This is a genomic window from Mesorhizobium sp. WSM4841, assembly GCF_055811515.1.
On sequence record NZ_JBVVQC010000006.1, the window covers coordinates 1 to 57,671 of the forward strand.

Consider the following 57,671-nt stretch of genomic DNA (forward strand, 5'->3'; position numbering starts at 1 on the left):
TCAGGAAGAGGTTTTCGATGTTGTCGGCCAGGGTCCAGTTTAGATAGGCGTGCGTCTCGTCAATGCCGCCATTGGTCTCTTCGATGGTTTTGTCACTGGCGTTGTCGACATAGTAGACGTCATCACCCGCGCCGCCGACATGCGTGTCGGCGCCCGCTTTTCCGTTCAAGATGTCGCTGCCGTCCATTCCATAAATGACGTCCGCACCGGAGCCGCCGGTAAGCGTATTGTTGCCGTCGTCCCCTACGATTGACCCCGGCGGCGGCTCATCGAGTGGATCGATCCAGACGAAATCCGAACTGCTCAAGGAGGCGCCGGTTACGCCTTTCAGGAGAACAGTGTCACTGTCGGAGAAGACGACCAGCGTGTCGCTCCCGACCTGCCGGAGCTCGCTGTAGTTTTGGTATCCTGAAATCTCCAGGAGATCATCGCCGGAAAGGTCGAAGTCGGTGACGGTGTCGTGGCCATGGCCGGCGGCGAAGACGAAGCTGTCGTTTCCCGTTCCACCGGTGAGGATATCGGTGCCAAGACCACCGACGAGCCGGTCCGACCCGCCCCGGCCGTCCAGCCGATCTGCGCCGCCGAGGCCTTCGAGCGTGTTCGCTGCGCCGTTGCCCACCATGGTGTTGGCGAGCCCGTTGCCTTTTCCCGCCAGATTGGCAGCCGACCTCAGGAAGAGGTTTTCGATGTTGTCGGCCAGGGTCCAGTTTAGATAGGCGTGCGTCTCGTCAATGCCGCCATTGGTCGCCTCGATGGTTTTGTCACTGGCGTTGTCGACATAGTAGACGTCATCACCCGCGCCGCCGACAAGCGTGTCGGCGCCGACCCCGCCGATGAGCTGGTCGGAGCCGCCGCGGCCCTCCAGCAAATCATCGCCCGCCAGCCCATCCAGCACGTTGGCTCCCTCGTTTCCGCCGAGTTGGTCGGCAAAGGAAGACCCTGTAAGATTTTCAATGCCGGTGAAGGTATCGCGGTCTCTTCCGATGCCGGTCCCGTCCAGCCTGAAGTGTTCCTCCAGGGCATCTATCCAGTGCGCGGCGATTTTCGCATAGCCATCGGCAGTCGGATGCAGTCCGCTGTCAAGCGGCGGTGCTGTGATGTCATCCGGCGTCAGATCACGCATGTCGACAAAGATGACCTTATGCCCTTGGGCGGCCAGTTCAGAGATCAGGCCGGGCATTGCATCGTTATACGCATCGACACGGTCTGCACGCGCTTGTGACTGTTGGCCGACGCGAACGGGAGGCAAGGATCCGACGAAGACGGTTAAAGCGGGATCGCTGGAGGTCAGGCTGAGCAAAAGGGTGCGCAGATCCTGCAGCATCGTTGGCACGCTATCGGTCGAGCTGTCATTTGTTCCGGCGATCAGCAGCACGGCGTCGGGTTTCGTAGCTGCCACAACATCGTTGTCGATGCCGTTCAGTTGATTGAGCGTCCAGTTGCGATGGCCTTCGTGATCCCGATCGCCCATGGTGGCGGGGCCGTTGGACGAGGAACCGACGAAGTCGATCTTCACATTGAGTGCGCCCAACTGTTCCAGCATAAACTTCCGATATCCGCCGCTTTCGGTATCGGAAGAGCTCGCGATCACTCCATATGTAATGGAATCGCCCAGCGGCAGTATCGACAGCAACTTGTAAGCATGACCGGAAGCCAAATCGGCGATGACTCCACGGGACGAAGCGCCGTAAGTGACTGCGTCCGAACCGGCACCGCCGGCGAAAGCGTCTGGACGGCTGCTATCATAGAACACCGTCATAGTGTTTTCTCCACCTGGCAAAGCTTCTCGCGGGCATCACCGCCTAGGCCGCGCAGCAGAAAGGCTCGAGATCGTCACAGCTGATCGGCCAGTCGAGACCGATGCCGCAGAGGCCTTTCAGCCTGAAATCGTTAGTATGGAACGGCGGCATCTGCCCGAACCCGCAGTTGGTTCCGCCTTTCAGGCCGATCGTGTAATTCCACGGTCTGCCGGAGTAGGTGTCCTCGTCTCGGATATTGCTGTTTACGCCGCGTTCGAGCTGACAATCATGCGTGTTGTGGCGCCCCCATTCGAGGACGGGAACGCGAGCTTTCCTCCGTCTGACGAGTTGCTGCAGGAAAAACGCTGAATCGAAGCCAGCGCCGATCACGACGATATCATAGTGCTCGTCGCCGACCTGTTTGCCTCGGATATCGAGTACCATTGTTTATGGCCTCTGCAGCCACTGATACCTGCACCTGACGCCGATGCGATCGGTTTCCTGCAGGTCAGCGAGACAAATTCAATGTTGCATCGCACTCTTAGGCACTGCAACATAATATTTGCCACTACTTTGGGTAGTTATGCAACATTTTTTTGAGCCTCCAATACCCTGGCTCGACACCGGGCATGGTGACGAGGGCTGGGCGATCGCTGTTGCTGTTATTATACTAAATTGCGACAGATCGGCGATTTAACGCGGGCATTTATCGACAATTGGTGCAATTGCGCGCGCGCATTGAGCCAGGCGGCATCTTGAACTTTCGTCGTTGCCTGTGCGTTTAGGTTGTAGTAGCGTCCTGTTGCAGTGCAGCAATATCCCGACCGCAATGTGCGGCCGCGTGAGGGCTCATCCCGTCACCGGAAAGGTGAGCACCGAAACCGAATAGGTGAGGCGAAAATTCCGGAAGACGGGAGAAGCATGGTATGAGCATCGGAGCGGGCAGCGCCCGGCGTTGGCCGTCAGTCGGCATCGAGCGTTCACCCGTTGAGCGTTATGTCCTTGCAGCCTTTCTTTTTTTCCCGTTCCTGTGCGGGCTCGTTCCGATCCTGTTGTACGAGAACGCGGCATCCCGCGTGGCGTGGCACGATCCTGCCCTCGCCACGGTAAGCGCCATCGGGTTGGCTCTACTTTGCTGCCTTTTTGCATTCGTGCGCTATCCCGCCGAGGCGCGGGCTGCGCGAATTATCGTCGTTGGCCTGGCGATAACGCTGGGTCTCTTCAGCTTCGGGCTTGGAGACGAACTCGGCATTGCCGACGCAGCTCGTGCCGACGCGTTGGGCAATGTACTCATCTATTCTCGCCTGATCGCGCTAGCGGCGGCCGTTTTTTCGATCCTGCGGCCATCCTTTGCCATTTTCCCGATGGTCTATTTCGCCTTTCACAAGGATGTCACACGGGCAGTTTCCGGTGCAGCGGAACTGGGCCGCAACGACTATGCGCCCTTGATTGAGGTCGGTCTCTTCCTGGCCTGTGGCCTGTTGGCCCTTGGCCTGCTGCAGAGTTTGAGCCGGCTGAAGCTCTTCACCAGGAACCTGCCCAGCCTTAACGAACTCGGAACCAGGGAGTTCGCGGCCCAAGCTGCCGGCATATTGCTGCTTGCCGGGATCGGCGCCCATTTTGGCAACTACTTCATGTCCGGGATGGCCAAGGTCACGCTTGACGGAGGGCCGATGAGCTGGGTCCTGGAGAACCCGACCAGTTCTATAATGCTGGCCGGGTACGGGTTAGGCGCGGCCCCGTTGGGCTTTTCCGAATCCTTGCTCGCTCATGCTTATGAAGCAGTCAGGGCGGTCCAGATTCCGATGAATGTCGTTATCCTTGCTGCGCAGCTTCTATGCTTTCTCGCGTTTTTGCGCCGGCGATGGCTCATCGGCCTGACCGCGTTCTTCGATCTCATGCATATCGGGATCTTCCTTCTGAGCGGCGCTCTTTTTCTGCACTGGATCATCTTGAACAGTCTGATCGTCGCGGCCCTGACGAGAATGAAGGAAAATTCGTTTTCAACAATTGCCGTCGTAACCGGGATTGTTGTCACGATATTCGGCCACGCGGTCTTTTATAACGCGCGGCTCGGCTGGTACGATTCAAGGCAAATCCGGCAAGCACATTTCGAGGCGCTGACGAAGGAAGGTGACTGGGTGCGGGTCGCACCGAGCTTTTTCCGCGACGCCTCCTATCTGCTCTATGGCCGTCACTTCGGCTATCAGGAATATCGTCGTGAATCCGGCCACGTTCCGACCTCAGCTTGGGGCCAGATCGGGATCAGGCAGGTGCAGCCAAAGTCGTCGGACGTTGCCTCGTCCAACTATGAGGTCATGAAGCTTACCAAAGAGTGTGCCTATCCAGTCGAACTGCCAATCACGCCGCCTGACTACGATGCGACCCGCCCGGCGCCGTTTATTCTTGGGCAGCACAATCGCGCCGCGAACTTGGCGAACTCGACTGTTGCGGTCAGTTACAACTTCTATCCACACCATCATTATTCCATGCCGTTCCTGCACCGCGCTTTTGAGGCGCTGGAGCCTCGCGACATCGTGGCGTATCGATACCTGGTCGAAACCGTCTGCCTGGATGTCGCAGACGGCAAGGTTATGCGGCGGCTCATGACCCAGACACTGGGGCCCAGAATCGATGTCCGCCAGTGAATCCGGAGAGGGCGTCGCGATCGTTTATGACGGCGAATGCCCGTTCTGCAGCCAGTACGTCAAGATGGTCAGGCTTCGTCAGGCCTTCGGACATGTTCGACTGATCGATGCCCGGTCCAGTGATCCAAAGGCTCTGGAGGCGCGCGACCGTTTTGATCTCGACGACGGCATGGCCGAGATGCGTGCAACCTTGCCGTTTGAATCGGTCGGCGGCGACGAGCACAGAGCCAACAGCGGACGTTTAGTGCGCGAGTTCCGACTATAAGGCAGCACCCAGTTTCCACTCTCGCAATCCTTGCTCCTGACGCTGGTCCAAGATCGCAACGGAAGTTCAATTTCTTTCCCTGTACAGCCCGTCATAATAATAAGGGTGGGCGGCGGCATTACCAGCATGTCTCGAGGAGGAGATAAAAATGCGGCTCGATAGGTGTTTTAATTTTGCAGGTAAGGTTTCATCGGCGCTTTCTGCCGCAGCAGGAAGGAAACGGCGTCTGCGTCAGACTATCCTGATATGTGCGGCTGTGGCGGCCGGTTCAGCGATCGCAGGTTTTTCGGCACAAGGCACCGAAACGGGAGCCTGGATCACCACTTGGGCTGGCACACCGGCTCCGCGCTGGTCGGATGATCTTCCTGCGCCTTTCGGAGTGCCGGAGGTATTGGAGAATCAGACCGTCCGCCAAGTTGCCCGCATCAGCGTTGGCGGCAATAGCGTCCGGGTCGTCCTATCGAATGCTTTCGGCGACAAGCCGCTGACTATCGGCGCCGGCAGCGTGGGAATAGCAGGCAAGGACGGCGACGTCGATCAGGCGACGCTGAAGCCCATCACCTGGGGCGGCAAGAGTTCTGTGGTCGTTCCGCCGGGAGCCCCGATCCTCAGCGACCCCGTCGCCCTCCCGGCAGAAGCGCTTTCCGAAATCTCGGTCAGCATCTTCCTGCCGAAGAAGACGGCGCTCTCGTCGGTGCATTGGGACGGTGTGCAAACCGCCTATATCTCCGGCCCGGGCAATTTCACAAACGACGCAGCGTTCAAGGCTGACAGCACGCTCAAATCGCGCCTTTTTCTGAGCGATATATGGGTTGACGCCGCACCGGAATCGCAGGCGATCGTGTTTTTCGGGGATTCCATCACGGATGGAAATTGCTCGACTCCCGACGCCAACAATCGCTGGCCAGACCATATCGCCAGGCGATTGCAGGAGGCCAACCGCAAGGTCGCGGTGGTTAACGAAGCTTTTTCGGGCAATCGGGTGTTGACCGACGGTATGGGTGTCAATGCTCTGGCACGTTTCGATTCTGATATCCTGAGCCATCCCAAAGTCTCGACCGTCGTCGTAATGATGGGCATCAACGATATCGGCTGGCCCGGCGAAAATGCAATTACGCCGGACGACAAGCAACCGACCGCCGAAGAGATTATCACCGGATACAAACAGCTCATCGACCGCGCGCATGCCCATGGCGTACGCATTGTCGGCGCGACGTTGACTCCTTTCGCCGACACCTTCAAAGGGCTTCCTACCGAGGGTTACTACACACCCGAGAAGGAAAAGATACGCGTCGCTGTGAACGAATGGATCCGCACCGGCGGTGGCTTCGATGGCGTGATCGACTTCGACAAGGTGATGGAAGACCCGGCCAAGCCTGGATACCTGCGCGACGGCTACGACTGCGGCGATAACCTCCATCCCAACGACGCTGGATACAAGGCGATGGCGGACGCGGTCGATCTCGACGTCCTTTTGGGTCCAGCCAAATAGGTCGCTGCTGACCTTGCCGCCCTGCTTAGGCATTGCGGCAAGGTCGGTTCGAGCATGCCTCAAGTGAGCCCGAGCCGGACAAGATGGCGTACGACCGGTGAGAACATTTCCTGACCGATGTAAGCTCCGGAGTTCGTATTTTCGAAGAGTGGGCTGGCGACGGCCGCATCCTCGACCACGGGAATACCTGCCTGGCGTGCTTGAGCCATCATCTCGTCGGCCGCTCGGCGCTGGCCCTTGCCGACGACCGTCGGCACCGGCGTTTCACCCTTGACGTAACGCAACGCCACTGCGCGGTCGCCAGCCACGAAGACGATGACCGCGTTTTTCACGCCCAGCTTCGCAGGTTGCATCACGGTCTCACGCCGCTGTCGCTGCTGTTCATGCCGAATCAACGGGTCGCCTTCGAGGTCCTTGTGTTCGCGCTTGTATTCAGTTGTCGTCATGCGCATGTCGCGCAGGAACAGCCAGCGCTGAATGGGAACATCGATCACGCCGATGACGACAAAGGCCAGGGCGGCGGCAATTCCAAGTGGTGTCAGCACCGCCTTGATGATCGGCTCCAGGCATGACGGAGCGCATCCTGGAGCATCGAAGAGCGGCTGCAGCCACGCGATCAAAAGGAATGCGAAGAGGCTGGCCAGCAATACCACCTTGGCCAGACCTTTGGTGAACTCGATGACGTTGCGCAGCGACAGGATCTTCTGAAGGCCCTTGGCCGGGTTTATGTGATCGAATTGCGGCTTGAGCGGCTCAAACGAGAAGACCGGCCCGAACGTCCCCAGCATGCCGAAGGCCACGGCGAGAACGACAACGATTCCGACGAGCGGCAAAGTGGCAAGCATCAGCAATGACAACGAATGGCGGATGGCCCGCTGGCTGATTTCCCCGAACGAATCGCCGGGGGCGGTCACGGTCTGCACGAGTTCCGAAAGGTGCTCGACGAGCGTTGGCCAGGCAAAACAAAGATAGCCAAGTGCTGCGAAAAGCGTGAAGCCGGAGCCCAGGTCGCGGCTTTGCGAAACCTGGCCTTTCCGGCGAGCGTCGCGAAGCTTCTTGTCGGACGCCGGTAGTTTCTTTTCCTCAGCTTCTTCGGCCATGTTGCAATCTTATCGCACTGTTGTGGTTCCAGTCGGCCAAGGCCGTGTGTAAGGTGCGTCGGGCTTGAATACGGAGAGGTGGATATGCGGCTGCACGTCGTGTTCTTGCCCGTCGTCGCCATGCTGGCGGCGGCCGGTTGTCAGACGACCAAAACCGACACCGAGCAGGCAAAGGCGCAAGGCCCGTCGTCGCAATCCGAGCGTCTGATCAAGCTTGCGGACGATATACATGCGCAGGGAGACAGTGGCACCGCAATCGCGCTCTACCAGCGCGCGGCAGCGATGCCTGATGCCAAGCCGAGCGCCTTCGTCAAGGCGGGCGAGGCCTATATGCGAGCCGGCTATCCCGCCGAGGCGGCCAGAGCCTATCAGGCCGCGCTCGCAAAAGCGCCCAATGACGGAGGGGCAATGCTCGGGCTTGGCTCGGCGATGATGGAAACGGGCGATATCGATGCCGGCATGCGCGCGCTCGCGCAGGCCGCGCCGCTGGTCAATACTAGCAGCGCCTACAATCGGTTGGGCGTGGCGCAGACATTCGCCGGTCAGACGGGGGAGGCGCAGACCACTTTTGCTCAGGCGTTGAAACTTGCGCCGGGGGATCTCGACGTCGAGAGCAACATGGCGTTGGCCGCGGCGCTCGAAGGCAATTCCACCACAGCACTCCCGCTGGTCCAGAAGATCTCCGCCGCACCCAATGCGCAGTTGCACCACAAGCGCAACGTCGTGGTGGTCTACGGACTTCTTGGCCAGGCCGATCAGGTCAGGGCCTCGCCGCCGATCGGCCTGGCGACCAAGGAGGTGAATACCTTGCTTGCGCGTGCCAGAACCATCCGGTCGAAGGGCAGCACACAGGCCAGGGCGAAAGCGCTCGGCTCTATCCTCGGCTAGCGCAGCGAACCGGAACGCGCGAAGCCGATTTGGGTCGAGCCCGACGCCAAAACAACCGGATAAAGTAGTGCACCGCGGGCAAGGCCGCATCGGCTCACTCGACCGGGAGCGTTGTTTGCGGCGTCAGCGGCCCGCTATTGGCTCCACCCATGGGAGCCTCTTCGCCTTTGAGGTAGCGCCGGGCGGCATTTGCAGTCGGTGCGGCCGCCGCCGCCCCCATGCGCCGGCCCTCGACGAGGTCACGCTGGCTTTCGGCCATGCGTTGAAGGTTGTAGGCGTTGGCGCAACCGGACGGCAGGTGGGAGCCGACGCCGGAGACGATCGTCAGATCGGTCGCAGCGGCAGAACGGTCGTCATCGGCCGGTTCGTTCAGACATGCATTGGGAGCAAGCACGGAGCCGCTGACGCCCTTCTCTGAGCCGCCGGTGTCGGTCGAAACATAGCTGTAGCCGGGAGAATAGTCCTGCGACTGTTGCGGGTTCGCGCAGCCGACCAGAAGCAGCGCTGGAAGAACAGAGCACAAAGCGATGCGAAATGTCATGTTCCGTTCCCCACTACTTGATGATCAGGCCCATCGCCGATGCGTCATTGGCGCGCTTCCTGTGCCGCTTGGCTGCCGGACGATCGAGCGGCGTGGCGAGACTGTCGCGCACCGGCTCGACCAGATAAGGCGTGATCAGGATCACCAGTTCCGTCTCTTCGCGCTGGAAACGCTGTGACTGGAAAAGCGGGCCAAGGACCGGCACATCGCCGAGAACCGGAAACTTTTCCAGATTACGCGAGGTCCGCTGCTGGAAAAGACCGGCGATCGCAAAGGTCTGGCCGCTCGCCACTTCGACCGTGGTGTCGGCCCTGCGCACGACGAAACTCGGCATGGCGAAGCCATTGGCGCTTACTGAGCCTGCTTCCGACAAGGAACTGACTTCCGGCTGGACATGGAGCGCAATACGATTGCGGCCGATCAGCGTAGGGGTGAACCCGAGGGAAACGCCGAAGGGCTTGTACTCAACGGTAACGACGTCAGTTCCTTGCGGAATCGGAACCGGAATTTCGCCGCCGGCAAGAAAGCTTGCGGTCTGACCGGTCATCGCCGTCAGGTTCGGTTCGGCCAGTATCTTGACGATGCCGTTGCGTTGCAGCGCTTCGATGAGAATGTCGAAGTTGATGCCATGCGTCTGGTCCATGTTCAAACCGAAATTACCGGTGCCGGAGGGCACACCATTGTCCTGGAACATGTTGAATTCGAAACCGCCGCTCCTGTACCCGACAGACCAATCGACGCCGTACGACTGCAGTTCAGTGCGTGAGACTTCGGCGAAGCGGACCCGGATGTTGACCTGCTGCGACCCCTGCACGGTCATGTCGTTCAGCGGCGGCTGATCCGGCGGCGAGAACGTACGGGCGATGTTGTCGACATCCGTTGCCTCTTCGACGCCTCGTGCCTCGCCGGTCGCAACAATGCGGGTTCCGAAAATGGAGAGATTTGTCGCCGAGTTCGGCTGCATTGCGTCTTTCGCTTCGTTGGCAGGCGTGACATCGGGGGTGACGCGGAACTGGGCCGTTGCCTCGACCCGCTCATCGGCTGTGATTGCAATGAGGTTGGTCAGGCCGGGCTTTAGGCCGAAGACATAGACCATTCCCGGCGACACGACCTGAAGGTCCGCGATCGTGGTGTCCGCGATCAGGACGGATTCGACGGGTTCATTGAAGCGCAGCAGGCGTCCTTGCCCGACCGGCAGGTCGACCGTTGGCTTGCTCGGCAATGGCGACATGTCCTGTGCCATCGTGTCGGCAAGTGTGAACAAAAGCGCCAGCAAGACGCCAACCGTCGCGATAGCGAGCCAGCGCATCCGCCCGGCGAAACTGGCGGATCGAACGCCTGCTGCGGTATCGTGGATTGTCATGCCGTTCCCCTCTTGAGCATGTAGTTCCCCCAACTGTCCCTATCCGTCCGGCCGGCGTCATGAGGCTGCCTCTTGTCCGGCTTTCGCCGCAGCCGATGGCAGCGACTGCGAGGCATTGCGTGCCATGCTCGAGCGCCCGGCTATCGTGGCCAATGGCTGGACGTTGAATTCCTGTGCGAGTTCCTGGAAGGACAGAACCGGGAGTTCAATGGCATTGTGCGTGAGCAGGCTTCGCATGTGACGGCGTACATCCATCGCCGCAAGGACGATCGGTGAGACATCGGTGGCGTGCTGCGACAAGGCGCGTTCGATTTCGGTGACCAAAGCCTGCGCAGCGTTATCCGAAAGGTTCAGGAACGTGCCGGTCGATGTGCTTTGCACCGCGTTTCGCAGGATATCCTCGGCCGAGCGCTGCAGAACATAGGCTGCGATGATGTTGCTGCGGCCAGCGAAGCGGAAGCTGATCTGGCGTTTCAAGGACGTGCGGATGCATTCCGTAAGCAGGACGACGTCCTGTTCGCGTTGACCCCATTCGATCAGCGCTTCGAGGATCAGGCGCAGGTTGCGGATCGGCACGTTTTCGCCGACGAGTCGCCGAAGCACCTCAGCGATTTTCTGCAGCGGCACGATCTCCTGCGCCTGTCTGACCAGATCCGCATATTCCGGCTCCATCTCCGACAGGAGCCTGCGGGTCTCCTGGATCCCGACGAAATGGCCAGCATAGAGCCGAAGTGCATTTCCGGTCCATTTGGCCGCTGTATGCGCCGGTGTGGAGAAGACGAAGCCGGCTTCCTTCAATGCCGAAATGTGGCGATCATCGACCCACATGAATTTGCGCTGACCGGCAATCTGAGAACCTTTTTCGTAAGTCACATCGAGCAGATCGAGATTCGTTGGGTCCGCTTCGACAAGAACGCGGTCGGCGGGGATTTCGGCATCCAGGATGGGTGCCCCCTCCAGATCGATGCGCATGCCTCGCGCTGAAAGCATCTCGTCGACCTGCAGGCCGATAGCGGGAACGTCGACACCGAGATCGCCGAAGAGTTCGCGGCGCACGCCGTCGGCGAGCGCGGCGAATTCGGGTTCCGGGATTGAGCGTCCGAGTTCGGTTCCGAAGCGTACGACGATGCGGTACGAAGAAGGCAGTGTTTCGATGGGGTTTGCTGAAAGCGCCGGATTTCCCGGTTGTTCGGCCATGCCTGCCTGGCCGATGTCTTTGATCTCAGACTCCCGGGCGGTGCGGCGATTGATTGCATAGGCGCCCGCGCCGAAGCAGGCGCCAAGGATCAGGAATACAATGGACGGAAACCCCGGCACTATGGCAAGGCCGACCATGATCACTGCCGCGAGCGCGAGAGCGCGGGAGTCCCGCAGCAACTGGCTGGTTATTTGCCTGCCAAGGTCGCTCGTGCCGTCGGCGCTGCCGACGCGCGTCACCATCGTGCCGGCGGCCACGGCGACGAGCAGCGCCGGTATCTGCGCGACCAGCCCGTCACCCACGGTGAGCAGCGAGTAGGTCGCGGCGGCGTCTCCCAGCGACATATCGTGCTGCAGCGTTCCGATCGCGAAACCACCAATCAGGTTGACCAGAATGATGACAATGCCGGCTATGACGTCGCCTTTGACGAATTTCATGGCGCCGTCCATCGCGCCGAACAGCTGGCTCTCGCGCTCAAGCTGCTGGCGCAGACGGCGTGCCTCCGCCTGGTCGATGTCTCCGTTGCGCAACTCCGCATCGATGCTCATCTGCTTGCCCGGAAGCGCATCAAGGGTGAAGCGCGCGGCAACCTCGGCAACGCGTTCCGCACCCCGCGCAACCACGATGAACTGCGCGACGGTGATGATCAGGAAGACGACGAGGCCCACCGCAATACTGCCGCCGACGACGAAAGTACCGAAGGCGGAAACGATCTCGCCTGCGTCGGCCTGAAGCAGGATCAGTCGCGTGGTCGTGATCGTGATCGCCAGCCGGAACAGGGTAGCGATGAGGATGACCGATGGCAGCGACGAGAACTGGAGCGGATGAGAAACGTAAAACGAAGCCAGCAGGATAAGCACGCTGACGGCGATATTGGCAGTGATGAGAATGTCGACGAGGAAGGTCGGCAAGGGGATGAGCATCATCACCACTGCGACGAGCATCAGGACGGCAATGACCAGATCGCTGCGGCGGGACAGCTTGGCAAGGAAGTGCAGAAGTCGCTCCGACACCGTCATTCGGCGGCTCGATGCGATAGGAAGCTTCGCAAGGCATTGTGCGCCTCGGCCCTGCGGCCGGCCACAAGCAACGCGCGGCTCTTCAGCAGCGCTAGTGTCGGGTGGTCCATTCCCTCCAGCGTCTCCAGCCTGGCAATTGTTGCAAGCGCTTTGTCCGCTTCGCCATCGAGTATGAGCAGATGCGCCAGTGTCCGCAGGACGCCGGCATTTCCCGGCGACAGCTGTGCGGCGATAAGCAGGTATGCCGCGCCCCGCTTTGCCTGCCCGTGACAGCCGTAGAGATAGCCCAGGACATGCAGCAGATGCACTGTGTCACGCGGATCGGTCAGGTTTCGATTCCTTCCTGTATCCGGGCAAGCAGATCGCGATGACGCTCGATTTCATCCTCCATCAGCGTTCTGGCAAGTGTCTTGAGTTGCTCGCCACCCTCAAGACCGGGAACCAGATGCGTTACAAAATGCTGGAGAATAGGTACGGAGCGACGCAGGATGGCTGGCTCGGGAATACCCGGCATGACGAAATTGATGAGTGCCTCGTCGAGCGATTCGCTATTTGTGCCTCGAGAGGGCTGGAATTCGGCGTTTTGTGGCTTTTCCGTACCAGCGGCCGATGTCGTCCCCTGAGCACGGCTTGCGGCTTTGTCGACGCCATTCATCCGCCGCCGGTTGATCGCCTGACCGCGCACACCTTCCGCCTGCCGCACCTCGCGGCCGGCTGTATCGATCCTTGCCGTATCGAACCGCGGCCCTTCAAGCCGGCGGTTCACGGATATTTCAGCGCGACCGTGGCGCCGCCCTTCGTCAGGAGAAGTTCCGTCTCGCCAATGTACTTGATGGTCCAGCCGTCATTCGTGAATGCACCTTCATGATAGCGTACGCCGTCGGCGGCGATGACGTAGGGCCGCTCGCCGTACCAGATCGCCTGCAGCCTCAGGCGCGGAGCCTGTTCGGCGTTGCCGATCATAACATTGGAGACGAGGGGAATGTGCGCGCCGAACGTCTGGTCGAACCAGGATTGCGTTTCGGTCCAGGCATCATCCTTGTCATTGGGGATCATACCCGAGACCACGAGCCGTCCAGGTGATCGCTGAACAGCCAATGTGCTGATGCCAGATTGATCGAGGCGCAGCCTGAGTTGGCTTTCCGCCTCAGTGGCACTGGGTATTTGCGTTGGCGATGAATCGTTCAGGACACTTTGCCCGGCCTCGCCAGCAAAGGCCACTCTGATCGGTTCACGGTCTTGAGCGGATATGTTTTTGCCAATGTCGGGCTTGGCGAGAGAGAACCCATTCGCAGCGACGGAGACAGCGAATACGGCAAAGAGAACGCTGCCTGCAACCAGGAGGGGGCGATCAGAAACGGACCAGCGATTCGGCGGGCGTTCTGGGTTGATCAGCCGGATATGGGCATCGCCGATACCTATCGTGAGCGGCAGCTTGCCGCGGCTGCCCTGGCCCTCATGGATGATCTCGCCCGTGGCGAGTGTGACGTCGCCGCCGACGGCTTCGATTTCAATCTGGCTGCCCTTGCGCCGCAACCTTGCGTGGACCGGCGCGATGCCGGCATCCCTGAGGACAATGTCGGACTCCGTGCTGGAGCCGACAGTATACAGAGGCTCGACCAGACTAAGTTGGGCGCCCGCGTGAAATCCATGAGTTACGCTGAGCGCAATGGAATGTCCGGATCCCGGGGCGTGGGCGATAATCGAACGGAGCCGGCGCGCGGGCGCTGCATCCCAATATTTGCCGATAGAATTAGCGGTCATGCCACTTCATCTCCCGCCGATGACAACTCAGACGCAGCCTGACAGCGGCGTCGAAACATTCCTGCCGTGCAAAGTACGCCGCCGGTTGCTTGCGGCGGCGCAGGGTTCGAGAATCCCCTTAGGCCTTTTCAGCCGACTGGCCGAGCGTCCTTGCGGTGCTCATCAGCATGTCATGTTGGGATTTCGCGATCTCTTTTGTGATCTCGAGGCTGAACATGCGTTCCTGATGCTTGATCATCTTGTCCAGGTTCTGTTCCGGCGACCCGGCAGAGCCGGATGTAACGGGAGGGGTAGGCGCCATGATTGTCTCCTTGAGGGACCATTCAAGTTACAAACCCCGGAATCACGACGATGCGATCCGGCAGGTTGCGAAAGCAGCTTAAGGCAGCATGATCGAAAATGAAAGTCCACTTGGAATATATGGACCACTTCAGTTCCAACTGTTGCATTGCCGCCATTCGGGGAGTAATCTGCCATCGGGGTGAATGGGGTATTTTAGAATGGAACAAGGTCCTTTGGCGGAGCTGTTGGTCGAACGCTTCGAGAATATGCCGCCGCAGTTGCGGGTCGCCGCGCGTTTCGTGCTGGATCATCCTAAGGATGTCGCGCTGATGTCGATGCGCGAGCAGGCGCACCAGGCCGGCGTTTCGCACAGCACGATGATGCGCTTGGCGCGATGGCTTGGCCTTGAAGGCTACGAGGATATGCGCAGCCTTTATGCGCGCGCGCTGCGTGAGACAGGCGCCGGTGAGCCGGCGCGACAGGGTATGGGGCAGGACGACGGCGATCCGGGATATTCGACTGCAGGCGTCGTCGCCGACACGCTCGCGGCGCAGATTTCAAGTCTGGGTGAGTACGGCAATGCCTCGCAATTCGCCGCCGCCGCCGAGCTCTTTGCACGATCACGCAATCTGTTCGGTCTCGGCTCGCGATCCGGTTATCCGGTTGCGAACCACTTCGTTCACATCATGTCGTTTCTGGCTGGCGGTGACCGCAAGGTGACGCTTGTCGGCGAGATGGGCGGACATGGTCTGGATGCCTTGCAGGGTGCGGGACGGGACGACGTCCTCCTTGCTGTGGGCATGTCGCCTTATGAACGCACGACGATCGACGTGGCGCGCCAGTCGGCCAGGCAGGGTGTCGGCGTGGTGGCAATCACCGATAGCAGCGTGTCGCCGCTGGCCCGGATCGCGCGGGAGACCATCATCGTTACGGCAAATTCGCAGTCATTCTTCCGCAGCATGGCGCCGGCGTTCGCCGCCGTCGAGATTCTGGCGGCACTGACGGCCGCGCAGTCTGAAGTGAATGCTGCAGAACGAGTAAGACAGTCGGACGAGCAACTCGCTGCTTTCGGCATTTATTGGAAGCCGCTCCGGTAGGCACAGGGCTTCCACTGTCGGGCGCGGGGGCGTTGACGGCAGGCAGACTGCCTGAACCAGGACTGGACCGGCTCCGGAGGTTGTTTGATGATCCGCCCGATTAATACCGTCAAGCCGCCGCCGCCCAGGGTCGATCCAAAGGCCAATGCCGAGCAGACTACGCGGCTGCAGGCGGAAGCCACGAAATTGCAAAATGAAATCCGGCTCGCCAACAAGATGGGTGAGGCCGACGCGGCCGCGGGCGCCCGCCAGCGGCTGACGCAGGTCAATGCGGAACTGACGACGGCACAGCCGACTGCCCCGGCGGCGCAACCAGGACCGGTGCCGCCTGCCGCAGTCACCGCAGCAAACGGCAACGGCGGCGCCACCGCCGCGCCTGCGCTTTTCACGACGCAGAATTTCGGCGGTACGCCAAACCTCCTGCTGACCAGTGGTGAGCCCGACGACGGTGGTGTTTCGCCGGAAGTCACCAAGGCGAAGGACATTCTCAAGGAGATCGAGGGCGGCAAAAGCATCGACAACATCGCCGCCGAGCAGGGACTGGCTCCCGAGGATGTGGTGGCGGCTCTGAATGCCGGCGGCATGACGGCGGTAGCGACCGAGCACGCCAACGGCGACACCCGCACGGTGGTGATTACCGCCGGAGACCGCACGATCACCGAAAACCAGGATTATCACCACGGCGGCTACTACACCGAAGTGACCGGCCCCGGCATGCAGGCGACTTCCTCGCCGATCCGGGACGATCTCGGCCGCAAGGAAACCACCAGTGTCGACGCGCAGACCGGCGCGATCACGACCACACTGGTGGACGATCTCGGCGACGGCGCGGTCACCGAACGCACGACCAATCCCCAGACCCGTGAAACCACAACCACCGAAACGAGTGGTGACGGTGCCGTCACCACCACAAGGAACCTGCCGAATGGGTCGACCGTGCAGACGGTGACGCCCGCCGGCGGCCCCGCATTGCCGGTAACCACGGTTACGGCTCCGGGCGGCGAGGTGACCACACTGGCGCAATCGCAAACGGCGGACGGCTCGGGCGTGCCGTTGATCCAGGAACAGCTTGCCGCGGGCAAAAGCATTGACGAGATCGCCGAGGAGAGCAAACTTACGCCGGAGCAGGTGATCGCCGAGCTGAACGCCGCCGGCCTCGAGGTGACGCAGGGCGGTGACCCTGGCGAGACCCTCCAGATCGTCGTCACGGATCCGAATACCGGCAGGACCGTCACCTACAACAATGACTACCATCATGGTTCGCGCTCGGTGACGACCACTGAGGGAAGCACCGAGACGACCGACATGGTCGACGGCAACGGCGTGACCACCCAGATCGAGCGCAACACCGAGACCGGCGAGCAGACCGCCACCATCGTCGACCCCAGGAACAACACCGAAACGACGATCGTCTTCGACAAGGACGGCCGACGCACCGAAACAATCGTAGAGACGCTGAACGACGGCGAGCCGATCGATTACGAGGTCCAACCCGGTGACAATCTGAGCGACATCGCCGAGGCGCATGGTGTGACGCTGGACGATCTCGCCGAGAGCAATCCGGAACTGTTCACCTCTCCGCGCGATCCCGACCTTATTCATCCGGGAGAGACCGTGGTGATCGAGGGTGCCACCAGGACCACCGTCAATGTGACGTTTAACGGCTACACGCTGACCACGTCGCCAGACGGCAAGATTACGCTGACCAACGATACCACCGGCGCCGTTACAGATATCGCGGCCGGCACCGCGCAGGAAGCGTTGGCCGAGTTGTTGCTGGACATCAACCCGAACAGCAATGACCCGGAACAGGCCAAGGAAGACCAGATACTCAAGACGACGCTGGACGGCATATTCGGCGGAGCGACGCCAGAGCTGACCACGGAGGCGCTTGAAAAGCAGCAGGCTGTGGTCGCTGCAATGGAATTATATGGTCGGGGACAAGACGCAACCGGCGCGACTCTCGACGGTGGTCCCACGTCGGTTGGTCCCTACGGGAACCCACCATCAGCCACGGCTCCTTCAGGCGGGAAGTGGGTGCCGTTGCTGGTCGACGGGAGCTGGAAATGGTTCGACCCGGAGGTGGCCAAGGCGATCGCAGCCGAGAACGTGGCGATTGCGAACTTCGGTGAGGCAGAAGCAAAGGCTGCGCAGAGCGCAGCACAGCTCGACGTCTATGCACTTGACCCTGAATTCAAGAACGCCATGGAGGGTGCCGAGTCGACGCTCGACGAGGCGTTGGCGCCTTATGGACTGGATTGGAAGCCGCCCGAGCCGAAGGGCACGCTGGCAGATGCGCAAAGTCGGTTGAGCCTCGCCAACAACGCGCTTGAAAGCGCCAGCACCGCCCGGGCCGAATACGAGCAGGGCCAGACGTCACTTCTCGAAGCGATCGACAAACAGGTAGACCTGCCGACGCTCAGCGATCCCAACCAGACGGCTGTCAGCAGCCCGGTTGGCCCCAGTGCCGAGGAAACCAGCCAACAAGGAAAGGCCGCGCACGCGGAGGTCGCCGAGCTCTTTACAAACGTTTCGCTACGCACCGCCAACGGCAACAAGGCCACGATCGATCAAATGATCAGCTCGACCGAGCTGGAGCTGAAGCTTACCGATGCCAAGCCTGGAAGCCCAGAATACACGGCCATCGAAGAGCGGCTTGAAGGTCTGCAAACGCTTCAGGGGGCCGCGGCCAATCAGGTGACCCTGGCCGAGGCATATCAGGAGTATGGGGTTGCACAGGCAGAGGCGGCGGATCTTGCCGTAACCATGGAGCCTCTCAAGCAGCAACTGCTTGCGCAGGCGCAGGAAAGAAACCCGCACCATTTCGATTGGGAAGGCTATACCAATGGACATGGTGACTTTACTGGCAAGATAAAATCGCAGGACATAGTCGAGGAGAACGGTCAGCTCTATGTCGTTACCGTCTATGAGAACGCCACTTTCACCGACGAGAACGGTGATGACACCAACGTACATAAATCTGCCCTGACATATGACCTCAACGACGAGGGTATCAGGGAAGATTTCCGCAACGATCCGCTCAACAAGCAGTGGCAGGAGATTGCTGGCCTCGACGCAGGACATATCGTCGGCGCCGGTATGCACAGCCAGCGGCACGGGATCGCAATCGGCGCTGGACGCGGCCAAGTCGAAGATTGTCGGCGTGCAGGTCGACCAGCTTGATGCCGGGCTGAGAGATGCGAAGACGGGGCTCGTCGACGCGACAACGGCACGCGACCAGGCGATCACCGACTACGGGCCGGGAACCGTAGAGGCGCCCGCTGGCACGCTCAAGCCGGGCGAGACGGCGGTGAAGATCCCGGTGAACGGCCGCGACCTGTGGGTCGCGCCGGAAGTTGCCGCGGCCTACGAGGAGCAGGGGCCGGGCGCAATCGGCGACAGCGGCAAGTGGGTCCAGATCGAGATGGACGGCCAGAAGCTGTGGGTGCACCCCGAAGTTGCGGCCGCGGAAATCGATCGAGGCCAGGCGGAGACCGAAAAGAACCAATTGGAGGACTGGGAAGAAAACGTGCGGCCGGCGATGGTGGCTGGGCGCGACTGGTACGCTTTTTCCGCAAGCCACCCCAAGCTTCTCGAATACGGTTCCGCCGAGCATGAGGCGAAACTCAAGTACGAGTATTTTGAAGAACACAAGGACCAGGCGCTGGCTGGATATCAGGTCCAGTTCGAGAACCTCTACGAGGCCGGCTTCACCGGCGAATACGAGACATATACGCCGGACCAACTCAGCACTGCCGTTGGTCAGACCCTCGGGCTCGACGCGCCGAGTGAAGACGTCCAAAAGGTCACCGAAGAAATCACCGACCGCGCCGGCGACGACGCCGAGGTCAAGATCGTGCCGGTTTTCTCCCTCGACGGCGGGAAGGAATCGACGACGGCTTTGTTCGCGATCAAGAGCGGCGGCGACGAAATCGGCTATGTCGACAGCTCGGGCAAATATTACAGCAGCTTTGACGAATTCCAGCACGAGAACCGCATCTTCAGCGAGAAGGGCAATCTGGTCATGGCCAAGGGCGGCGACATGTCGCTCGGCGAGGATGGTTTTTCGCTCGACGAACTGGATGTGGCCGACGCGCGCAAGGTGGGTTTCTGGGACAAGGCTACCGACATTGGCCTTGGCATCGTCGCCGGTGTCTCCACCATCGTCTCGTTCGTGCCGGGCGGCCAATGGGCGATTCCCATCGCGATCGGCTCCGGATCAATCCTTGGCGGCAAAGCTCTGATCAAAGAGGGTGATCACCTCCTGCAGGGCGGCGACTTCGACAGCCAGTCGGCCTGGAATGTCGCCACCGGCGTAACTGCGTTCCTGCCAGTGGGCGCGGGTGCTCTGCGCACATTCGGCTTGGCCAAGACAAGCCTGTCCAGATCCCAGGCTTTCGCGGGCGGCTTCGGGATGACCCGCATGAAGGATGCCAGCTGGGGCTTCGGCAGATTCCAGGTGAACGTAGAGGAGGCCTCTTATGCTGGTAAGGTCTCGGAGTTTATGCAAAGCGGCAACAAGCTGACCACCGCTGCGTGGAGCCTCGATGCCGGCGCCGTGGTTACCGGTGTTCCGTTGCTCGGCAAATCGGTGGAAGATCTGGCGGCGCATGGCGGCGAGATGTCCCTGCTCGAGCTCGCGAACGCAGTCGTGGGCATAGGCGTCGGCACTGTCGGCACAGGCTTGGGCGGCCGCTCTCTGTTGTCCAACATGCCTGGAACCGGCGGCGCCCGGAATGAAACTCATACGTCGGAGACGGGGCCGCAACCGCGGGCCGTCTACGAAGCCGGCCCCGACGGTGTCTACAGGCCCACCGGCGAGCAGGTCATGCCGGATCCAGATGAGATCATCATCGATGGCGACGCGGCCGGCGAAACATCCGGCCAGCAGGGAGCCGGTTTCGGCGCCCGGAACGGTTTTGACAACACGGGAGGGGCTAACCGTCCAACCGGTCCGAGGGCGCTGCCGGCCGGCGAGTCCGACGGTCCGAACCCACCGCCACCCGCGGGCGGCAAGGGTGATCCATCAGGCGACGGACAATCGTCGCGGCCGATGGTCGTGCATGAGCAAGGCACCGACGGCGTCTATCGCCCGACCGACAAGCTGGTCTTCCACGATCCCAGCCACCCCGTCGTCGAGGGGACGGTTGTCAACGTCCACGATGAAGGGCCGAGCGCCCCGGGCGAGCGCGGCGATCCCGAGAATGCCAGCGACCGAGACGCCGAGGGAGCGCGTGAGCAGAATGTGCGCGTCCCCGCCGACGGCGATCCGATTGTGATTCCGCCAGTCCGCGGCGATGGAACGACGCGCCCGGCCGAGAGCGGCTTGCGGCTCGTCTGGGACCCGGCGACCAAGACGTTCACCGGCATGCCAGGCCCCAATCCCGCGGAATACGTCTACACCAGCGGCAAGGATCCGCAGCAGACGGGCTACCTCGACGGCGCACGCCCTTACGATCCGGCCGTGCTGGCCACCCCGGACGAGGTCCTGCTCCAGTCCGAAACGGAAACACGCGGGGCGGAAGGCACGCGCCCGTTGATGCGCTACACTCTCGGCAACCGCCATACCGGCGAGATGCTTGTCGATTTCAACCTGCCGGAAGGGCAGAGGGTTGTCGCCATACCCGAACCCAAGGCGATCACCGCCGCGCCGGAGCCGGTGCCGGCTCCTGTCGAGCTCGACCCTTCCTTGCCGGTGCTTTATCTCGGCGCCGACGGCCGCTGGACAACCGATCCGAACGCCCGCACGGAGCCACCGGCCGTGACGGACACCGGGCACCCCAGCCGGTTTCGGCCCGACGGCACGCCGATCATCAATCGTTTCTCGTCAAACCCGTACAGCTTCGGCCAGACGTTCAATGCAGTCAAAGCCGGCCTGCGGCGGATCGGCACGCGTTACGCGAATACCGAACCCCGCTATGACTATCCGAAGCTCGGAGAGCTGGTCGACAGCATCTATCACCGGCCGGTTCCGCAGGACGGCGTCACCGCCGGACAGGACATCTATGTCGAGGCCGGCGGCGAATACCTGCCTGCCAAGGTCGTTGTGGCCGGCCCGCAGGCGAGCATGACCCGCGACATCGTCCTGCCGGGCGAGCATGCGACGGATGCCGGCTACCTGGGTTCGGGCAAGACCGTCGAACGCGCCAAGCGCGGGTCGATAACTACGCCGAACGGCCAGATCAGGGTCAACACCCCGGCACGGGAAGTCCATACGTTCGATCCTGCCGACAATCGGGAAGTCAGCCATCGCTCGGCGCTCGGCGAAACCCTGGCCACGATCTTGCCGGCGCTTCCCGACGATGCGGCGACGCCCGCGCCGATGTGGACGCCCGAGCAGCTGGAACTGGTCGGCGACTATCTCCACTCCCTCGAACGTTCCAGCGATCCTGTCGTCCGCGATGCGGTGACCATGACCAGAGTGCAGCTCGGCGGCAGGGGCCTGCCTCAGTCCGGCACGGAGATGACGCAGGCCCAGCATCATGCGCTTGGCGAAATGCTCAACGCCGACCGCAACAGCCCGTTCACCGGCTGCAAGCCGGCCGGCCAGCTTTCGATGAACGGCCTGACGACCCTCCAGGTGTTCAGCGCTCAGGGCAAGCTGCCGCATCTCTCGCCGGGAGAAGTGATCGACCAACTCGGCCTGTCGTCCGACGCCAGGCTGCCCCGCGGCGAGCAGTTCCTTACCGCCGGGGCGCTGCCAGGAGAAGCCGGCTGGACCGACGCCGGCCGCGGCATCGTCGGCGATTACCTCAAGGCTGCGTCACGCTCCACCGATCCGAACCTTGCCGCCGCGGGTAATGCCGCCTCGCCGTTTTTCAAGGGGCGCGCCACCAAGCCCGGCAAGGCGGTGACCGCCGCGCAGCAGGATGCGCTCATGCAGGTCCTGCAGGCCGACAGTGGCAGCACGTGGGTCTACGGTCCGAAGCTTCAGCCGGAGACTTCGTTCAAACCCGCCGGCAAGCTTTCGCCGGAAGGCCGCTACAATGAGAAGGTTCTGTCCGGCCACGACACCTGGACGCCGTATCTTTGGCGACAGATGCGCGGTTACGCCGCCAACCAGCAGAAATCCGCGGACCCCGCGGTCCAGTCGCTCGCGCACGCGCTGGAGAACGCGTTGCCTGCAAGCAAGCCCAGGGCCGGGACCGAGATCAACAGCGAGGTGCCCGTCCTGCTGGAGCGGTTGCTGGGTGCCGACAAGGCGAGTTCTTGGCGCGCCCCGACATTCTTCACCGATGCACAAGGGGTCTGGCGGTCCGACCGCGCCACCGTTTCCTGGTTCCTGCAGGAGCACGAAGCCAATGTCCTGGGCGGCCCCGTGCTGAACGACATGGTGACCAACGGCGCCTTGCTGGCTGCCGGGTGGATCCTCGGCCCCGACGGCCGCACCGTCACTCTCGGCGGATCGATGCTCGGCGTCGGCATCAAAGTGCCGCTGCCCAGCCGGCAGGTCTATGGCGAACTCAGCCTGAAGAACAACGGCCCGAACGGCACGGGCTTTCTGCTCCCGGTCCATCCCAACGACGCGAAGGGCCAGAAACTTTTCGTCAATGGATACCGGCCGAATTTCGCTTATGACGAGGCGGCGGCTCCCTCCGCCCGGTGGGTCGCCTCGGCGCCGATGCTGTCGAAGAACACGTTCCAGAGCGAAAGCGCCTTTGGCGCTTCGATATCCCTGGCTGGCTTCTCTCTGAGTGGGGCCTACGTCAATCGCACGCTGCGCTATCTCGGCGGCGAAGGCGGCCGGCCGGGATATACGCACAGGGAGCCTGGTCCGCTCAGCCAACGGGCAGCCTCTTTCTGGGAGGAGGCGACGAGAGGTGGCGCCAGCCACTATAGCTCCGAAGGCAAGGTGCCTGGTTTCGAGGATCGTCTCCTCTACCGCAACTACAACGTCATTGCGCCCGTCGGAGGCGGCAAGCAATCCTGGCGCGGCACCCCCGCCTTCGAGGGCGTTCCGCGCGAGACGGGCGCCGGGCCGCTCAACCGCCTGGACCGCAAGGACCACGGCGCCGGTCTCGCCGTGAACTATAGCCAATGGCCGGTAACGACGGTGGAACTCGGCTCGGTGAGGAAGGACCTTGTCCCGCATGCCCGTACCGCCCGCGCCCACCCCGGATCCTCCGAAGGCGCGCAAAAGGTTTTCTCCGCGCTGGACACTTCGGGAGGGCAACTGACGCCGGACGTTCTGCAGCATCTCGACGCCTATCTCGCCGAAGTTGCGGCATCGCCGCACGGCGATTTAAGGTTTGCTGGTCAGCGCGTGTTGGATGTGTTCCCGGAACTGGGCGTGGCGCCATATCCGGACCAACTCGCCTCCGCCGGCGGACGACCAGACGGCATGAGCAGGCCCGCCTGGAAGGCGTTGCGGCAACAGCTGGACCAGCAGGCCCGCAGCGAACTGACGCCCACGCAGGCCCATTACCTCAACCGGCTGCTCGAGCAGGATGTGCTGCACAATTCGCCGCCGACCCCGCCGGCACTTGGCTCGGGGCCGCCGGATGGCACCCCGCCGGCACTCGGTCCGGGACCGTCGCAAAAAACGCTGCGGATCGTCGACGAGAATGGCGAAACGGCCACCGTGAGGTATCTCGGGACGCCGCCCAAGAGCGCGGAGAACGTATACGTGCCGCCTGCGGATGGCCCGCAACTCCGCAGCGACGACCCGGCCTTGGCTCACAAGTCGCATATTCTGCATCGCGATCCGGAAACCGGGGAGCCGGTCGTGCTGCCCTGGATACGTGGTGCTTCCGATGACCATGTGCCGGGGAGCCTCGGGCATCCCGAGGAAGGCAATCTGCCGGTCGACGGCGCCGGCGACCCTGCAAGACCCTTGCGCGGCAATGTCGGCCCCTATGTTTTCCGCGCCGATACACGTGCGCCGAGCGAGATCAGGGACGCGGGCGGCTTCTCGCCACCGCCGCCGACAGGAATCTGGGTGGACAATCCGCAAGGCATCGTCCTGAGCAACTATGTGCTTGGCAATACCCATGGCCGTTTCGTCGGCACCAGCCAATCGATCTCGGGCGCCAAGACCTTCGTCGCGGAAGAGTCACGGGCCGCGCGGCAGCAAGGCTATATCTATCTCTATACGCTCAGTCCGAGCAGACCGCGCCTCCACGTCCCGACTGAGTTCGAGGCGATGGGCCGGCCCGTCAGCGACAGAATGGCTCGCGTCGACGAGACTGCAATCGACGGTAGCATCCCATGGAACGAGGTCCATGGCTGGCGGATGATGGATCCGGACGGGAACTTCGTCGGTGAGTTCACGCGCAATGACGATGCCGTCGCGCCCGGCGGATCAACACAAAAACGCCCGCAGGTGATCTTGCGGCCGGCCGACGAGTTCTGGGATGCGCCAGCCCAGGCCGAAGCACCGCCGCCGGTGGCCGAGGTGGTCGGCAACGAAACCCCAACCGTGGCTGGCGAAATGCCGCAGGCGGCGAATAGTGCCGCCGAAACGCCGACAGCCGCGACATGGCCGCCGGCCCCTGACCGGGGAAGGGTGGTCTTTGACTCTGCCAGCGGAAGGATCGTCAGCCTTGAGCTTCCGGTGAGTTCCGCAGCGGAGCCGGGATTTGCCGAACCCGTGCGGGCGCCGACCGGGCCGGAGGTCAGAGCGCTTGCAGCCGATCAGATTTCCGAACTCACCGGCACGCAATTGCACGCCATCAAGCCGGCGCACATCGCCAAGCTGGCGCCTCAGCAGGTGGCTGCACTCAGCCCCGAGCAGATCGGGCAACTGACGTTCGATCAACTTGCCGCACTTCGGCCGACGCAGTTGCGGGCTCTGGGTGGCGAACAGCTCCAGGCGATCAGGCCAAGCAGATTGCAGGCTGTTGCCCCTGGCCGGATCACCGGCTTGCGGCCGGATCAGGTCGCGGCCTTCTCACAGGAGCAACTCGCCGCCCTGACCACCGAGCAGGTGCGCAAGCTGACGCCCGACCAGATCGCCAAGCTCAGTGATGAGCAGCGCAATGGCCTTACGCCGGAACAGGTCGCCGCCATGAGACCTGCCCAATTCAGCCATCTCGGTGCGACGCAGATTGCGGCGCTGGACCCGGCTCTCGTCGCGGCACGCAATCCTGCGACGATGGCAAAGCTGTCGCCACGCCACATCGCAGCACTGACGCGGGAGCAGCTTGACGCTCTGACCATTCACCAGATCGAGGCGCTGACGAAGCAACAGATAGCGGCGCTGACGCCGAAGCAGCTTGGCGAGTTGAGCCCCGGCCAGTTGCGCAAGTTCACGCCCAGGCAGTTTACCTGGATGCCGACGGAGCAAACGAACGCGCTATCCGTGCTGCAGTTGACCACCTATCGGGCAACCCACAAGAAGGTCATGACGCCGGATCAAACTGCTGCCGTTGACCAGGCGCTGACCCTCGCCCGCCTCAAGGAGAACGCGCAGTTGGTCGCGACCTTCGGTCCGATGGCCGGCTCCTCCTACACGGTATGGCAGATCTTGCCACCGCATTGGGCCGCGACGGCTGCGGGCGTGGCGTTCGGCGTGCGCGGCATCGTCTTCAGCGCGCAATCGGTCTTTCCGAACGCCACGGCAAATCACAAGCCGCTGGGACGCGCCCTCAATGCCGCGAGCGGGGCGTCGTTCATCTTTTCGTCTCCAGGCTCGGCCGCCGGGCTGCTGCGCGGCGACAATGTCGGGGTGAACGGCTCCTTCTCACTGGGCAATGTGGTCTACGGCACGAAATCCGCGCTGCAGTCGATCGCCGGACGCCCGGTGTTGCGGAACGTGGCCGAGCATCTGGCCGGTCCCGGTTATGTCTTTGGTTCCCTTCTCTACACGGCACAGAACCTGCACTCGCCGCTGGCCGCGACGGCGGGCGCCTTGTTCACCGTCGGCAGCGCTGAGTTCTGGGTGTCGGCCGCGCGCACGGATCTGCTCAATCGCCGGGCCGTGCCAAGGACGGACGAGCAGATCGACGCCCGCGCAAAGTCCGACGCGCGCTGGGGGATCGCCGATCGCATCGCGCTAGGCGTGACCTTCGGCGTCGGTATGCTGCTGTTTGCCTGGGATGCGCTGGACGACCAGCCATGGAACAACACCGGCAAGACGCCGGCAACCGACCCGACTGCGCCGGGCAACGACCCTTCCGGCGTCGATGGCGCGCCTCCGGACGAAAGCACAGAGCAGCCTGATCCCGGGACGCAAACCCCGCCGCAGGACTTCCCGCAGCTCGCCGTGCTGGCCGATGACGGCCTGAATTTGCGGGCGCAGCCTGACGGGGATTCGACCGTGGTGACGGTTCTGCAACCCGGCACCTTCGTCGAGCAGACCGCCGGGCCTTCGACAGACCAGTCAGGAGACGCCTGGATACCGGTCGAGGGTTTCGGGCCGGACGGTGACATGCATAGCGGCTGGGTTTCCGGCGACCATGTCGAGGCGCATGCCGACGGCAGCAGCAATGCTGCGGGCCGCACCAATCCAACGCTGGAGAAAGACGGCTACCAGTGGGTCGAGGTCAAGAACGGCGACAGCATTCGCCTGATCGCCAGGACCCATTCTGCGGATGTGGCCGAGACGGTTGTGCTCAACATGGATCATATCCTGAGCCCGGATCTGATCTTCTCAGGCGACCGCATCTACCTGCCGGCCACCTTGGGTTGAGAAACCGCGGGCCTGAGCTTGTCGGTTCTCGCAGCATAGGCATGCGCAACGCAGCCGGCCAGCTTTGCCGCCCGCTCCGCTATCGGATTGGAGGGTTCGGAAGAGTAGGAGGCGGTAAACTGCAGGTCGGACGGGTGCCATTCGCATTCTACGACGCGCAGTTTACCGCTTGCGATATAGTCTTGGACGACTTCCTCAGGCAGCGAGGCTATTCCGATTCCGTTGAGCGTCATCTTGATGGAAGCGGCCAGCGAATTGGCCGGAAAGATGCGCGGCGTGTCTTCGAATTCGCCGGTGAGCTTGCGGTAGAGTTCGCTATAGGGTCGCGTGGTGCGCGCATAGCTGATGATAGGAAACTGCATCAGGTCGTTCAGCGTCACCTCGCGTCGGTTGGGCAATTCCAACTGCGGCGAGCAGACCCAGACAAGAGGAAAGGACGGCATATCGATATTCTCGATGCTGTACTCCAGGACAGGGCCCATCAGCACCGCAAGATCGAGCCGGTGTGACATGAGTTCGTTGCGAAGGGTCGTCGTTGCATCGACGACGATATCGGTCTCGACAAGCGGAAAGTTTGCCTTCAGCGCCGTGAGGAAATCCGGCAGCCAAGTGTGTACGATCGTTTCGGCAACGCCAAGCCGTAGCACCCTCGTCGTCTCCGAAGTCTCTGAAAGAGAGCTGGCCATCAGTTGCAGCCGCTCCGCGACGCGCAGAACCCGTTGGGCAGGTGGTAAGAGCCGCTGTCCCTCGGCGGTCAGCCTGACCGTGCTGCTCTGCCGCTCGAACAGCTTGGCACCAAGCGCTTCCTCCAACCCGGCAATTCGGGTGGACACCGCCGGCTGCGTGGTGTTCAGGCGTTCCGCCGCCTTTCGAAAGCTTCCAAAGGTGGCCACCAGGAGAAAGGTTTCGAGCTGCTTGATGTTGAAAGGTATCACGACGGCAGGTCACTCATTTGCGGGCTTTCGGGGAGGGGGCGTCGACCATCAATGCCGTACAATGATCTGGGCACCGATCTTCACTCGGTTATAAAGATCGATAACATCCTCGTTGGTCATGCGAATGCAACCGGAGGAGTTGGCCTGTCCGACGGTCCATGGCTGGTTGGTGCCGTGGACGCGATAAAGCGTGTTGCCGATATACAATGCGCGCGCCCCCAATGGGTTGTTCGGTCCTCCCTCGACATGCGCGGGCAGGAAGCGGCCTTTTGATGCTTCTCTGGATCGCATTTCGGCCGGCGGCCGCCAATCTGGCCAGTTCTTTTTGCTTGAAATCGTGTCGCGGCCGGACCACTCCAATCCCTCCTTTCCAACGCCTACCGCGTATCGCAGCGCCCTGCCGCCCCCCAAGATGTAGTAAAGCCGCCGCTCCGGGGTGTTGATGACGATCGATCCCTTCGGTTGAGCCTCGCTGAAATGCACGATCTCCCTAGGAATTGCTGACCAGTCGGGCCGGATTTCTTCGTCCGAAGTCTGGTCGGGAGCGGAAGGGGAGACCAGCACATTTCTTGCCGGATCGTAAGTCCAGCTTCGTGGGTCGTAACCGCTATTCGATTGGGCCTGCGCCGGCGCCATGGCGGCAATCGACGTGGCAGCAACCAGAACTGATGCACACAATCTCCGGATAAGGCACGGGCTCTGGATCAGGCGCGGCGTGACCCGTACTTTGCGTCCCGCAACCTTGACGGGAACAGGCAAGTTCGCAAGCAGGATCAAGATTGCCGCCACCAAGAACGATCCTTCTGCATCCAGGCGTTCAGCCGGCGATCACCTGATTCCAGCGCGCACCATATCGCTTTGCTGGCGGTTCGCAACATTTGGCACCAAATGCTAATGCGCAATCCAATTGGACTTCCAATTCTGCGGTGTGCACGATAGAGTGAATCGGCGGGTAAACCATGAAACCAGCGACGCGGGCCATCGCTCGTGCGTCCCTTTTCGATAGGACCGATGTTGACGGGACGCGATAGCTGCCATGCGAATCGGTGCTCGGGAGCCAGGGCTGCTTTCGTCGCCTGCGGTCTTGCGACGATCCTGGCGTTCGGTCTTGCCTCGTCGCGGGCCAACGCCGCCGAACCGCGGTGGCCTGCCGGCCCGTACAGATACATCACCGTCGATCAGTCGGTGGCCGATGCGCTGGTCGAGCTAGGCCGCAACATGCGGGCGCCCATGCGTGTCAGCAAACTCATAAAGGGGCGTTTAAGCGCCGGCATGCCGGTTGGAACCGCCCGCGACTTCCTGCAAGAGATCTGCAATCGATACGGGCTGGTCTGGCATTTCGATGGCATCGTCATGAACGTCGCGACCGAAGCTGAGGTCCGGACGGAAATGATCGCGCTTGATGCCAACACGGCTGCCGGTGCGGAAGATCGGCTTTCGCGGCTGGGGGTCATCGACCCGAAGTTTCCGATCAAGGTGTCCAGGCAAGACGATGTTGTCTCGGTATCGGGGCCACCATCCTATGTTGAACTTGTCAGGAAAACACTGGGGGTTCCTGCGGCGCCGAGCACCAAGCCGGATCCTGGCAAAGTCGTTCCGGTCCGCGTTTTCCGCGGAAGGCAGGCGGAGGCGAAGAATGTCCCCTCCGGCAAATCGAACTAAGCAAGCAGGAGGGCAGGTTCATGCAAATCGCGCCGATTGGAGCCCTGGAAGCTACACTGGCAAACTTGACCACCAGCATAGCTTCGCAGCAGCAAATCACCACCGGCACGGCAACGCAGCCGGGTAACCGGATGGTGGGTGCCAATCAGGAAAAACATGATGCCGCGAAGGTTACTATGCCTGAGCGCGGTGATGTCGCCACGCGGGCAGGCCAGCAGGTGGCGCAGGCATCTTCGGGAGCCAATCCGGCAATGGCCGGACAATCCTCCAAACTGGAAAAGACCGCGCCGGTCGCCGAACACAAGCTCTTCGACTATCTGGCCGAGGTGGAGAAGGCTGGGGGCGGGGCGCTCACGGATCCGTCTGCATTGTTCGGTTCTGCGGTTCAGTCGCTGGAAGGGACCATGCAGCAGGTGCAGAAGGCGCTTGGCCAGGCAAATGCCCCCCAGGCAAATGCCTCTGTGAATGCTGAAACAGCCACCATGCAGGATGGCGCCGGCAAGACCGCCCCGTCAGGTAAGGAAGACGAAAACGCTACCGCAAAAAATGCCGAGCAACTGCTCGAACGATCCATTTCGGTGATGTGGGCAGCCGCCAATCTCGAAGTGGTCACGAGCAGCGTAACGGCCGTTACGTCGTCCACCAGCACGCTGATCAAGCAACAGTAAGCCTACGGAGTGTTCGTGCACACGATATCCTTGCCGCGGCGGTCAACGCTATTGAATCGATGCGGCGTCCGGTGCCGCGTCGCGCTCGTCGTGGTGAGCATGCTTGTGCTCCAGGCGTGCTCGGTTGAGTTGTATTCCAACCTCAACCAGCGGCAGGCCAACGAGATCGTGGCCACGCTGATGCGTCACGGCATCCCGGCCCAGCGCGAGGCGGGCAAGGACGGCAAAATGACGGTTTCCGTACAGAAGGACCGTTTCGCCGAAGCCATGGCGATTCTCGACGAAAGCGGGTTGCCCAAACAGGAATTCCAGACGCTCGGCGACGTGTTCAAGCGAGACGGGCTTGTATCCTCGCCGGTCGAAGAGCGTGCGACGATGATTTATGGCCTGAGCCAGGAGCTGTCGCAGACGATTTCGGACATCGACGGCGTGCTTTCTGCGCGCGTTCATCTCGTCCTGCCCGAAAACGATCCGCTGAGACAGCGGCTGGTCCCATCGTCCGCCTCCGTCTTCATCCGGCACCGCGCATCCGTTCCGATGAATGAGCTGATCCCGCAGGTCAAGATGCTGGTGGCCAAAGGCATCGCCGGGCTGACTTATGACAATGTATCCGTCACGCTCATTCCGGTGACCGCGGCAGTTCCCGAGCACGCAACCGGCGAGTCAGGTTTCACAACGTTCCTCGGCCTCTGGCTGCATCCCGACAGCGTCGTCGCCGCGATGTGGCTGTTTTACAGCATGACGGCGGCACTATTGGCGCTGGCTGCCCGCCTGGCTTACGTCCAGTGGTATCGACGACCCGGCGTTTATGCGCTCGACGCGTCGGCCATGCCGGTGAAGAAGACATGATCCAGACCGGCTCGAAGCAAACTGCCAGCCCGGAATGGCAGGCATTCATGGCCAATCCCGCTGGCTATGCGGATGCGGCCCGGCTGGCGCAATGCTTTGACGGCACGATCGGCGAGGCTGCCTGCGAGCGTATGTTGCGGTCGCAGCGCCTGCAGGAGCGATTGTCGGAGCTTCTGCTCGATCGTTACGGCCTCAGCGGCGCCGTCTCCAACGAACCAGCCGATGAGATAGACCGGGCGATTGCTTTGTCGTCGGGAGAGGAGGTGGAGGACCTTGCGCTTCGCGCCGGCGCGATCTACTGGGCCGGCAGTCTGGCCGCCGTCATCGATGGACGCCAGGCCGCCGCGTTGCAGGCAGCACTCGGTGCGGAAATCTGCGCTTTCGCAGTCGCCAACCGCGATCTGGCCGGTCCTATGCAGCCGTTGGAGCCCCTTGAAGACATTCATAGTCGTGTCCATGCCGACGGCCTGCGTTGCCTTGGCGCCTGGTGTCAGGCGATGCCGGGCGAAACGAGCATGCGGGTCCGCCTCAAGCTGATGCCGCATGCGCTTGTTGACCAGCCGACAGCCGAACCATTTGCCGAAGCTGGTCCGGCGATTGTTCGACGGGCGATGGGTTAGGCGAGATGGTCGAACCGGGCAAAGCGACCACTGCCGTGCCGAGGCGCCCCGTCGCCCGCATCCTGCGCGCTGCCGAGGCACGCGCCTGGCAGGATGGGCACGCTTTTCTCGACGAGGCCAGGCGTGATGCGCAGCAGTTGCGTGACGCCGCTCGGCGAGCCTATGCGGCCGAATATGCGCAGGGCTATGAAGACGGCAAGGCGCAAGGCGACGCGGATGCCGCGCGTTTGGTGAGCGAGACGGCGGTCAAGGTCGATCGCTATCTTGGTTGGCTGGAAGCCGAAATCACTAGCCTGGCGCTCGATGTGGTCAGGCGCGTGCTGGGAGAATTCGACGTCAGCATGCTGGTCGCCAAGGCGGCCGCGCAGGCCGTCGCTGAAATTCGCCGTGCCAAATATCTGAAGGTCCGAGTTCATCCCGCTTCCGTCAACAGGGTTCGCGACGAACTGAACGCGGTCCTGCGCGAGAGTGACTTGGGCATGACGGTCGAGATCGACGCGGACGATACGCTGGCGACGGGCGCCTGCATCCTCTCGACCGACATTGCCGTCATCGACGCCAGCATCAAGGCACAGCTCGACGCCATTGCCGCTGCGATTTCATCAAAAGCCGAGGCGGCAGCATGACAAGTCCCGCCACCAAGATCGAGAGCCGCCTCGCATCGATCGTTCCGAACCTGCGTTCCGGCCTGCGTGACGATGCCAGCCGACCCAGGAGAGGGCGTGTACGGCGAGTGACCGGCACGGTCATTCACGCGACGGTGGAGGAGGTTCGGATCGGCGAGATCTGCGAACTCGTCGATCCCAGGAACGGCACGGCGACCAAGGCGGAAGTCGTCGGGCTCATGGACGACATGGCGATCCTTGTTCCGCTTGGCGATCTCACCGGTCTTTCAAGCCTTACGGAGGTTATTGCGACCGGAAAGACCCAAACGGTGTCCGTCGGCCCCGGCCTGCTTGGTCGGGTGATCAGCGCGTTCGGCGAGCCATTGGATGGCAAGCCGCTTTCGCCGGATGGCGTTGCCGGCAGCTATCCCGTCAATGCCTATCCGCCGTCGCCGCTGGAGCGCAGTTTGATTTCCGAGCCTATCCAGCTCGGTATCCGCGCCCTCGATGGGCTTCTCACCTGCGCGCGTGGGCAGCGCGTCGGTATCTTCGGCGAGCCTGGCGTCGGCAAGTCGATCCTGCTTTCGGATATCGTCAGCGGCACCGACGCAGATGTTGCCGTGGTTGCGCTTGTCGGCGAACGCGGACGTGAGGTGCGCGAATTCATCGAGCATCAGCTTGGGCCGGAAGGGCTGGCGCGCGCAGTCATCGTCGTCGCGACGTCCGACCGGCCGGCGATCGAGCGCGTCAAGGCCGCCTATGTGGCAACCAGCATTGCCGAATATTTTCGCGACCAGGGCAAGCATGTGTTGCTGGCAATGGACAACATCACGCGCTTTGCCCGTGCGCAGCGCGAGATTGGCCTCGCTTCAGGCGAGCCGCCGACGCGTCGCGGTTTTCCGTCTTCGCTTTTTGCAGTTCTGCCCCGATTGCTCGAGCGCTCAGGGCCTGGCCGCGTCGGCTCCATTACAAGCCTCTACAGCGTTCTTCTGGAGGGCGATGGCACGCTGGATCCGGTTGCCGAAGAAATCCAGGCGCTTCTCGACGGCCACGTCTTTCTGTCGAACGAGCTTGCGCAGCGCAATCATTTCCCGGCCATCGACGTGCTGCGCAGCCGCAGTCGCCTCATGGACACGGTGGTGCCGGCTGAGCATCGGTCGGACGCCGGCCGCTTACGGGAGTTGCTCGCCCGCTACGCCGACGTCGAATTGCTGCTGCGCGTCGGCGAATACGAAAAGGGCAGCGATGCGGTGGCGGACGAGGCGGTGGCGAAGATCGACACCATCAACGCCTTCCTGCGACAGCCGTCCGCCACCCACGAAACAATCGAGCAGACACGCGAACGCATGCGGGGGATCGTCAATGAAGGATCGTGACATAATCGCACGATTGCGCGACCTCAGGCGCCACGGTGAACAGCGCGCAAACGAAGCGGTCATCAGGAGATACGCCGCTGCGCAGCGGGCCGCCGGGGAGGTTCGGGAGGCAGCCGCCGCGGTCAGCAAACACCTGCAGCACACAGCCGACGCCGAGGATGCAGCATTCGGTTCGCTTGTTGGACAGCCGGTGAAGGCCGCCAGCCTTCATCGGCTTCAGGGACAGTTCGAGCGCGCCGCCAGGCAAACCGAGCAGCTCCGGGAAAACGAGAAGCTGGCCGGCGTCACCGAACAACGACGCAAAGCCGAGTTATCGGCAGCCCGCAATGATCATCGCGCGAGCATGAAGGCCGTGACGAAGCTGGACGGGCTGTTGCAGCATCTGACCAAACGCACTGCGCGTCGCAGCCTGGCGCTTGCCGAGCTTTCCGAGGAAGACGAGCGCAGTCCACTGCGCTTGCCCACAGAACGATAGTCCAATCCGTGACCGTGAATATGGAAGTGTGATGCCTCAGGCCTTGGCGTCGGCAAAAAAGAGAGCGCGCGCAGAGCCGGTGAGACGCACACGCTCGAGCGTTGGCGAGCCGCTGACTTTGGAATCTGTTGCGGCCGTGGAGGTTGGGGCATTGAACGCCTTCTACCGCCGTCGTGCTCCCGCGCAGATCACGATTGCCGGGAAAACCATGTCGATCGCTGCCGTCTGGCCGGCACCGAACCCTGTGGACCAGCCATTGTGCACGATTTCGTTCACGGTTGGAGACACGGCGGGCAAATTGCGCCTGCCGCTTTCTGTTGTCGAACGGGGCCTTGCCAAGGCTGACGAGTTGGTCGACGTGAAACGACTGGCACCCGCTCACGCCGCACTGCTGTTGGAATCCGTATTCGAAGAAGATCTCGAATGGATCGAGAGCAAGCTGGGCGAGACGATCGCTATTACGTTGGTCGAACAAAAAGACACTGTTTTGGACGAAACCGCGTTGGCTTTCGTCCTGAGCGGCAAGGACGAAACCATAGGTTGCGCCTTGCACACCGACAGCGTCGATCTGGCGGTGCGGGCCGGGGGCTTTCTCGACGCGATCGGCAAAGCGAGACCCCCGCTTCCTGCGGAATTCCCGTTGCCGGTCTGCCTTTGGCGCTACGCACTTACAATCAGCCATGGTGATCTCAAAAGCTTGCAACCTGGCGATGTAGTGCTTTTCGATGACGAAGAGGAAGAGGCGGCATTGGTCATTGCCGAGCGCCTTTATGCCCCGGCCGTGCTGACTGCCAGCGGGCTGCAACTGCTTGCCGCCCCGACTGCAATCGCTGGATCGAAATGGGAGTGGACCATGAATCAGAACCCGCCGCCGCACGCCGACCAGACACTGGAAGAGGCAACTCTGGACCAACTGCCGGTTGCGCTTGCCTTCGAGCTCGGCCGCACGGCAATGCCTCTCGGCGAGGTAAGGCAGCTTGCGCCCGGTGCTATCGTTCCGCTCGCCAATGTGACGAAGGAGACGGTCGACATCATCGCCAATGGTAAACGCGTCGGCCGTGGCGAGATCGTGCGGATTGGGGAGAGCCTGGGCGTGCGGGTCGCCCGCATGTTCGACAATGCTTGACAATTCGCCCAACCTGCTTGGGATCCTGATTGCCGTCGGCTTCGTCGGTTTGCTGCCGCTGGCAGTCGTCACCATGACCGGGTTCCTGAAAATCTCGGTCGTGCTGTTCCTCATCCGCAATGCGCTCGGCGTCCAGCAGATGCCGCCCAATCTGGTCCTCTACGGCATAGCGCTCGTGCTTACGGTCTATGTCACGACGCCGTTGCTGAGCGAGATGACGGGCCGGCTTCAGGAAGGGCAGGTTCAGTTCCAGAGTACGGACGACCTCGCCAGGGCGGCGCAACTGGTCAGGGAACCATTACAGCAGCACCTCATCAAATTCACGCAGCCGGAAGAGCGGCAGTTCTTTCTTGACGGAACGAACCGCCTGTGGCCGGAACAGGCACGTCAAAATCTGAAAGACGACGATCTTTCGATACTAGTCCCTGCCTTTGTCGCGTCCGAGCTTACGCGCGCGTTTGAAATCGGCTTTCTGCTTTATCTTCCCTTCCTCATCATCGACATCGTTGTTGCGAACATCCTGATGACGCTCGGCATGATCATGGTCTCGCCGGTCCTCATTTCGATCCCGCTGAAACTGTTCCTTTTCGTCGCCATAGATGGCTGGTCGCGGCTGATGCACGGCCTCATCCTGAGTTACGTCTGACGCCGCTAGGAGGTTTGCATGAGCAATGACTTCATCCTGGCGAAGGTCCAAAGCGCGCTTCTGACAGTGCTTTTCGCGTCGAGCCCAGCGATCATCGCGGCGATGGCCGTCGGCATCCTTGTCGGGCTTGCCCAGGCGCTGACGCAAATTCAGGACCAGTCCCTGCCGCAGACGATTAAGCTCGTCGTGATCCTGCTGGTCATCATCGCCTTCGGCCCGCTGCTTGGCCAGCAGATCGCCGAGCAGGCCTCAACGGCGCTGGACGAATTCCCCGTCGTCACGCGTTGAGGCACGCAGATGCCGGTCGAACCATTCTTCGCGTCGGTCAAAGAGCTTCAGTTCTATCTTTTGGCCGGAGCTTTCGCGCTCGCACGCATGACCGGATTCATGCTCCTGATGCCGCTCTTTTCGCGTGTGCCGCTATCGGGCCTTTTGCGCAACGGCGTTGCTCTGGCGCTGGCGGTTCCGGTCTTTCCGATGATCGTGAACAAGCTGACGAACACTGACATCGCGACGACGATGATCGTCGTGTACATGCTCAAGGAGGTCGTGGTCGGGGTAACGCTCGGGCTGGCGATGGGCATACCGTTCTGGGCGGCCGAGGCTGCCGGCGATATCCTGGACCTGCAGCGGGGCTCCACCATGGGGACTCTGATCGATCCGATGATGACCCATGAGACGAGTGCCACCGGCACCTTGCTCGCCGTCATCATGGTCACGATCTACCTGGCTGCCGGCGGCCTCGAACTTTCCTTGACCAGTCTCTACGACAGCTATGGCCTGTGGCCGATCGACCAACTTCTGCCTGTGTTCAGCAAGGATGCAGCCGGCATCTTTCTCGATCTGCTGAACCGCATTCTGATGATGGCATTGACCCTCGTTTTTCCGCTCATCATCAGCATGCTCTTGTCCGACATTGTGCTGGCCTTCTTGGCGCGCGCCTCACCGCACCTGAATGTTTTTGCGCTTTCGCTGATCGTGAAGACGCTGGTGTTTAGCCTCGTCTTTGTACTCTATGCCGCTTTCCTGCTCTTCTACATGAACCGAGACCTTGGCTTCCTGCACGAGGCAGGCCGACAGATAGAAGCGATCGGCTGCCGCAGCTGTTAATGACACCATGCAGATTTGCGCAGGAGTCGGTCCTAAATGAAGCGATCGTTGGCCGGCCAATAAATACAATTTATCGTTGAGGAAAGATTCTGACGATTTGACAAGCAGCCGAGCCGCCAACGATCTTACGCCTCCCGACTTGTCTCTGAAACGCGCTCGGAAGCAATGGCTCGCCTGACCACTTCACCGATCTTCGAGGACCTGCGACTGGTCGATGCGGACAGGCTGCGCAGGCTTGTCAGAATGGGCGCCTATGAGGGGCACACAGGGGGGCTGGCGCACGGCAAGCTCCAGGCCAATGTTGTGATTGTGCCCCGCAGCTTTGCCGGCGATTTCCACCAGTTCTGCATCCGCAACCCGAAACCCTGTCCATTGGTCGGCGTGAATCGCGCCGGCAGCCCATTGATCCCAGCGCTGGGCGACATCGACATCCGCACCGATGCCCCCCAGTACAACATCTATCATTTCGGCGAGCTGACCCGTCGGAGGACGGACATCATCGACCTGTGGCAGGATGATTTTGCCGCTTTCGCGCTCGGCAGCTCGCTGACCGTCGAAGCTGCACTTGCCGAAAAGAAACTGAGCCGCATCGGCTGCGGCAAGGCCTCACCCAAGTTTCGAACCAGGATCAAGACGTATCGCGTCGGACCATTTGGCGGCGAAATGGTCGTCTCGATGCGTCCGATAAGCCGTTGCGATGTCGACAGGGTTCGCGCCCTTACCGCACGCTTCCCGCATGCCCACGGCTCTCCCATCCATGTCGGAGATCCCACGGTCATCGGAATAGCCGACTTGATGGCTCCCGACTGGGGCGATGCAGTCAAAATCATGGACGGGGAGGTCCCTGTATTCTGGGCCAGCAGCGTAACCGCACAGGATGCACTTGCTCGTGCCGAACTCGCGACCTCGATCACGGTATCGCCGGGGCACATGCTGATCACCGATGTGGATGCACGAGCCGATGCGGGCGCTTTCAAAGTCTACTAGCAGTTCTTCTCACCGGTCAGCGGTAATGCTATTCGAGATGCGAAATGCGGTGAGGGTCGGTCTCGATCTGCCTCACCACATCTTCGATCATGTTGCAGTGGCCCAACCTTATGCACTCGAGGCAGTGAAGCTCCCCGGCAAGTGCTCCCACTACGTGATAACCATTTGGTAACCTTCCGAACTGGAAAGTGAAAAAGTACTGGCTCCTTTTGCCCTTGATTGATGTTAGGGCTGCTATCCAGCGAGACAAAGGAGAAAAGACCGCGATGGCCACGGTTCTGAACGCCAAGGGCGTTCCACTTCCCTACAGCGGCTCCTCCGTAAAGTGGTATTCGGCGACGAGTTCCAGCTCAACACTTTATGGCAGCACATACAACGACTCGATGTATGGGGACGGCAGCGTCACCGTCACAATGCGTGGCGGCAAGGGCGATGACATCTATTATCTGTATTCCTCGAAAAACAAAGCGGTCGAGCTGTCCGGCGAGGGGGTGGATACCATCTCGACTTGGATGAGCTATAAGCTCCCAACGAATTTCGAGAACCTGACGGTCACCGGCGATAAACGCTATGCTTTCGGAAACGAGCTGAACAACATCGTTAGCGGCGGCTCCGGCCAACAGACGCTCGACGGCTTAAAGGGCGATGACGTGCTCAAGGGCGGATCCGGGGCGGACATTTTCGTCGTCAACCCCGGCAACGGCAGTGATCTGATCCTGGACCTTGGCGCGACGGATACCGTTCGCGTCGGGAGCTACGGCTTCACCTCCTTCGAGGAGGTGCGCGCCAACATGGTCCAGTCGGGAGCCAACGTCCGACTTAATCTGTCCGATAGCGAGTTTCTCGTCTTCGCCAACAAGACCATCGGCGATTTCACCGCAAGCCAGTTCAAGCTGGGCGTGGACAGGTCGGCTCTGGAACTCACCTTTTCGGACGAGTTCGACACGCTGGACCTGTGGAACGGCTCGAGCGGCACCTGGGATTCGAACTACTGGTGGGGGGCCGCGAACGGCAGCACGCTCACGACCACAAACGATCTTCAATGGTACATCGATACCGACTACGCCCCGACACGGTCCGTCAATCCGTTCAGCATTGAGGACGGTGTTCTCACGATTACCGCCGCCCGGGCTCCTGAGGCGATCCGGCCCTATATAAATAATTACCAATACACGTCAGGTTTGCTGACGACCTACGAATCCTTCGCGCAGACCTACGGCTATTTTGAGATTCGGGCCGATATGCCCGAAAAACAAGGTGCATGGCCGGCCTTCTGGCTTCTCCCGGAGGACGGCTCCTGGCCACCGGAACTGGACGTCATAGAGATGTTCGGTCAGGATCCAAACAAGCTCATGTTGACAGGCCACTCGAACGCGACGGGAACTCATACAACAGTGGGCTCGACTGCCTATACCTCGGATACCGGAGGGTTCCACACATACGGCGTGCTTTGGACAGAAGACGAACTCGTCTGGTATTTCGACGACGTCGAAGTCGCTCGTGCCGCAACGCCTGCCGACATGCATGACCCGATGTATATGCTGGTGAATATGGGGATTGGTGGCCAAGCGGGAGCGCCCGCCGACGGGCTTGCGACGCCTGCGGAAATGCAGATCGACTACATCCATGCCTATGCGTTGCAAGATTGGATTATCTAACATTTGACAGATGGGCTCGGCACCGCCACGTTCGTCATCAGGCCTGATTTCGGGCGCGGTCATTGCTGCCTGAGACCGAACTGGAACTGATTTGAAGCCGACGTCGCATCCCATTCCACCTGAACCGCCGCGGACGACACTCGCGGCGGTTCTGGCCGCGTTTCGGCGAGCGTTGGCAGGAATTGCATTGATGAGCGGCGTCGTCAATGTTCTGGCGCTGACCGGCTCGTTCTTCATGCTGCAGGTCTACGATCGCGTCATACCCGGCCGCAGCGTGCCGACGCTCGTCGGGCTTGCCGTGTTTGCCGGCACGCTTTTCGTCTTTCAGGGCGTTCTCGAACTCATCCGGTCGCGTTTGCTGGTGCGCATCGGCATGGCGCTGGACGCGCGCTTGAGCGGACAGGTCTATGCCGCACTCATGCGTTTGCCGCTGCGCACCAAGCTCGCAGGCGACGGCCTTCAATCCTTGCGTGATCTTGACCAGGTGCGATCGTTCATGTCGAGCGCCGGTCCGACCGCGCTTTTCGACCTGCCATGGATGCCGCTCTATCTCGCAATCTGCTTCCTGTTCCATTTCTGGATCGGCATGACGGCGCTGGCCGGCGTGGTCATTCTCTTCAGCCTGGCATTGCTTGCCGAAATTCGCACGAGAGAGCCCGCCAGAAAGGCAAACAGTCAAGCGGCAGCGCGCAATACACTTGCCGAAGCGACGCGCCGCAATGTCGAGGTTCTGCAGGCCATGGGCTTTGGCTCGCGCATCGCCGAGCGCTGGGCAGGGATCAATGCTGACTATCTCGACACCAATGCAACAGCGAGCGACCTTGCCGGGACACTCGGAACGATCTCGAAAATCCTGCGAATGATGCTGCAATCGGGTATCCTGGCGATCGGCGCGTATCTCGTCATCCATCAGCAAGCGACCGGCGGCATCATGATCGCCAGTTCGATCATGATGAGCAGGGCACTCGCACCAATCGAACTGGCTATCGCGCACTGGAGGGGTTTCGTCACCGCCCGCCAGGCCTGGGCCCGCTTGACCCAGCTTTTGGTCCTGCTTCCCGAAACTGCGACAAGTGTCTCGCTGCCTGCGCCGAAATCTGCTCTTTCGGTCGAAAGTATCAGTGTCACGCCGCCGGGGGAGCGTCGTATGGTCGTGCAAGACGCCAGCTTCGCATTGGAAAAGGGCGTCGGCCTCGGCATTGTGGGGCCGAGCGCTTCCGGCAAGTCATCGCTCGTGCGCGCGATTGCCGGCATATGGCTCCCAGTTCGTGGAACGGTCAGGCTGGATGGCGCAACGCTCGACCAGTGGTCGCCGGAAGAGCTGGGCAAGCATGTCGGCTATCTCCCGCAGGATGTGCAATTGTTCGACGGCACCATTGCCGAGAATATCGCGCGCTTCGAACCGCAAGCGCCATCGGACAAGATACTGGCGGCCGCGCGCGCGGCCGGCGTTCATGATCTCGTCATCCATCTGCCGGAAGGCTACGAGACGCGGGTCGGCGAGGCCGGGTCGGCACTTTCGGCCGGCCAGAGGCAGCGGGTTGCACTTGCACGGGCGCTCTATGGCGATCCGTTCCTCGTCATCCTCGACGAGCCCAATTCCAATCTCGATTCGGAGGGTGAGGCTGCACTGACCGTGGCGATCCAGGGCGTGCGCGCGCGAGGCGGTGTTGCCATCGTGGTCGCACACCGGCCGAGTGCGCTGGCGAGCCTGGATCAGATTCTTGTGATGGCGAACGGCCAGGTCCAGGCCTTTGGCCCGAAGAATGAGATCTTGAACAAGATAACTCGCCCAGCAGGCGTTCCCTTGAAGGTCGTCTCTGGCCCTGAAGAACCTGCATCCTGATGGCAGAACGCACTGCATCCGCGATTGACCGGACCATTCGGCGCTATCTGCTTGGTGGGGTCGCAGCTTGCATACTTCTGATTGGTGGGGCCGGAAGCTTGGCTGCCGTCACCGAGATTTCCGGGGCCGTGATTGCTTCGGGAAAGCTGGTCGTCGATTCCAGCGTTAAGAAGGTGCAGCATCCGACGGGTGGCGTTGTCGGTCAAATCTTCGTCCGGGAAGGCGATGCCGTGAAGGCGGGCCAGGTTTTGATCCGCCTCGATGAGACGATCACCCGGGCCAATTTGGCGATCGTCACGAAGAGCCTGGACGAATTCGAGGCGCGCCTGGCTCGCCTCGAGGCCGAGCGCGACGGCAAAGCAAGCATCAGCTTTCCAGCTTCGCTAGTGTCACGCCAGGATGCCCCCGAGATCGGTCGGGCGATGGCCGGCGAGCAATCGCTGTTCGAATTTCGCCGACAGGCACGCGCCGGCCAGAAGGCCCAGTTGGCAGAGCGCATTGCGCAGCTTGCCGAAGAAGTTTCCGGCTTGACCGAGCAAAGAGATGCCAAGAGCCAGGAAATCAAGTTGATCGGCTTTGAGCTCGAAGGCATGCGCAGACTTTGGCAACGCAAGCTGGTTTCAATCGATCGCATAACTGCGCTTGAACGCGATGCCGTGCGGCTCAAAGGTGAGCACGGGCAACTGACCGCGGCCATAGCGCAATCGAAGGGTCGTACATCCGAAATCCGTTTGCAGATCATTCAGATCGACCAGGATTTGCGCAGCGAGGTGGCGACCGAACTGCGTGACGTCCAGGCAAAGATCTCTGAATCCGTCGAGCGCAAGGTCTCGGCCGAAGATCAGCTCAAGCGGATCGATATACGCAGTCCGCAGACCGGCGTCGTTCATCAGCTTGGTGTGCACACGGTCGGTGGCGTTATTTCTCCGGGCGAGCTCATCATGCTGATAGTCCCTGTGACAGACGACCTGACCGTCGAGGCGCGCGTGGCACCCCAAGACATCGATCAATTGACGTTAGGGCAAAGCGCGACGCTGCGGCTGTCGGCATTCAATCAGCAAACAACGCCGGAGCTGAATGGTGCCGTCAGCAAGATTTCCGCCGACCTCAATGTCGATGAGAAAACAGGCGCTGGCTTTTACACCGTGCATGTTGTTTTACCGCGCACAGAGCTTACCAGGCTCAAGGGCCTGGCCCTGGCGCCTGGAATGCCTGTCGAGGTGTTCTTTTCGACCGGCAGCCGCACCATGCTGTCCTATCTCGTGAAACCTTTGGCGAACCAAATCCAACGGGCATTCAGGGAAGAATAGGCCGCGACTCGGGCGAGCCGACGAGCTGAACTCCGGAACAACGACGCGATTTTGCCGTTTCGCCTGAAACTGGAAGTGATCCACATGTCCGGGTTGACGAATGAAGAGATCGAGGGGCGGCTGAACGCCCAGCGAGAGACTCTGGCGCTGGTCGTCGCGCTGCTTGCCGGCCGCGACGCGACTTCCGAGCGAATATGGGCCGAACTGGAGGCCCGTTTTCAATTCCAGAATAATCAGGAAGACCCCGGCGCCGTGCCAAGCAGTGCGTTCGCCATTGAGAGTGCGATGATGCGGGAGTTCAAGCTGATCTTCGAGGAAGCGCGGGCACGCAAGGCGGAATGGAACGACACGGACAAGCCACCCACAAGAGGCGCTAGCTGAAAATCGCGAGCCCGGCGAGTGCGACGCTGCACCAAGTTCGCTTCGCTGCGGAGTGACCAATCGAACGCTGCATCGGGCTTGGCGACAATGGCTCTAGACCAATTGATGCCAAACAAATCTTGAGGCTCGGCCGCGGAGAGCGTTGCGCCGAGGGAGCCCACAATTCCGAATAGACGGACGGAACAGATCCGTCGCTCTCGATGGGATAGCCATATTTTTTCTGGCCTGACTCGGAAACATTTCCGGCATGCCAGTGTTTAACGCACTGAGTGGGCGCGAGGCGCAGTTCCTCTGCCTGTGAGGCGTCCCTTTGGAGTGTAACGATGCCGGCAACCGCCATGACAGAGGTCGAGGAGGTCAGGATCGAGCCCGACGGGCTCATTGGGCTGCTGGGAGTGCCGCACGGTGCGCAAGGCATCGTCATCTTCGCTCATGGCAGCGGAAGTGGACGGCTCAGTCCGCGCAACAATCACGTGGCCGCCGCACTTCGGCAGGCTGGACTGGCGACCCTTCTCGTCGACCTTTTGACGTCGATCGAGGAAGGCGACAGGCGAAACGTCTTCGACATCGACCTGCTCGCATCGCGACTTGCGCTGGCGACGCATTGGGCTTCTGCGGAAGCGCGGACAAGAAAGCTTGTTCCGCTCTATTTCGGGGCAAGCACTGGCGCGGCAGCCGCGCTGGTGGCCGCCTCACGCCCGGATGCAGGTATCGCGGCTGTCGTCTCGCGCGGCGGCCGGCCCGATCTGGCGATGGACGCGTTGCCGGCCGTGCGTGCCCCGACACTGCTTCTAGTCGGCGGCCTGGACGGGCCGGTGATCGGGATGAACGAGCGTGCCCTTGCCGCGCTGAAAGGCGAGAAACAGTTGATCATTATCGACGGTGCCGGCCACCTCTTCGAGGAGCCGGGCAAAATGGACGAAGTGGTGAGACACGCCACGCGATGGTTCCTCGAGCATCTCGCGCCTCCGCAAGGGCCGAGGCAATGATCCTGGGCAGGCTAAAACTCGATGCAGAGAAGGAAATCGAATCCAGTTCGAAGGTGCTGAGCGAGCCGAGGAAGGCCGAAGCGCACCACGCCATCGGGCCTCTCTTCCAACGCGAACGGGCCTGACTTATGGCAAATCACGGCGCGCCCCTTCCGACGGTCCTTATCACCGGAAGCAGCGGCTTCCTGGGGCAGGCGATTGCGCGAGGTTTGATTGACCGCTACCGGGTTATCGGCCTCGATGTTGCAAAACCGAAGCATCCCCCCGCCGGCATGGAGACGATCGAGATCGATCTCACCTCCGATGAGAGCGTGAGTAGGGCTGTGAAAACAGCGCGGGAGCGCGGCGGTCGCATCGCCGCGGTCATCCACCTCGCGGCCTATTACGACACGACCGGCAAGGACAATCCGAAATATGACGCCGTCACCGTGCAGGGCACGCGCCGGCTCCTGCATTCGCTGACGGCGATCAAGACCGAGCAGTTCGTGTTCTCCAGCACGCTTCTCGTCCATGCCCCAAGCCCGGGGAGGGGCACGAAAATCAATGAGGACTCGCCGCTCGACCCGGCCTGGGCCTACCCAAAATCGAAAGCCGAAACCGAGGCGCTGATTTCGAGGGAGCGCGGCGAAATCAAGACGGTGATCCTGCGGCTCGCCGGCGTCTATGACGAAGACTGCCGGGCGGCCTTTATTGCCCAGCAGATCGCTCGCATTTTTGAGCGCTTGCCGACCGCCTATTTGTTCGCCGGCGATATCACCGCCGGCCAGCCCTATCTGCACAAGGACGATCTCGTCGATGCGGTGGTGCGTACCGTCGACCGGCGCGCCGAACTTCCGGCCGAGACTGTGCTTCTGATCGGCGAAGAAGACACACCGTCATACGAGGAGATGCAGAAGCGCATCGGCCGGCTCATCCATGGCGAGGACTGGCGGACCCTGGCGCTGCCGAAGCAGCTGACGAAGCTGGGCGCGTGGGTGCAGACGGAGGTACTCGATCAGGACACCGACATCAAACCGTGGATGATCGAGAATTCGGACGATCATTACGAGATCGACATCTCGCGGGCCAAAGCTCTGCTGGGCTGGGCGCCTAGACACAGCCTGTTGGACACATTGCCGGAGATGATCCGCCGGCTGAACCAGGACCCCACAGACTGGTACGCGGCCAACAAACTTGATCCGCCCGTTGTCGCGGCTTCGGATCCTGAGATCGAGCAGGCCGAAAGGCGACTTAAGGGACCGCTCGAACGAAGCAAGGAAGACGTCGAAGCGGCGATAAAACGGCATCGGTCCAGGACACTTTGGGCGCCGATGACCAACGCTGCGTTCGGACTGTGGTTGGTCACATCACCGATGACGGTTGGCCTGTTCGATCCCGTCGCAGCCGCAATGCCACCCGCTCTGGGGCACGCTGTCGCGGAGCCGCAATTGCGCAACGCAAGCCTCGGCGTCAGCGAGATCGTTTCCGGCCTGCTGGTGACGATCTTTGCGTTGATGGGCATGTCCCGACGCTGGCGCTGGGTGCAGTGGATCACGGCGTCGCTCGGAGTTTGGGTGATGCTGGCGCCGTTGCTGTTTTGGACGACCAGCGCCGCCGCCTATGCCACCGACACGCTCGTCGGCATGCTGATCGTCGCCTTTGCGGTGATGATCCCGCCGACCCCTGGCATCAGCCGCCGCGCGCTCGCGGCCGACGACGACATTCCGCTGGGCTGGACCTATTCGCCATCGACCTTCACGCAGCGGATTCCGATCGTGGCGCTGGCCTTCGTCGGCCTATTCGTCTCGCGCTATCTCGCCACCTTCCAGATGGGCCACGCGGATGGGCTGTGGGATCCGTTCTTCGGCCCCGGCGGCGCGCCGGTGCGCAACGGCAGCGAGGCGGTGGTGACGTCATGGGTCTCGAAGGGTTTCCCGATCGCCGATGCCGGGCTCGGCGCGCTTGCCTATTGCCTCGATATCCTCGCCGGCGCGATCGGTGACCGCCGGCGCTGGCGCACCATGCCGTGGATGGTGCTCCTCTTCGGCTTGCTGATCGTTCCGCTTGGCGTGGTCAGCGTCTCCTTCATCATCATCCAGCCACCGCTGATTGGTGCGCTTTGCACGCTCTGCATCCTCCAGGCCGCCGTCACGGTGGTGCTGATCCCTTACTCGGTCGATGAGGTGCTGGCGACCATCCAGTATCTCTGGGGCGCCACGAGGGCGGGCGAGCCGTTCTGGCGTACCTTCTGGATGGGCGGACCGGCGCTGTCGGAGAACCAGACGCCTGGGGCCGACCTCGACCGTCCGGTTTTCGAGGTGCTGAAGGAATTTGTCACCGGCGGCGTGAACTTCCCATGGACGCTGGTAGCGAGCACGCTGCTCGGCGCCTTGCTGATGACGACGCCATTGATCATTGGCACGCAACCACCGCTCTACTTCAGCGATCATGTCGTCGGCTGTCTCATTATCATGGTCGCAGTCACGGCCATGGCCGAGGTTGTCCGGCCTGTGCGCTTCCTCAATGTCGTGCTCGGTGCGTGGATCGCGGTCTCACCTTTTGTGCTCGCCGGCGGTGGAACCACGGCGATCGCGGCGGACGTTACGATCGGTCTGGCGCTGATCGTGCTCAGCCTCCCGCGCGGCACGCGCAGCGACCAACACTATGGCGGTTGGGATCGAGCGATTGTCTGAGCAACTCGACTTCAGCACCTGGCGAGGCGAAGCGCGCGCGTGGCGATCTGCAGGAGCAGGTCAAGGAAGAGATCGAGTTGCCTGGACGGGGCTCTGCCTGACGGCGCCGGTCTAGATTTGTTCGCCGAGCAGGATCCTCGCATCCTTGGCCGCGACGATGAATGCTTGGCGCGCGACCCTTGTCGGCTTTTCGCCGCGGATAACCGCAAGGCAGGCTTCGATTGCAGCGAGCCGCGTCTTGGAGGCTGGCGTCGGCCAGTCCCTCAGCAGCACCTCAGCCGCGTCGGAGACCGAGACAACAACCCTGTCGCGATCGATCCGGCCAGGTTGAACAACAATCGGCTTTCTGAAACGTTTCGTTCGCACGACACTCTCCAAAGCGGCAATATGTTAGCCGCGTCTGATCTTTGTCGCCACCCCAAATGTTAATTGCCGTCGGACTTGCCACTGCCCTTGATCAAAGCCGCCGGGCTCTCCCAACACAAGCAGAGGTGGCCAGAGCGCGACGGCGCGCTATCTCATCCGGCTCGACAGGCTCGATGACGGCATGCCGAAATTCGGGCTCGTTGGTCGATATCGTCCGCAAGGCTGTGAACGACCATGATCTATTTCACGGCCGACACACATTTCAGCGATCCCCGCATTCTGCGTATCGATCGTCGCCCGTTCGGCTCGCTGGCAGAACACGATCGAACACTGATTTCACTCTGGAACGAAACCGTCAGTCCGGACGACGAGGTCTGGCATCTCGGCGACTTTGCGAAGGGGTCGGCCGAATTCGTTTCATCGCTCCTGTCGTCGCTTCATGGCCGGAAGCATTTGATTATCGGCAACAACGACTGCGCAGCAACCGTCGGCGCTGCTGGTTGGGCCAGCACTCAACATTATAAGGAGCTGACGATAGACGGCAGGTTGCTGATCCTTTGCCACTATCCTTTTCGCACCTGGAATCAGATCGGCAAGAAATCGATCGATCTGCATGGCCATTCCCACGGCAGACTAAGCCCGGTTACGCGCCAGTACGACACGGGCGTCGACAGCTGGGATTTTCGCCCGGTAACCCTTTCCGCCATCCTTGCACGCCGACGTCGACGAACCGCCCCACCGGGATCTTCAACACAAGTGATCGAAAAGCGCGGGTGATCCCGGCTGTTGCCTAGATGTTGGTGTTCATCGTCCCGGTTGAGAAGGGCTTCCGACCCCTAGATGTGCCGCGAACTCGGCACGCAGTTTGTTCCCGTGTCCGAGATAGCGGGGCGAAAAGTGCATCGGCACGGCATGTTCAACTTCGGCAAGCCTGGCGATCGTGCCGGCTTCGGCTGCGGTGAGATGGCGCTTCGCGGCGGCCAGCTCGCGATCTCCTTCCAGGAAGCCCGCTTCGATAAACAGCTGGTTCGCGCCGTGCGCAAGCGCAACGACACGCGCAAGATTTGCCTCGTTGAATGCGAGATCGGTCGCATAGACGATCTTCTGTCCGGGGCCGGTTCTCAGGGCTCCGGCACCGAGCAGCTCGCCGACCGAGATATGTCGATCCGCGGTTGGGGCGAGCGTCGTTTCCGGATCAGCTCCGCGCCGGACCGCACGCTTGGCTTCGCTCAACCACGGTCCGACAGGCAAACCCAATGCTTCCAGCTGCGGTTTTTGCACGTTGACCCGGATCTTTTCCTGAAACGCGAATGCAAGGCATGGAACGCCGTGGTCGAGCATTGCTGCTTCGATACGGAAATCGGGATCGTCGAGCAGGATATTTCCCTCGGCTGGATTTGATGCCGTATCCTGCCGAGTGAAGCCCGATCGCGCCCGAAAGAGGCGGGAATGACGAAATCCGGCCGGCGTCCAGTCGCAGGCGGCTATCATGAAGTCGTGGGACTGTTCGTCGAGGAGATTCCATGTGTATGCGTTGAGCTTGGCTTGCACGGCCTCGGTCAACCCAGGCGGGCCGAAGAAATGCACTGTTTTATTCCTGTATAGAAATAACCGCAGCAGCCGATCGAAGCCGGCGAAGTGGTCCATGTGCATATGTGATACGAATACGTGGCTGACGCGCAGGATTTCGCGCGGCGAAAGTGGCGACAGATCACCAATGTCGAAGAGCATCGCCCGGTTGCCGAATCGGAAATCCAGAAGAAGCCCCGCATCCGAGAAGGGGTCGTTGACCAGGCGCGGCTGAACCAGCAACGTCACCGGATCCATCCGATACTGTTTTCGAATTTCGCCACTATGCGGTCACCTTCAGACACGACCTGGACCTTACGTCTACCTCTCTAATCGCGCGCTCCGGGTACCGGTTCCCGACGTATATCGTTCGAAAGGACGCAGAAGACGGCGAGCCGGCCAAGTCAGGCTGAACGTTTCTGCCATCTTGCGCGTTCTCTTGGGTCGGACTGAGCCGCGGGCCGAAACATCGGCAACCCGCGGCCATAATGAGGTTGCACCCCAAGAACGAGCAACATGACCGAGCACAGAGGCAGTCAGCCGAGCGAAGCAAAAGGGACCGTGATCGCATTCTCCGCGCCGGGCTGCGAGCCTCTCTACGCACACGAACGGGAAGCTATGGCTGCCGTTGCCCGCACGATTGCGCGCCTCAAGGGATTTGCCTTCCAGCAGGGTCTAGTCAACAGCAGCGGCAACGACGAGGGCTTGTATTTCGTGCCGGACGACAGCTTGCTTGCCACTGATGCGGCACGGCTGGGTATCAACGGGCCGCAAGACCTCTTCGGCGGCGTGGTGCCTTGGCGCTTCGCAATGACCAAGGCCATAACCCATGAACTGGTCGACGGCTTGGCCAAGCGACCGAACGAATGGTCAACCGGCTTCGGCAGAACTGTCAGCGCAGCAGTATTGCCTGGCTACACCGTATTTTCGCGACCCGATGCGCTGCGTGCAGCGGAACGTCTGCTGAGGCTCGGGCTGGCCCGACTTAAGCCACCGCTTTCCTCGCGAGGCCAAGACCAGCACGTCGTTCGCACGGTTGCTGACGTCGAGAGACTGCTCGAGCAATACCGCTCCCCCGACCTGGACGAGTGCGGTCTTGTGCTCGAAGCGGACCTTAGTGACATCGTCACGCTGAGCGTAGGCAGAACGGAGATCGATGAAATCATGATCGCCTACTACGGCACTCAAAGGACGACGACCGATAATGCGGGACAATCCGTTTATGGCGGATCCGATCTCATTGTAATGCGCGGCGGATGGGAAGCTCTCGAAGACCTTCGACTTCCTCGCGCATTAGCTTTGGCAACGGTGCAGGCGAGGGCCTATGACGCGGCGATGGCTGAGTATCCTGGATTTTTCGCCTCGCGGCGCAATTACGATATCGGCCAGGGCGTCGATTCGTCGGGTATCTGGCGATCCGGTGTGCTCGAAGCCAGCTGGCGCATTGGCGGCAGCAGTACTGCCGAGCTTGCGGCAATAAAAATTATGAAGCAGGACCCCGACATCCAACTCGTCCGTGCGTCCGCAGTTAAGGAGTTCGGCAATACCAGCCGGCTACCGGTGAACGCGGACGTTCACTTTCAAGGAGAAGACCCCGATGAGGGTCCGATTACGCGCTATACCGTCGTCACGCATGCGACCCGGGAGCCGCCAAAGAAAGCGGCCGATTAACCTCTTAGGCTGATGCGATCGTCTTGCACTGTCGGATTTGTCCCGTGCTATCCTGTGCCATTTGCGCCGGCTCATGAGCGTCAAAATTAAGATCGCAAAACGCTTATGACCACGGAACATCCGCAGGCGGCTTTCCGGGCTGGATGAGATCGAAGCCGACGAAGCCATCAGAAAACTCAAGCGGGGAGAGTTGACATCCGACAACATTCCCCCAACGGCTCAGTCTGGTTGGCCTCCGACCAAAGACGGCATATAATGGGTCAAGTTGCCTTGCCCCCTTCGTCTTCGAACCGAGAGCGGACTGGTTCAGTGTTGCAAGATCGGGAACCGCGTAAGCCGTTGTCCAGAACCGCACTGGCAGCAATTGCAATTATCTGCGCGCTAATTCTTGCTGCGTTTTTCATCGGCTTTGAATATTCGGCCCCTGACGAAGGCGCGCTCGTTATTCCCGGATCGCAACAATCGCCGTGATGCCCCCTATCGCTGTACATTTCTGACCGAGCTCGTCAGACCAGCGCGAGCGAGGTTGCAGGGGCCATATTTCCAGTGCATTCTCGCCATCGTCCATGACCAAGCAGTATCTCAACCACCAGTTGGAGTGCCCTTATTGCCTGACAATAAGGCTGAGGATTCCGGCCGACGCCGGTCCTGACGACCGGATCTTTTGCGACGACTGCGGCGAATTCCTGGGTACATGGGACGATCTGCTTACCGATTTTGAGAAGCAGGGCGGGCAGGATGGAGTGTTCCGTCTCGAAAAGGGCCGTATCAGGCGGATCGATTGAGCCGATGGCTGCGACATCCGAAGCGATGCGAACAGTTCCCTCGTCGGTGATTTTGCTTAAGCGCATGGTCTGCCGAAAAGGAGCTCGCGGCTCCTGAGCGCGGGCCGACCGGGGCACGGGCCCGAAAGGCGAGCGAGCGAAGCTCGTGCGATATCGACCATTTCCTCGCGCCTCCGCTCACCAGAGTAAGCCTTGCAGCACCCGTGCGACCCAAAGCTTCGGAAAAATTTCCCAGCGGCCCGGATCGTCAGGGAACTTGTTGCCGACCGGCGGGGTTATCGGACGCCTTCATATTTTAAGGAGGCTAGCTCCAACCCCAGCGGGAGACGACCATGGCAACCACGAAGAAAGCCGCAAAAGCGGCAACCAAGGGTCTCGAGGACCTGTTCCTCGACGGACTCAAAGACCTCTACTACGCCGAAAAGAAGATACTGAGGGCGCTGCCGAAAATGGCCAAAAGCGCGGAGTCGGAAAAAGTGACTGCTGCCTTCGAAAAACATCGTATGGAAACGGAAGGTCACGTCGATCGCCTCGAGGAAGTGTTCGAGAAATTCGGCAAGGCAGCACGGGGCAAGACCTGTCCGGCGATCGACGGCATCATTGAAGAGGGCTCTGAGATACTCGAAGACTATGAAGGTGCTCCTGCGCTCGATGCCGGACTGGTAGCAGCGGCGCAAGCCGTCGAGCATTACGAGATCGCCCGGTACGGAACTCTTATCGCCTGGGCAGAACAGATGGGAAAGGCCGATGTTGCTGCCCTTCTCAAAGAGACGCTCAAGGAAGAGGTCGCGACGGACGAAGCGCTGACGGGTCTAGGCGAGGGTGGTGTCAACCAACGTGCTCTTCAAGCGGCCGCGTAATTCCCTATGCCGCCGGCTTGCGGAGCCCCGGCGAGGGATTGCCAGGGGCTCCGCTCCGAAGTGGGTCGTGAAGCAACCAAAGATGCGGCTCTGGCAGCAGCGCATCGCCGGCTGTTTTATCATTGGTCTGGGCATTCGCATGGCCGTGAGTGGCGGAGCGACCCGTTAAAATAGCCCACCCCCACGCGGCTATCCATCCTCCTGCCTCACAGTCGCTAATCAAAAGGCGGGCCGTTGCCCGCCTTCCATGGTTCAGTTACTACCACCGCCGAGCTTTTTGACACTGCTGCAGAATTCAGGGTGGGTGTTGGCGGCGTTGGCGTTTGCCGCCTCCTCATCGCAGACTTTTGTCATTGCCATGCGGTCCTCGTCCGTCAGCGCTTTCCAAGCTGCCGTGAACTCGTCGTCGGACCGCAGAGTCGTCATGCTGGAGTCCGTGTAGAACGGCTCCATCTTTGCGGGGTCATCCAAGGCAGACGTGCCTGTTTCGGTGCCTGCCGCAAGAGAAACGCCGCTTACCATAGAAAGCGCCATCGCGCCTAAACAGATCATCTTGTAACTCATGACAAGACCTTTCCGTTGTTTACTGGTCGCTAATGGAACGACCTACTGGCAAACGGCGTGTTTCAGAAAAGGTTCCTTTCTCACTTGCTGGCACGGCACTTGACCGGTGCTTTCTACAACCCGGATGCATTGCCAAGAGCGCGCTTACCTCTATCCTGAGCTGGGGCAAAATCTGCTAGCGTTCCTTAATGGCTCATCACCAGCTACCATTGGCGTCGATCGAGCCGACGCCACGCCGCGCTCTTCGGTCGGCGAGGAACATGTAAGAGAAGCAGAGCGGTGTTGTCTTGCAAGACGATGGCGGGCGGGCGACGCCGGTTCTCGGCTTCGATGTCCACATATGGCGGATCGCCCTCGATGCTCCAATTTCACAATTGGACCCGGCGGCGCTTAGATGTCGCAGCGCCGCCTCGCCACGCTGGAGGTCCGCAGCGCCAGCAAAGTCTATGAGAGCGGCGGCTCTCCGGTCACCGCGCTGGCTGAAGGTTCGCTGACCTTGAGCCCCGGCGCCGTCAGCGGCATCGTCGGCCCGAGCGGCTCGGGCAAGACGACACTGCTGATGATCGCCGGTCTGCTGGAGGCTCCGACCACGGGAGAGGTTCTGTTCGACGGCAAGGTAATTTCGCGTCCCGGTGCTAAGCTCAACGAGCTGCGGACCTTCAGGCGGACCCAAATTGGCTTTGTATTCCAGAAGGCGAATTTGATCCCTTTCCTCACGGCGGCCGAGAACGTCGCCATCGCCATGCAGGTCAACGATGTCGGCCGACAGCAGGCGCAGGTGCGAGCCGCGAGGCTGCTCGATGCGTTGGGCATGGGGCATCGCGGCTCCAACTATCCGTCCCGGCTTTCCGGCGGCGAGCAGCAGCGCGTTTCGATCGCGAGGGCCCTGGCTAACGATCCCACTGTCATTCTGGCCGACGAACCCACCGCTGCGCTGGATGGCACGCGGGCGGAGATGGTGATGAAGGTCTTCAGGCATCTGGCGGATAGTCGCAATGTCGCGATCTGCGTTGTGACCCACGATACGCGCTGGATGACCTACTTCGATTCGACGCTCGAACTCGAAGACGGCCGAGCACGAAGGTAGACACCTGCCGCTGCAAATGCGGTCGCACGCCGTTACCGCCGGTTGCCGCGTCTACAGACCAGTCTGCGTTTCAGCGATGTGGATCCATCGGGTGGCTCGGTGATAGGCGGCTCGCTGAACAAGAGCTATGCATCAGTGCCGGATGAATGGAACATCTGCCGATAATTGCCGTTGATATGCTCATCAGGCGAAAGGGCTGCATATGTCAAAACTTCAGGCGGCAACTCCAGAGGATTTGCAACGGCTCAAGCTCGAAGCGTCGGCTTACTTTGGCCCGAAAATGCTCAAAGAAGCATTATTGCGCCTTTGCCAGGCTTGCGGAGCCGATAGCCTTGACCGGTTCGAGAAAACCATGGTCGATCAGATCGAGGCAATGCGTGATGATGATAATAGGGCCAACTTCGAAACACTGAAGGAATTTGCCATCGAACAGCTTTATGCCTGTGTTCGAGAGGTTAGTTCTTCACCTGATATGAAGCAGCCGCTGGAGGAAACTGAAACCCGAAGGACACCTGGTCGGTCGCAAAAGCCGGAAACCTTGGAAGACCAGTTGCAGGCCGGCCTTGAGGATTCCTTCCCCGCAAGCGACCCGCCTGCCGTGGTGTCCACAGCGATCCCCGGCGGGTCGAAAAAGCTGGTCGGGACTGACGAAGTCCTGAAAAAGAAGCGAGAGGACGAGGCTAAGAATAAGAACCGGTCATAAGTAGCCCGTCCGAGCGAAAGGGATGCTTCCGCCCACTTTGTTGCCGCGGCTCCGGTCACCATGCGAACAGATGGCCAGCATGCACCGGCGTCAGAGCTTGACGGCCGCCTCTCGCGCCCACAGCCGCAATTTCCGGCAGGCCAGGACAAATTCCTCAGCCGCTTCTTTTGACTGCAGCCTTATCAGTCCTTCATCCGCATCGGCACCTGCCTTGCCCAGAAGCGACTCGGCTTCCGACGTGAAACCGATGAATAGGGCGGGACATTTCCCTTGGCTGCCCCGATCAAGCGGGCGGGATTCGCCGCAACAGGAGCTCAGCCGCAAAACGCACGGCCCGCGCGTATTTCACCCCATCCGAGATTTTCTAGCGACTTATTTCGATGTCCGGAACGATCCAAACCTTCATGCATTTAGCTAGGTCTGCGTTCATCAACTCTTTCTTGCTGGGAGCTGGACCATTGTCCTCCAGCGGCTACCCCTTGGCCAACCAGGAAACGGATGAAGTTTCCATCGTTGACCTGATACCTGCCTTGCGAGCCTTCGCCCGCACCTTCTGCCGTGTTCCTGACGACGCCGATGACCTGGTCCAGGAGACTTTGACCAAAGGGCTCGCCAACATCGATAAGTTCGAGCCCGGAACGCGTATGAAGTCGTGGCTCTTCACCATCATGCGCAACACCTACTATACCCACATCAAGGCAGCCGACAGGGAAAAACCCGGCCTGCTTGACTGTGCCTCTCTGATCCCGATTTCGGAAGCGACCCAGGAATGGTCCGTTCAGAGCAAGGAAGTCCATAGCGCGGTCCAGAAGCTGCCGGAACATCAGCGCGAGGTCCTGATGCTGATCGGGGTTCTTGGTGTCAGCTACGAAGAAACCGGCGAAATATGCGGTTGCGCGGTGGGAACGGTAAAAAGCCGCCTTAACCGAGCGCGCGCCAGCGTGCTGGAATACCTCGGCGAAAGTTCGTTGCAGACATTGGTGGAAAGACGCAATCATCTGTCCGAAGCACAGGGAAACTTCGCAGTCGACAGGCGTCGATATAGCTAGTCTTCTTTCTTGCACCGACGCTTCTCGACAAGCGCGTTCTGCAATTGAACCGCGAGGTTGGTCAACCGGTTGGGGATCTTTTCCTGCTCGATGGCAGTCAGCAGAGATGCAATCTTCCGGTCTATTGCCAGCCGGAGTTGCGGGCTGATTGTATCGTCGCTTGAGCGAGACATCGTGTTCTCTTAACGAAGTGGTCCCTTCACCAGTGTGGTGACGGCAATCTGAGTTTGCAAGGATTCGTGCGCCGTCCTCACAGCCAGCGCCGTCCCTTGCACAGCCCGTCCCTTGCACAGCATTATGTATCGAAGCTGCTGGTCTCGCCGGGGAAGCCTATGCTTTCCCCTCGGGTCCTCCCGGCACTATTCCCGGGCGCGCTCGACATTTCGACTCTCGCGACCTCGAAGGCTTGTGCCCTGTCGGTTTCGCCGAGGCAACTCCAGCCATGCGTCCGGCAAGATAGTCGCCGACATTGTCGTGCGCCGCATGGCGGATCAAGAGGAAGGTCGTCGTCATTCCGCGGCATCAAGCATCGGCTCGTCGCTCCCGGCGATGAAAGACAGCGTGCGCTGGCGTGCCTCGGCATCGGTGAACTGCTCGGGCGGCGACTTCATGAAATAGCTGCAGGGGCCGGTCAGCGCTCCTGCGATGCCGCGGTCAAGCGCCAGCTTGGCGCAGCGGACAGCGTCGATAACGACTCCGGCCGAGTTGGGCGAATCCCATACTTCCAGTTTGAGTTCTGCATTCAGTGGCACACCGCCGAACGTCGTGCCTTCGACGCGGATGTAGGCCCATTTCCGATCGGTAAGCCAGGGCACATGGTCGCTGGGGCCGACATGGATGTTGCCGGCCTCCAGGGGGACGTCGAACTGGCTGGCTACGGATTGTGTCTTGGAGATTTTCTTCGATTCCAGCCGCTCGCGCTCCAGCATGTTGAGGAAATCGGTGTTGCCGCCGAAATTCAGCTGATAGGTGCGGTCGATGCGAACGCCGCGCTCGCGAAACAGATTGGCGAGCAGCCGGTGTACGATTGTTGCGCCGACCTGGCTTTTGATATCGTCGCCGACCAGCGGCAGACCGCGCTGTTCGAAGCGCCGGCGCCATTCCGGCCGCGACGCGATAAAAACCGGTATGCAGTTGACGAAGGCGCAGCCGGCCTCGAGCGCGCACTCGGCGTAAAAACGCGTGGCTTCTTCCGAGCCGACCGGCAGATATGAGACCAGTACGTCTGCGCCGCTTTCCCGCAGCAGCGCGCTGACATTCGCGACCGGCTCTTCTGCCTCTTCGATCTCATCGCGCAGATATTTGCCGATGCCATCGAGCGTTGGTCCGCGCTCGACGCGAACGCCGGTTGCTGCAACGTCGGCAAAGCGGAAGGTGTTGTTGGGTGCATTGTATATGGCTTCCGCCACATCACGCCCAACTTTGCCCTTGGCGACGTCGAAAGCACAGACCACCTCGATGTCATCGACGTGATAGCCGCCGAGATCGGCATGCATCAGGCCCGGTATCGGCTCATTACCTCTGGCGTCTCGATAATATGAGAGGCCCTGGACAAGGGAAGACGCGCAATTGCCGACGCCGGCTATTCCAATCCGTACCTTTTTCGATCCCACGAAACTGCCGCCATCGCTGTTGAAGGTAAGTTCCTCGCGCCGAACTGCCAGCTGCCGGGAATGTTCCTTGCGACCTGGAAAAATCACGAACCTCTATTCGGATCAAAGCCGCGACCTGTGTTTTGCGTTGCCTGGGCCGATCGACCTCAGCGCCGCAAGCCGGCCATTTCGGTTCTCAAATAGTCGAAGCACAAGGTTTCGGCGGTTCGCTTGCCCTCGTCATAGCAGGCACGAGGACCGGTGCAGTTCACGTGACCGACATAGTCTTCCCTTTGCGGGTGCTGTTCGGGATCGCCATACACTTCGCTTGTCGATGCCTGCGCGACAAGCGCCGTCTTGGTCCGTTGCGTCCTTGTTGATTGCCGCATCTCTATTTTCTCCTGTCTGCCAGTCATGCTGCACTTTCGATGTCCAGATCGAGAGCTGGACGTGCCGATCTTGGCCGCGCCAGCAGCGAAACGAAT

At 61.1% G+C, this 57,671-nt stretch carries 50 protein-coding genes and 2 pseudogenes (1 of these 52 running past the window's edge); 32 read left to right on the forward strand and 20 right to left on the reverse strand.

Annotated elements, in window-relative coordinates; all coding sequences use genetic code 11:
- A partial coding sequence (locus AC0L14_RS09040; protein WP_473749221.1) for a GDSL-type esterase/lipase family protein occupies positions 1-1,759 on the reverse strand: 1,759 nt, incomplete at its 3' end.
- A gap of 43 nt (positions 1,760-1,802) precedes the next feature.
- The gene (locus tag AC0L14_RS09045) at positions 1,803-2,183 is read right to left on the reverse strand and encodes a hypothetical protein (RefSeq protein WP_473484940.1); all 381 of its coding nucleotides are present in this window, start codon (positions 2,181-2,183) and stop codon (positions 1,803-1,805) included.
- Between the two features lie 482 nt (positions 2,184-2,665).
- Here AC0L14_RS09045 and AC0L14_RS09050 point away from each other — a divergent pair, with 482 nt between their 5' ends.
- The 3 genes from AC0L14_RS09050 (at position 2,666) to AC0L14_RS09060 (ending at position 6,144) form a co-directional block, all read left to right on the forward strand.
- Positions 2,666-4,387 carry a hypothetical protein gene (locus AC0L14_RS09050; RefSeq protein ID WP_473638964.1) on the forward strand — a complete coding sequence of 574 codons (1,722 nt, stop codon included), beginning with the start codon at positions 2,666-2,668 and terminating at the stop codon, positions 4,385-4,387.
- Complete coding sequence (locus AC0L14_RS09055) at positions 4,374-4,652, forward strand: DCC1-like thiol-disulfide oxidoreductase family protein (protein WP_473484944.1); 279 nt, start codon at positions 4,374-4,376, stop codon at positions 4,650-4,652. The genes AC0L14_RS09050 and AC0L14_RS09055 overlap by 14 nt, the downstream gene beginning before the upstream one ends.
- 148 nt (positions 4,653-4,800) lie before the next feature.
- On the forward strand, positions 4,801-6,144 hold the full coding sequence (locus AC0L14_RS09060; RefSeq protein ID WP_473749222.1) for an SGNH/GDSL hydrolase family protein: 1,344 nt from the start codon (positions 4,801-4,803) through the stop codon (positions 6,142-6,144).
- Between the two features lie 59 nt (positions 6,145-6,203).
- Here AC0L14_RS09060 and AC0L14_RS09065 read toward each other — a convergent pair whose 3' ends face one another.
- Positions 6,204-7,244, reverse strand: coding sequence for an EscU/YscU/HrcU family type III secretion system export apparatus switch protein (locus tag AC0L14_RS09065; RefSeq protein WP_473749224.1), 1,041 nt, complete (start codon positions 7,242-7,244; stop codon positions 6,204-6,206).
- Positions 7,245-7,328: 84 nt separating this feature from the next.
- Between AC0L14_RS09065 and AC0L14_RS09070 the strand changes: the two genes are divergently transcribed.
- The gene (locus tag AC0L14_RS09070; RefSeq protein ID WP_473484950.1) at positions 7,329-8,132 is read left to right on the forward strand and encodes a tetratricopeptide repeat protein; all 804 of its coding nucleotides are present in this window, start codon (positions 7,329-7,331) and stop codon (positions 8,130-8,132) included.
- Positions 8,133-8,226: 94 nt separating this feature from the next.
- Here AC0L14_RS09070 and AC0L14_RS09075 read toward each other — a convergent pair whose 3' ends face one another.
- The 7 genes from AC0L14_RS09075 to AC0L14_RS09105 form a co-directional block, all read right to left on the reverse strand.
- A complete protein-coding gene (locus AC0L14_RS09075) occupies positions 8,227-8,673 on the reverse strand; it encodes a hypothetical protein (protein WP_473484952.1) in 447 nt (148 codons plus the stop codon).
- A gap of 13 nt (positions 8,674-8,686) precedes the next feature.
- Entirely contained in the window at positions 8,687-10,036 is a 1,350-nt protein-coding gene (locus AC0L14_RS09080) for a type II and III secretion system protein family protein (protein WP_473484954.1), read from the reverse strand.
- 57 nt (positions 10,037-10,093) lie between these two features.
- Positions 10,094-12,253 carry a type III secretion system export apparatus subunit SctV gene (gene sctV, locus AC0L14_RS09085; protein ID WP_473749226.1) on the reverse strand — a complete coding sequence of 720 codons (2,160 nt, stop codon included), beginning with the start codon at positions 12,251-12,253 and terminating at the stop codon, positions 10,094-10,096.
- Entirely contained in the window at positions 12,250-12,561 is a 312-nt protein-coding gene (locus AC0L14_RS09090; protein ID WP_244602868.1) for a tetratricopeptide repeat protein, read from the reverse strand. The genes sctV and AC0L14_RS09090 overlap by 4 nt, the downstream gene beginning before the upstream one ends.
- A gap of 17 nt (positions 12,562-12,578) precedes the next feature.
- Complete coding sequence (locus AC0L14_RS09095; RefSeq protein WP_473749227.1) at positions 12,579-13,019, reverse strand: hypothetical protein; 441 nt, start codon at positions 13,017-13,019, stop codon at positions 12,579-12,581.
- A complete protein-coding gene (locus AC0L14_RS09100; RefSeq protein ID WP_473526307.1) occupies positions 13,016-14,017 on the reverse strand; it encodes a SctD/MshK family protein in 1,002 nt (333 codons plus the stop codon). Before AC0L14_RS09100 ends, AC0L14_RS09095 begins: the two co-directional genes overlap by 4 nt.
- Before the next feature lie 118 nt (positions 14,018-14,135).
- Positions 14,136-14,318 (reverse strand): hypothetical protein, encoded by a 183-nt coding sequence (locus AC0L14_RS09105; RefSeq protein WP_095491776.1) that lies wholly within the window; start codon positions 14,316-14,318, stop codon positions 14,136-14,138.
- Between the two features lie 199 nt (positions 14,319-14,517).
- On the opposite strand from AC0L14_RS09105, the gene AC0L14_RS09110 reads away from it, so the two are divergent.
- The 3 genes from AC0L14_RS09110 (at position 14,518) to AC0L14_RS09120 (ending at position 27,025) form a co-directional block, all read left to right on the forward strand.
- Positions 14,518-15,396, forward strand: coding sequence for a MurR/RpiR family transcriptional regulator (locus tag AC0L14_RS09110; RefSeq protein WP_473749229.1), 879 nt, complete (start codon positions 14,518-14,520; stop codon positions 15,394-15,396).
- A gap of 87 nt (positions 15,397-15,483) precedes the next feature.
- Positions 15,484-18,579 carry a LysM peptidoglycan-binding domain-containing protein gene (locus AC0L14_RS09115; protein WP_473749231.1) on the forward strand — a complete coding sequence of 1,032 codons (3,096 nt, stop codon included), beginning with the start codon at positions 15,484-15,486 and terminating at the stop codon, positions 18,577-18,579.
- Complete coding sequence (locus tag AC0L14_RS09120; RefSeq protein ID WP_473749370.1) at positions 18,461-27,025, forward strand: SH3 domain-containing protein; 8,565 nt, start codon at positions 18,461-18,463, stop codon at positions 27,023-27,025. The genes AC0L14_RS09115 and AC0L14_RS09120 overlap by 119 nt, the downstream gene beginning before the upstream one ends.
- Here AC0L14_RS09120 and AC0L14_RS09125 read toward each other — a convergent pair.
- Both AC0L14_RS09125 and AC0L14_RS09130 read right to left on the reverse strand, forming a co-directional pair.
- On the reverse strand, positions 27,001-27,960 hold the full coding sequence (locus AC0L14_RS09125; RefSeq protein WP_473749232.1) for a LysR family transcriptional regulator: 960 nt from the start codon (positions 27,958-27,960) through the stop codon (positions 27,001-27,003). The two genes, AC0L14_RS09120 and AC0L14_RS09125, sit on opposite strands and share 25 nt — an antisense overlap.
- 48 nt (positions 27,961-28,008) lie before the next feature.
- Complete coding sequence (locus AC0L14_RS09130; protein WP_473485142.1) at positions 28,009-28,749, reverse strand: L,D-transpeptidase; 741 nt, start codon at positions 28,747-28,749, stop codon at positions 28,009-28,011.
- Between the two features lie 222 nt (positions 28,750-28,971).
- Between AC0L14_RS09130 and AC0L14_RS09135 the strand changes: the two genes are divergently transcribed.
- The 18 genes from AC0L14_RS09135 (at position 28,972) to AC0L14_RS09220 (ending at position 46,940) form a co-directional block, all read left to right on the forward strand.
- On the forward strand, positions 28,972-29,622 hold the full coding sequence (locus AC0L14_RS09135) for a type III secretion protein (RefSeq protein WP_473749233.1): 651 nt from the start codon (positions 28,972-28,974) through the stop codon (positions 29,620-29,622).
- A 20-nt stretch (positions 29,623-29,642) separates the two neighbouring features.
- Positions 29,643-30,290 (forward strand): hypothetical protein, encoded by a 648-nt coding sequence (locus AC0L14_RS09140; protein ID WP_473749234.1) that lies wholly within the window; start codon positions 29,643-29,645, stop codon positions 30,288-30,290.
- 9 nt (positions 30,291-30,299) lie between these two features.
- On the forward strand, positions 30,300-31,139 hold the full coding sequence (sctJ, locus tag AC0L14_RS09145) for a type III secretion system inner membrane ring lipoprotein SctJ (protein ID WP_473749235.1): 840 nt from the start codon (positions 30,300-30,302) through the stop codon (positions 31,137-31,139).
- Complete coding sequence (locus AC0L14_RS09150) at positions 31,136-31,759, forward strand: SctK family type III secretion system sorting platform protein (RefSeq protein WP_473484974.1); 624 nt, start codon at positions 31,136-31,138, stop codon at positions 31,757-31,759. The genes sctJ and AC0L14_RS09150 overlap by 4 nt, the downstream gene beginning before the upstream one ends.
- Positions 31,760-31,764: 5 nt before the next feature.
- Positions 31,765-32,385 carry a type III secretion system stator protein SctL gene (gene sctL / locus AC0L14_RS09155; protein ID WP_473749236.1) on the forward strand — a complete coding sequence of 207 codons (621 nt, stop codon included), beginning with the start codon at positions 31,765-31,767 and terminating at the stop codon, positions 32,383-32,385.
- Positions 32,382-33,740 carry a FliI/YscN family ATPase gene (locus AC0L14_RS09160; protein WP_473749237.1) on the forward strand — a complete coding sequence of 453 codons (1,359 nt, stop codon included), beginning with the start codon at positions 32,382-32,384 and terminating at the stop codon, positions 33,738-33,740. Before sctL ends, AC0L14_RS09160 begins: the two co-directional genes overlap by 4 nt.
- Before the next feature lie 13 nt (positions 33,741-33,753).
- Complete coding sequence (locus tag AC0L14_RS09165; RefSeq protein ID WP_473749238.1) at positions 33,754-34,215, forward strand: hypothetical protein; 462 nt, start codon at positions 33,754-33,756, stop codon at positions 34,213-34,215.
- A gap of 151 nt (positions 34,216-34,366) precedes the next feature.
- The gene (gene sctQ, locus AC0L14_RS09170; protein ID WP_473484982.1) at positions 34,367-35,341 is read left to right on the forward strand and encodes a type III secretion system cytoplasmic ring protein SctQ; all 975 of its coding nucleotides are present in this window, start codon (positions 34,367-34,369) and stop codon (positions 35,339-35,341) included.
- Positions 35,334-35,987 (forward strand): type III secretion system export apparatus subunit SctR, encoded by a 654-nt coding sequence (gene sctR, locus AC0L14_RS09175; RefSeq protein ID WP_473484984.1) that lies wholly within the window; start codon positions 35,334-35,336, stop codon positions 35,985-35,987. Before sctQ ends, sctR begins: the two co-directional genes overlap by 8 nt.
- A gap of 18 nt (positions 35,988-36,005) precedes the next feature.
- Entirely contained in the window at positions 36,006-36,275 is a 270-nt protein-coding gene (locus AC0L14_RS09180; protein ID WP_473749241.1) for an EscS/YscS/HrcS family type III secretion system export apparatus protein, read from the forward strand.
- A gap of 9 nt (positions 36,276-36,284) precedes the next feature.
- Positions 36,285-37,097: a type III secretion system export apparatus subunit SctT gene (gene sctT, locus AC0L14_RS09185; protein WP_123148992.1), complete on the forward strand. Its 813-nt coding sequence runs from the start codon at positions 36,285-36,287 to the stop codon at positions 37,095-37,097.
- Between the two features lie 165 nt (positions 37,098-37,262).
- Entirely contained in the window at positions 37,263-38,084 is an 822-nt protein-coding gene (locus AC0L14_RS09190; protein WP_473749242.1) for a D-glutamate cyclase family protein, read from the forward strand.
- Between the two features lie 266 nt (positions 38,085-38,350).
- A complete protein-coding gene (eglC, locus tag AC0L14_RS09195) occupies positions 38,351-39,742 on the forward strand; it encodes an endo-1,3-1,4-beta-glycanase EglC (RefSeq protein ID WP_473484990.1) in 1,392 nt (463 codons plus the stop codon).
- Positions 39,743-39,833: 91 nt separating this feature from the next.
- Entirely contained in the window at positions 39,834-41,588 is a 1,755-nt protein-coding gene (locus AC0L14_RS09200; protein WP_473484992.1) for a type I secretion system permease/ATPase, read from the forward strand.
- Positions 41,588-42,898, forward strand: a complete 1,311-nt coding sequence (locus AC0L14_RS09205) for an HlyD family type I secretion periplasmic adaptor subunit (RefSeq protein ID WP_473484994.1) — start codon at positions 41,588-41,590, stop codon at positions 42,896-42,898. The genes AC0L14_RS09200 and AC0L14_RS09205 overlap by 1 nt, the downstream gene beginning before the upstream one ends.
- 51 nt (positions 42,899-42,949) lie before the next feature.
- Positions 42,950-43,279 carry a hypothetical protein gene (locus AC0L14_RS09210; protein ID WP_473749243.1) on the forward strand — a complete coding sequence of 110 codons (330 nt, stop codon included), beginning with the start codon at positions 42,950-42,952 and terminating at the stop codon, positions 43,277-43,279.
- A gap of 323 nt (positions 43,280-43,602) precedes the next feature.
- Positions 43,603-44,268, forward strand: coding sequence for a dienelactone hydrolase family protein (locus tag AC0L14_RS09215; RefSeq protein WP_473749245.1), 666 nt, complete (start codon positions 43,603-43,605; stop codon positions 44,266-44,268).
- A 128-nt stretch (positions 44,269-44,396) separates the two neighbouring features.
- Positions 44,397-46,940, forward strand: coding sequence for an NAD-dependent epimerase/dehydratase family protein (locus AC0L14_RS09220; protein ID WP_473749246.1), 2,544 nt, complete (start codon positions 44,397-44,399; stop codon positions 46,938-46,940).
- Positions 46,941-47,051: 111 nt separating this feature from the next.
- Here AC0L14_RS09220 and AC0L14_RS09225 read toward each other — a convergent pair whose 3' ends face one another.
- Positions 47,052-47,306, reverse strand: coding sequence for a DUF982 domain-containing protein (locus AC0L14_RS09225; RefSeq protein ID WP_473749247.1), 255 nt, complete (start codon positions 47,304-47,306; stop codon positions 47,052-47,054).
- 234 nt (positions 47,307-47,540) lie between these two features.
- On the opposite strand from AC0L14_RS09225, the gene AC0L14_RS09230 reads away from it, so the two are divergent.
- Entirely contained in the window at positions 47,541-48,083 is a 543-nt protein-coding gene (locus tag AC0L14_RS09230; protein ID WP_473749249.1) for a metallophosphoesterase family protein, read from the forward strand.
- Between the two features lie 27 nt (positions 48,084-48,110).
- Here AC0L14_RS09230 and AC0L14_RS09235 read toward each other — a convergent pair whose 3' ends face one another.
- Entirely contained in the window at positions 48,111-49,133 is a 1,023-nt protein-coding gene (locus AC0L14_RS09235; RefSeq protein WP_473749250.1) for a ribonuclease Z, read from the reverse strand.
- Positions 49,134-49,391: 258 nt separating this feature from the next.
- On the opposite strand from AC0L14_RS09235, the gene AC0L14_RS09240 reads away from it, so the two are divergent.
- The 3 genes from AC0L14_RS09240 (at position 49,392) to AC0L14_RS09250 (ending at position 52,191) form a co-directional block, all read left to right on the forward strand.
- Positions 49,392-50,546 (forward strand): DUF3182 family protein, encoded by a 1,155-nt coding sequence (locus AC0L14_RS09240; RefSeq protein WP_473526289.1) that lies wholly within the window; start codon positions 49,392-49,394, stop codon positions 50,544-50,546.
- Positions 50,547-51,112: 566 nt separating this feature from the next.
- Complete coding sequence (locus AC0L14_RS09245) at positions 51,113-51,331, forward strand: hypothetical protein (RefSeq protein ID WP_473485010.1); 219 nt, start codon at positions 51,113-51,115, stop codon at positions 51,329-51,331.
- A gap of 332 nt (positions 51,332-51,663) precedes the next feature.
- Complete coding sequence (locus AC0L14_RS09250) at positions 51,664-52,191, forward strand: YciE/YciF ferroxidase family protein (RefSeq protein ID WP_123148981.1); 528 nt, start codon at positions 51,664-51,666, stop codon at positions 52,189-52,191.
- A 252-nt stretch (positions 52,192-52,443) separates the two neighbouring features.
- Here the strand turns inward: AC0L14_RS09250 and AC0L14_RS09255 are convergent, their stop codons facing one another.
- On the reverse strand, positions 52,444-52,755 hold the full coding sequence (locus AC0L14_RS09255; RefSeq protein ID WP_473485012.1) for a hypothetical protein: 312 nt from the start codon (positions 52,753-52,755) through the stop codon (positions 52,444-52,446).
- A gap of 394 nt (positions 52,756-53,149) precedes the next feature.
- Between AC0L14_RS09255 and AC0L14_RS09260 the strand changes: the two genes are divergently transcribed.
- The 3 genes from AC0L14_RS09260 to AC0L14_RS09270 all read left to right on the forward strand — a co-directional run bounded on the left by AC0L14_RS09260 (position 53,150) and on the right by AC0L14_RS09270 (position 55,594).
- Complete coding sequence (locus tag AC0L14_RS09260) at positions 53,150-53,842, forward strand: ABC transporter ATP-binding protein (RefSeq protein ID WP_473485014.1); 693 nt, start codon at positions 53,150-53,152, stop codon at positions 53,840-53,842.
- A gap of 202 nt (positions 53,843-54,044) precedes the next feature.
- Entirely contained in the window at positions 54,045-54,545 is a 501-nt protein-coding gene (locus AC0L14_RS09265; RefSeq protein WP_473485016.1) for a hypothetical protein, read from the forward strand.
- A 479-nt stretch (positions 54,546-55,024) separates the two neighbouring features.
- A complete protein-coding gene (locus AC0L14_RS09270; protein ID WP_473485143.1) occupies positions 55,025-55,594 on the forward strand; it encodes a sigma-70 family RNA polymerase sigma factor in 570 nt (189 codons plus the stop codon).
- Here AC0L14_RS09270 and AC0L14_RS09275 read toward each other — a convergent pair.
- The 5 genes and pseudogenes from AC0L14_RS09275 to AC0L14_RS09295 all read right to left on the reverse strand — a co-directional run.
- Positions 55,591-55,767: a hypothetical protein gene (locus AC0L14_RS09275; protein ID WP_473485018.1), complete on the reverse strand. Its 177-nt coding sequence runs from the start codon at positions 55,765-55,767 to the stop codon at positions 55,591-55,593. The genes AC0L14_RS09270 and AC0L14_RS09275 overlap by 4 nt on opposite strands.
- Before the next feature lie 259 nt (positions 55,768-56,026).
- Positions 56,027-56,107 (reverse strand): annotated as a pseudogene (locus AC0L14_RS09280) (histidine phosphatase family protein); the annotation flags it as partial.
- Complete coding sequence (locus AC0L14_RS09285; protein ID WP_473526287.1) at positions 56,104-57,207, reverse strand: inositol-3-phosphate synthase; 1,104 nt, start codon at positions 57,205-57,207, stop codon at positions 56,104-56,106. The gene AC0L14_RS09285 and the pseudogene AC0L14_RS09280, both read right to left, overlap by 4 nt.
- A gap of 173 nt (positions 57,208-57,380) precedes the next feature.
- Positions 57,381-57,611 (reverse strand): annotated as a pseudogene (locus AC0L14_RS09290) (GDP-mannose 4,6-dehydratase); the annotation flags it as partial.
- On the reverse strand, positions 57,599-57,671 hold the 3' end of the coding sequence (locus AC0L14_RS09295) for a CgeB family protein (RefSeq protein WP_473749251.1). 1,037 nt of this gene lie beyond the right edge of the window; the window shows 73 of its 1,110 coding nt (coding positions 1,038-1,110); its start codon lies off the right edge, out of view; it ends in the stop codon at positions 57,599-57,601. The pseudogene AC0L14_RS09290 and the gene AC0L14_RS09295, both read right to left, overlap by 13 nt.

Coding starts and splice junctions, on each gene's coding strand:
- AC0L14_RS09045 (WP_473484940.1), bottom strand. CDS start 2,183: ATGGTACTCGATATCCGAGGCAAACAGGTCGGCGACGAGCACTATGAT.
- AC0L14_RS09050 (WP_473638964.1), top strand. CDS start 2,666: ATGAGCATCGGAGCGGGCAGCGCCCGGCGTTGGCCGTCAGTCGGCATC.
- AC0L14_RS09055 (WP_473484944.1), top strand. CDS start 4,374: ATGTCCGCCAGTGAATCCGGAGAGGGCGTCGCGATCGTTTATGACGGC.
- AC0L14_RS09060 (WP_473749222.1), top strand. CDS start 4,801: ATGCGGCTCGATAGGTGTTTTAATTTTGCAGGTAAGGTTTCATCGGCG.
- AC0L14_RS09065 (WP_473749224.1), bottom strand. CDS start 7,244: ATGGCCGAAGAAGCTGAGGAAAAGAAACTACCGGCGTCCGACAAGAAG.
- AC0L14_RS09070 (WP_473484950.1), top strand. CDS start 7,329: ATGCGGCTGCACGTCGTGTTCTTGCCCGTCGTCGCCATGCTGGCGGCG.
- AC0L14_RS09075 (WP_473484952.1), bottom strand. CDS start 8,673: ATGACATTTCGCATCGCTTTGTGCTCTGTTCTTCCAGCGCTGCTTCTG.
- AC0L14_RS09080 (WP_473484954.1), bottom strand. CDS start 10,036: ATGACAATCCACGATACCGCAGCAGGCGTTCGATCCGCCAGTTTCGCC.
- sctV (WP_473749226.1), bottom strand. CDS start 12,253: ATGACGGTGTCGGAGCGACTTCTGCACTTCCTTGCCAAGCTGTCCCGC.
- AC0L14_RS09100 (WP_473526307.1), bottom strand. CDS start 14,017: ATGACCGCTAATTCTATCGGCAAATATTGGGATGCAGCGCCCGCGCGC.
- AC0L14_RS09105 (WP_095491776.1), bottom strand. CDS start 14,318: ATGGCGCCTACCCCTCCCGTTACATCCGGCTCTGCCGGGTCGCCGGAA.
- AC0L14_RS09110 (WP_473749229.1), top strand. CDS start 14,518: ATGGAACAAGGTCCTTTGGCGGAGCTGTTGGTCGAACGCTTCGAGAAT.
- AC0L14_RS09115 (WP_473749231.1), top strand. CDS start 15,484: ATGATCCGCCCGATTAATACCGTCAAGCCGCCGCCGCCCAGGGTCGAT.
- AC0L14_RS09135 (WP_473749233.1), top strand. CDS start 28,972: ATGTTGACGGGACGCGATAGCTGCCATGCGAATCGGTGCTCGGGAGCC.
- AC0L14_RS09140 (WP_473749234.1), top strand. CDS start 29,643: ATGCAAATCGCGCCGATTGGAGCCCTGGAAGCTACACTGGCAAACTTG.
- AC0L14_RS09150 (WP_473484974.1), top strand. CDS start 31,136: ATGATCCAGACCGGCTCGAAGCAAACTGCCAGCCCGGAATGGCAGGCA.
- sctL (WP_473749236.1), top strand. CDS start 31,765: ATGGTCGAACCGGGCAAAGCGACCACTGCCGTGCCGAGGCGCCCCGTC.
- AC0L14_RS09160 (WP_473749237.1), top strand. CDS start 32,382: ATGACAAGTCCCGCCACCAAGATCGAGAGCCGCCTCGCATCGATCGTT.
- sctR (WP_473484984.1), top strand. CDS start 35,334: ATGCTTGACAATTCGCCCAACCTGCTTGGGATCCTGATTGCCGTCGGC.
- AC0L14_RS09180 (WP_473749241.1), top strand. CDS start 36,006: ATGAGCAATGACTTCATCCTGGCGAAGGTCCAAAGCGCGCTTCTGACA.
- sctT (WP_123148992.1), top strand. CDS start 36,285: ATGCCGGTCGAACCATTCTTCGCGTCGGTCAAAGAGCTTCAGTTCTAT.
- AC0L14_RS09190 (WP_473749242.1), top strand. CDS start 37,263: ATGGCTCGCCTGACCACTTCACCGATCTTCGAGGACCTGCGACTGGTC.
- eglC (WP_473484990.1), top strand. CDS start 38,351: ATGGCCACGGTTCTGAACGCCAAGGGCGTTCCACTTCCCTACAGCGGC.
- AC0L14_RS09205 (WP_473484994.1), top strand. CDS start 41,588: ATGGCAGAACGCACTGCATCCGCGATTGACCGGACCATTCGGCGCTAT.
- AC0L14_RS09215 (WP_473749245.1), top strand. CDS start 43,603: ATGCCGGCAACCGCCATGACAGAGGTCGAGGAGGTCAGGATCGAGCCC.
- AC0L14_RS09220 (WP_473749246.1), top strand. CDS start 44,397: ATGGCAAATCACGGCGCGCCCCTTCCGACGGTCCTTATCACCGGAAGC.
- AC0L14_RS09230 (WP_473749249.1), top strand. CDS start 47,541: ATGATCTATTTCACGGCCGACACACATTTCAGCGATCCCCGCATTCTG.
- AC0L14_RS09235 (WP_473749250.1), bottom strand. CDS start 49,133: ATGGATCCGGTGACGTTGCTGGTTCAGCCGCGCCTGGTCAACGACCCC.
- AC0L14_RS09240 (WP_473526289.1), top strand. CDS start 49,392: ATGACCGAGCACAGAGGCAGTCAGCCGAGCGAAGCAAAAGGGACCGTG.
- AC0L14_RS09245 (WP_473485010.1), top strand. CDS start 51,113: ATGACCAAGCAGTATCTCAACCACCAGTTGGAGTGCCCTTATTGCCTG.
- AC0L14_RS09250 (WP_123148981.1), top strand. CDS start 51,664: ATGGCAACCACGAAGAAAGCCGCAAAAGCGGCAACCAAGGGTCTCGAG.
- AC0L14_RS09255 (WP_473485012.1), bottom strand. CDS start 52,755: ATGAGTTACAAGATGATCTGTTTAGGCGCGATGGCGCTTTCTATGGTA.
- AC0L14_RS09260 (WP_473485014.1), top strand. CDS start 53,150: ATGTCGCAGCGCCGCCTCGCCACGCTGGAGGTCCGCAGCGCCAGCAAA.
- AC0L14_RS09265 (WP_473485016.1), top strand. CDS start 54,045: ATGTCAAAACTTCAGGCGGCAACTCCAGAGGATTTGCAACGGCTCAAG.
- AC0L14_RS09275 (WP_473485018.1), bottom strand. CDS start 55,767: ATGTCTCGCTCAAGCGACGATACAATCAGCCCGCAACTCCGGCTGGCA.